Origin of the sequence: Burkholderia sp. Ax-1724, from assembly GCF_011752995.1 — a bacterium.
Lineage (GTDB): Bacteria > Pseudomonadota > Gammaproteobacteria > Burkholderiales > Burkholderiaceae > Paraburkholderia.
In genome coordinates this window covers 1-57,671 of the sequence record NZ_VWWL01000011.1, presented here as the reverse complement: position 1 = coordinate 57,671, position 57,671 = coordinate 1, and the positions used below count along the sequence as shown (strand labels likewise).

The window sequence follows — 57,671 nt, the reverse complement described above, 5'->3', positions numbered from 1 at the left end:
GAGGGTTTGCCCGCGCAATTGCTGTCGCGACGGCCCGATGTGGTCGCCGCGGAATTCCGGGTACTCGAGGCGTATGACCTCGTCGGCCAGGCGAAGCTCGCGCAATTGCCGAGCATTGGCCTGACTGCCCAAGGCGGTACGGCGAGTTTCGCGCTGAATCAACTGTTGAAATCGTTTACGTTCGGCATCATGCCGAGCATCGATATTCCCTTGCTCGATCCGGGCGTGCGTGCGCATGTGAAAGTGACCGAGGCGCAATCGAAAGTCGCCGAACAGCAGTATCGCGTGGCCGTCATGGGGGCGTTCGAGGAAGTCGAAAACGCACTCGTCAATCTGAGCGCGCACAAGCAGCAGCGCGAGGAATTGCTGCAGCAGGTTGCGCGTTTGCAGATCGTGGCCGATCAGATTCAGGCGCAATTGCGGCTTGGCGTCGTATCGCAACTCGAAGTTTTCGAAACCGAGCGGACTCTACTCGACGCACAGCAGGCGCTGCTCGAAAATCATCAGGAGATTCTGTCCGACACGGTACTGCTGTACAAGGCGCTCGGCGGCGGCTGGCCGAGCGTCGACGTGCAGGCGCAAGTCAAAGACAAGTAAAGGAACATTGAGCTAATCCGCGTGGTGGCGTACGGCGCGGGTATTTAGGCCGCGAATGACGCATCCGTGCTGTTCCCGGCAGACGATATGGAAATTGACACTCGCCATGCGTGACTTACAATTCTTTAGGGGTCTGCGTTCGCGCGGCTCCTCACGACAACATCGTTGCGCCGTGGTTCTTCGTCCCTGTTCCACCGTGTCCTTCGCGTTCCCATCGCGACAGGTACACGCTTAGTGATCCAGACAAAATGGCCGCCGGCGAAGATTCGATTGCTGAGATGCGCGCGACAGTGGACGCTGCCTTCGACGTGGTGCTGTCGCCGGTTGCGTCCGCGCAACGCCCGTCGTTCGACGCGATCCGCATCGTCGACACGCTGTTTGCTGTCGGCCGCAGCGAAGCACCGTTCAACGATTACCCCGCGCAGTGGACCGCGAGTCTGTCGCGCCGTCATGCGCGCATTTTTATCGAGCATGGCACGGTGTATGTGGCCGATCTCGGCAGCAAGAACGGCACGACCGTGAACGGCGTCGCGGTGCGACAAACGCCGGCGCGCGTGCGCGCGGGCGACGAGCTGTGCTTCGGCGGCGAGTTTCGCTACCGCGCCGGCATCGAGCCGCGCGCGCGCATCGTCGCGAGCAGCGGCGAGTCTTGCGCGCTTCGTCTGCTGCTCGCGCCGCAGCGCGACGACCTCGGTCTGCAACCGGTCGAAGTACACGCGTTTCCATTTCTCGTCAGCAAGACGGACGAGGTTTTCTCGCGTTACAAGGAACGCTATCCGCATCAGGTCAATTACATTTCGCGGCGCCATGCGCATCTGTTTCTGAAGAGCGGCGAGTTGTTCGTCGAAGATCTCGGCAGCACCAATGGCACGTTCGTGAACGGCGTGCGGCTCGACGAAGCGGCATTGCCGCTCGCGGACGGCGATGTCGTTGCATTTGGCGGCGATCATTTCGTCTACAGAGTGTCGCTACAGAAACAGCCTGACGTCGAGCCCACCGTGACCCAGATTTCACTGAACCCGGCCGCGGACAGCGCGGCCGATGCCGACAAGACCACGTTCGTGGGCGCCGCGCATTCGTTCCTCGATATCTTTTGCGTCGATCCGGCGCTGCAACGCGAGGACGAGGTGAACGAGGCGGCACAGGTGGCGACTGCGCAGGCAAAGCGCGACGGGGCCTATTCAGGAAGAAACGGTGCGCAAGCCGCCAATGGTGCGGGCAATCACGGCGGCGCAATCGGTAAGAACGCGGCGAAGCATGAAAAGAATGCCGTGAGAAGCCAGTCGCGCTGGCGCCTGCTGGCCGGAGAATTCAAAAAGGCGCTCGCCGACGGCGAACGCACGAACGTCCGTCGTATCGCGGCGTGGGGCGGCGCGGGTGTCGTCGTACTGGCCGGACTGGGTGTCGCGCTTTATCTGCATGGCTCGTCGGAGCGCGAGTTGAAGAACCTGCTCGCCAGCGGAGAGTACGCGAGCGCGGTTACGGTTGCGCGGAGTTATCTCGCCAATCATCCGACGGACACGAAAATCAGTGCGCTCGCGAGCGAAGCACTCTTGAAGGCGCAACTTCCAGGCTGGCTCGATACGCTGCAAAAAGCGCAATTCGATCAGGCCGATGCGCGGCTCAAGGAGATGAAGTCGTTGAGCGCGAACAATGCGGACGCGGGCTCGCTGGTCGGCGAATTGCAATGGGTCGGCGATCTGGAGCGGTTCGTCGTCGCGCGCGGTGGTGTCGATGCGCCGATCCGCATGTATGCGGACGAACCGACGATCAGCAACCTGCTGCGCCGCTGGAACGACGATGCGAGAACGCACCAGCGCGCGCTCGACCGGATTGCGGGCTACGTGCCTCAGTTCGCGGAGCCCTATGCGCTGGCGCTCAGTCATTTGCGCAAGCTGGAAAGCGACGATTCGGTGTACGTTGCCGCAATCGATCGGCTGAACGGCGTGATTCGCGCCGAGCTTGCGCGCGACAAACCCGATGCACTCCCGGCCGTACTCGACGATTATGCGCAGCGTTATCCGCGCCTTGCGGGCCTCGACCGCGTACGCGAGGACTTGCGCCAATACACGGCATTGCTCGATGCCGCGTTGAGCCGCCAATTGACGTCATTGCTCGCGATGATGAAGTCGGCGCATTTCAGCACGCCGCCGTTTCAGGCGCAATTCCGGCAACTGGCCGCCGCGCGCTTGCCTTCGGCGGAAATCGTCAGGCAGCAGAATCGGGTCGATGCCGCATGGCAGCGTGGCGATGCACAACAGGCGCTGGCCGGTTTGCAGTCGATGCCCGCGAGTGCCTGGTCCGACGTGTTCGCGGCCGAATCGGTGCATAAGAAAGCGCTGTTCGATCAATACACCGATTTGCAGAAAACGCGCGATGCCAAAGATTATGACCAGCGTCTGCTGTCGTTCTACGCGAGTCTCGATCCGCAAACGGATGCGTGGTTCGTGCAGTCGATTCAGAAGGACGTCGCTGCATTGCACGACAAAGCGCTTGCTCGTGCGCAGGACTCGATGCTGCGCGCGCAGAGCTTGTGGAGAGCGTATCGCGCGAGCGGTCCGATCGGCGGCACGCAACGGCTCGAAGCCGGCATTTCGCCCGGCTTTCGCAACGAGGCGCGCCTGCTTTCCGATGCGCAAACCGCGGCCCAACAAGGCATGCGCATCTACACGCAACTGAAGGCCGACCGTCCGGCCGACTTCGACCGCCTGCTCGCGGATATCGAGGCCGAGGCGAGTTTGCAGCGCCGCTCGCTGACCGAATTGCGGATGGTGCTCGACCCCGCGCTATTGAAAGCGAAGCTCTCGCTGATTGGAGGCGATCAGAGTGAAACGCGACCCACACCCTAGACCGTTGTCCGAGGCGCTCGAAGATCACAGCGTCGAAGGCATCGCGATTCTGACCTCGGAGCCGGTGCGGATCGCGCGCGCCTTGATCTGGGCGATGGTGGCGCTAGTCGTGACGGGACTGCTGTGGTCGTTCGTCGGCCGCGCGGACGTGATCGTCAGCGCGCCGGGCACCTTGTCGCCGGAATCGGAGGTACGGCGCATCTACGCGCCGATCGACGGCGAACTCGCTGACCTCTATATCGCCGAGGGACAGCCGGTGTCGAAAGGCGACGTGCTCGCGCGGCTCAATGCACGCGGCGCGATCGAAGCCGCGAGTAATGCGTTGCAGGCGCAACTCAAGCTCGAAGACGCCGAGCGCGAATGGAAGCAGTTTCCCGAGAAAAAGGCGCTGCTTGAACGCAAGGCCGCTGCATTGAAAGCGCAACTCGAAGTGGAAGAGCGACTGCACGAAAACCGCGTTTCCGAGGGTACGACGAAGCTGGCCGAAGGACAGAAAGCCGAACTCGATGAAGCCCGCAGCGCACTCGACAATGCGCGTCGCACGCGCGAAGCGGCACGCCAGGAACTCGACCGGTATTCGCGGCTTTTCGCGCAGCCCGGTGGCGGCGGCATTGCCGAATTGCAGGTCGAGCAGAAGCGCACGGCGGCGCTCGAAGCCGATAACGCCTATCGTGTCGCGCAATCGAAACTTGCGGAACTCGACTTCCGCCTGAGCCACGAATACGCGCAGGCGAATGCGCAACTGGCAACCAGCGGGCAGCAAAGCACTGATCTTCAGTTGCAATACGACTCGGCCGTGCGCGATATCACCGATGCCGAAGACAAGCTGCGCGTGCAATTGCAAAGCGCGCGTCTCGAAGCCGATGCGGCCGCGCGAGTCCGTTTCGAGAACATCGACAAAGATAACTTCCTGCTGATTCTCGCGCCGGTTTCGGGCGTCATTACCGACGTCACGTCGACGCAGCGCGGCGACAAGATTCAGGCGAATGCGCCGCTCGGCGGTATTGCGCCGAAAGACGCGCGGCCCGTGCTGAAGATCGAAATCGCCGAGCACGATCGCGCGTTTCTGCATGAGGGGCAACCGGTCAGGATGAAGTTCAATGCGTTTCCGTATCAGCGCTACGGGCTTATCAGCGGCACGCTCGCATCTATTTCTCCGGCGACGAAACCGTCGGTGCAGGACAAGCAGCCGGTCTACGAGGGCCGCGTCACGCTCGATAAAGACTACTACCAGGTGGCCGGCACGCGTTATCCATTGCGTTATGGCATGACCGCCAACGCGGAAATCGTCGTGCGCGAGCGGCGCCTGATCGACCTCGGTCTCGATCCGTTCAGACAGGTGGCGGGTTGAGCACAACGATGACACGTCAATCAAAGGAGCGGATCAAATGACCGCGATAGTGCGTATCGACGACGAAGTCGTGGACGTCGACGAGTTCATTCGTCTTCTGAAACTGACGGGCCAGTTCGAGAGCCTGATCGAGCAGATCGTGCGCGACAAGCTCACCGTGCATGCGGCGAAAAAGCAGGGCGTGGCCGTGAGTGCCGAAGAAATCCAGCAGCGTGCCGACCAGTTTCGCCGCGTGCGCGGGCTGCATCGCGCGGCGGACATGAATCATTATCTCGACGCGCTGCATGTGAGCCTCGACGAATTCGAGGTATTCATTACCGACGGGCTCTATCAGGAGAAGATGCTCGACGAGGTCGGTAACGATGTCGCGATCCGCGATTACTTCGCGCTCAATTCACCGAAGTTCGATTCGATCGAGGTGAGCCATATCGTGCTCGACAGCGAGGGCAAGGCGAAGGAAATGATTTCGTATCTGCGCGACGACCCCGGCAGTTTCGCGGAAATGGCGCAGGAGCATTCGATTGCCGATACGCGCGAATCGGGCGGCGTAATCGGCAAGGTACTGCGCGGTTCGTTGAAACCCGATATCGAAGCGAAAATCTTCAATGCAGCGGTCGGCGATCTGCTCGGACCATTCGCCTCGGCGGACCGTTCGTGCTTCGAGATTTTCGCGGTGACGGCCAAATATCCGGCCATGCTCGACGCCGACGTGGCCACTGAAATCCGGCGCCTGCTGCGCGAGAGCTGGCTGATTGCCCGCGCGCAGGAACACGTGATCGAAGCGCGCTAACGCGCTCGCCCGATTCGAATTCGACGCCCATGGACGCTCCCCAGACCGCGCCTTCCACCGCTGAATTTCTGGCCTCGGTGGAAATACTGTCGCCGTTCTCGCGCGACGAGATCGAGCGGCTCGCCGAGTATGCGCAGGCACGTTTCTATTCGTTCGGTGAAACGGTCTGCTTGACCGGCGAAGTTGCCGATGGTCTGTATGTGATCCGCTCCGGTTCCGTGCGCATCTTTACCGAGGAGCATGGCAAGGAAACCAGCATGGGCGTGCGCAAGTCGGGCGAGATCTTCGCCGACATCGCGATGTTGCGCACGTATATCCACGAAGCGTCGGTACGTGCTTCGGCAAAAACCGAATTGCTGTTTATTCCGCGCACCGCGATCGAGCCGGTGATGGCCGGCAATCAGGCGGCGTTGGCGTTCGTCGCGAGCTATGTTGCGATCAATTCGGCGGGCGGCTTCGTCGCGCAACTGTTCGATCTGCGCGGCAAGCTGAACAAGGCCGAACTCGAAGAATACGTGCGCAGCGTCGGTGCGAAGAAAGTGTCCGCCGGCAAGGAGATTCTCAGGCAGGATGGCCGCGGCGATCGCCGTCTCTATGTGGTGCGGCAAGGCGAGGTTCGCATCGTCCGGCACGAGGAAGGGCGCGATTACACGCTCGCGACGCTCGGCGAGGGCGAGATATTCGGCGAAAAGGCGTGCCTGATGCGCCAGGAGCAGATGGCTTCGGTCGTCGCGTCCACCGACACGCGTTTGCTCGTGATTCCCGAACGCACGGTGCATTTCATTCTCGAACGCAATCCGAAGCTGCGCGAAGTACTCGACGAACGCATCCGTTATGGCGACCGCGAATTGCAGCGGCAAAAGCGCCTGGAGCAGCGCCGCAAGCTGCCGTTGATGCTCGATTTGCGGAGCAAGCCGGAATTCGGCGAGAAGATCATCAAGCGCTTTGCGCTCGTCGAGCAGGCCGAGGAAATGGATTGCGGTGCCGCGTGTCTCGCGATGATCTGCCGCCACTACGGCATTCCGATGACGCTCGGCAAGCTGCGCGAACTCGCGAACGTAACGACGCAAGGCGCGACGCTCGACAGCCTCGCGCGCGCCGGCGAATCGCTCGGCTTTGCGACACGCGGCGTGCAATGCACGTTCGATTCGCTGCGCGGCTTCGATCTGCCGTTCATCGTGCATTGGGAAGGCTATCACTACGTCGTCGTGTACGGGCTTTCGAAAGAGTATGTGTGGCTGGCCGACCCGGCGCTCGGCTTCAGAAAACTCACGGTGGAGGAGTTCGAGCGCGGCTGGAGCGGTACGTGTCTGCTGTTTACCGGTGGGCCGCAGCTATTGCAGATGTCGGCCGCGCGCTCGCCGTGGATACGTTTTGTCGGCTACCTGAAGCCATACCGGACGATACTCGGCTACCTGTTTCTCGCGACCTTCGTGATTCAGGTATTGGGCGTGATCCCGCCGCTGATTATCCAGAACATTCTCGACGGCGTGGTCGTGCATCAGAACGTGAGCTTGCTGCACCTGCTAATCGGCGGCCTGATTATTTCCAACGTGTTCTCGCAATTGATGTCGACGATTCGCGCCTATCTCGCGAATTTCATGGTGCGTAACATGGACTTTGCGATGATGTCGCAATTCTTCAAGCATACGTTGTCGCTGCCGTTCTCGTTCTTCGCGAAGCGAAAAACCGGCGATATCTTCGCGCGCTTTCAGGAGAACCAGACGATTCGTGCGTTTCTGACCGAGTCGACCGTGACCACCGCGCTGAATCTGCTGATGATCTTCATCTACTTCACGATCATGTTCGTCTACAACGTGAAGATGACGCTCGTCTTGATCGCGTTCGTGATTCCGATCATGGCCTTGACCGTTATCGCGACGCCGAAGATCAAGTCCTATGCGCGCGAGGTGTTCACCGCGTCGACCGAGGCAAAGTCGTTCCTGATGGAAGCGCTCTCCGGTGTCGAGACCGTCAAGGGTATGGGCATCGAACGGCCCGTGCGGCTGCGTTGGGAGAAGAAGTACGCGAAGGCGCTCGAATTGCAGTATCGCGCGCATGCTTTCGGTATTCTCGTCAGCTTCGGCAGCCAGTTGCTCAATGCGGCGACGACGATTGCTATTCTATGGGTCGGCGCGAATCTGGTGCTCGCGCATGAATTGTCGATTGGTCAGTTGATCGCGTTCAATGCATTCATGGGCAGCGTACTGGGTCCATTGATGGGGCTCGTCGGCCTGTGGAGCATGCTCAACGACGCGGGCGTGGCGATGGAGCGGCTCGGCGACGTGCTCGACATCGAGCCCGAACAGAAACCGCAGGACTTGCCTTCGCGAGTCATGCTGCCGGAACTGCAAGGCGAAATCAGCCTGAGCGGCGTCTATTTCCGCTATGGCGAAGACGATTCGGCTTATGTGCTCGAAAACATCAGCTTCGACATCAAGCCCGGCGAACTGGTGGCGATAGTCGGGCGCAGCGGCTCGGGCAAGACGACGCTCGCGAAACTGCTGGTCGGCTTCTATCAGCCAACCGAAGGCAAGATGACGATCGACGGCTACGATGCCGGTGTGATCGACAAGAACTATTTCCGTGCGCAGATCGGCTACGTGATGCAAAGCAATCTGCTCTTTTCCGGCACGATTGCCGAGAACATCGCGAGCGGCGACGATGCGCCCGAGCGCCGCCGCATCGAGGAAGTCGCGAAGATGGCCGACGCGCATGGCTTTATCAGCAAGATGCCGCTCGGTTATGAGCAGATCGTCGGCGAGCGGGGTATCGGGTTGTCGGGCGGGCAGATCCAGCGGCTCTGTATTGCGCGCGCGCTTTATCACGATCCGCGTCTGCTCGTATTCGACGAAGCGACCTCGGCGCTCGACTCGCAATCGGAGAGCAATATTCTCGGCAATATGCACGACATTCTGCGAGGCCGCACCGCGATAATCATCGCGCACCGGCTCAGCACGATCATGCGCGCGGACAAGATTCTCGTGCTGTATGAAGGCGCGATTGTCGAACAGGGCTGTCACGAAGAACTGATTCAACGCGGCGGCATGTATTACCAGCTCGTGCAGAAACAGTTGAGTGCATCATGATGAAGATACTCGATCAGACGGAAGAGGCCAGTCCCGCGATTTCGTATGCAGGGCTGATCGAGCGGATCGAGATTCTGCGCTCGACGTTGCGCTGGTCGTCGCGGCTCGAACGCGCGGATATCGACAAGCTGCTCAGGCAAGCCACCTCGCTGCGCGACGAAGTGATGCAGCTTTCGCACAAGGAGCGTTTCGTGCAGGCGGCCGTGGCCGCCGAGCCGCAGGAGTCCGCGGATCAATCGCGCGGCGCGCGCCGCAAGGCATTGCTCGAACGCAGCTTTATTTTCGAGGGAACGTTCGGCGACAATCCGCGCCTGCTTGAATCGCTCGAAATCGCCGAGAAAGCGGCGCCGACCGATTTGCCCGTGTTGATCGACGGCGAGAGCGGCACCGGCAAGGAGTTGATGGCAAAAGTGATTCACGCGAATGGCGCGCGTGCGGACAAGCCGTTTATCTCCGTGAATTGCGGCGCGATTCCAGACAACCTGCTTGAATCGGAACTGTTCGGTCATCGCAAGGGCGCGTTCACGGGCGCATCGAATGATCGCAAGGGCAAATTCGAAAGCGCGCATACGGGGACGATCTTTCTCGACGAGATCGGCGAATTGCCGCTGGCGGGGCAGGTGAAACTGCTGCGTGTGCTCGAAGCGCACGAGATTCAGCGTGTCGGGTCCGACGAAACGATTGCGGTCGATACGCGCATTGTCGCGGCGACCAATCGCAATCTGCGCAAGCTCAGCGAAGAGGGCAAATTTCGCGAGGATCTGTTCTATCGGCTCAGCGTGATTCACGTAACGCTGCCGCCGTTGCGCGAGCGTCGCGATGAAATACCGCTGCTGATTGCATGGTTCGGCGACGAGGCGGCCGGCAGCCTGAAGCGCCGGCCCGTCAGATTGATGCCGCGTTTGCGGGACTTTTTGTTGAGCTATGCGTATCCCGGCAATATCCGCGAATTGCGCAACGTGATGTACCGCATTTCATGTCTCGCGGGCGAGATGGCCGACGTCGATCATCTGCCGCTCGATATGCGGCCCGCTGCGCCTGGTTCCACGACGGCCGCCGCGGATGATGGCATGCACGCAAACGGCGCACAGCCGATCAGCGTCGCGAATCTGATGTCGTTGAGCGACGCGAAGCGTGCCGCGAGCGACGACGCCGAAAAGGCGTTTCTCGAACGTGGACTGCGCGAGGTGAGCGGCACCGTTGCCGAACTGGCGAGACGGATCGACATGAACCGCTCGCATCTGCAGATGCTGCTCAAAAAGCATGGACTGCATTCGAAGGATTATCGCAATCGCAATGTACCGGCGGGAAAACAGAACGGCAGCGACGAGCCGGAGGAAGAAGACGGCGAAGCCTGAAGTCCGGTCGGCTCCAACGAGATCCGGAACCGCACGCAAAAGCGCAAGAAAAGCCGCGCTCACGGCGCGGGATTCAATAAGGTCTTCTCCGACGCATTCGGGTCTTGCGCTTCGACGACCACGGCCGTGATATTGTCGCGTCCGCCGCGTGCGAGCGCGAGTTCGACCAGGGCTCCGCATACGTTCTCGCGCTCGGTGGACGTCAGCACGCCGGCGATGTCGGCGTCGCTCAGTTCGTTGCTGAGGCCGTCGCTGCACAGCAGGAACAGGTCGCCGTCGGCGACTTCGATGGCATCGTCGTCGAGTTCGAGCAGGTCCGTTGCGCCGACCGCGCGCGTAATCATGTGCTGCGCGGGATGATGGCGCGCTTCTTCCTCGGTGATGACGCCGAGCGAGCGCAACTCCTCGACATGGCTGTGATCGCGCGTGAGTTGCCGCAACTGTCCCGCGCGATACAGATAGATGCGGCTGTCGCCTGCCCATACGTAGCCGCAAAAACGATCGTACGCGAGCAGCACGACCACGGTGCTGCCGATTCGCTGCACCCGGCGGCGCGCGGCCTCGTCGCGTAGCTGGCGGTTCGCGCCTTGCAGCCGCGCGCGCGTATCGGCGATCAGGGTTCTGATGCCGCGCGGCGCCGCGAGCCGGCTCAACGCTTCGATCACGGTGCGGCTTGCGAGATCGCCGACCGCGTGCCCGCCCATGCCGTCGGCGACGGCCCAGCGGCCGGCTTCGGGCAGATCGAGGCAGGCGTCTTCGTTGATTTCGCGTACGCGTCCCGCGTCGGAGCGCGCGGACGACGTCCAGCGAAATGGGCTCGCACAGGTCACAACGGCTACACCATATCGTTTCTGCTGCGTGCGTCGGGAGAGACGTTGATGTTCGAGTTCGAGCCGGTGTTGCGCACGTCGACCGACTGGAACTGGTTGATCATCTGGTTAGCATAGAAGTTGTTGGACACCTCGTACAGATTGACGACGGGTCCGATGCTCGGCGTTTGCGGCACGTAGGGCTGAATCCAGCCATATACCCACGGCGCGCCACCGCCGCCGCGAATCGCGGCCATCGCCTTGCGGTCGAGCGCGAGGTTCAGCGGGAGATCATCGACTGTGATGCGGGACATGGCGTTCTCCGGTTCGCCGCGTGTGCAACGCGCGCGGTTGAAGGATGTTGCGGACAACGATGCAAGTGCCATGCCAATGTGTGCCGAGCGCCGCGCATTTCGGGCCGTGCGTTGACTGTCGGGCGATTCCGGACGCCGTGCGTGATGCAAGGGACGACGCCAATGGCAATGAGTCGGCCTGCGGCCAACACACGCGCATTCGAATCGGTGTGTGCCCCAACACGTCGAACGACTTCCTGGTGTTTTTCCCGAGGCCGGCCTGCCGCGCGGTACGCGCTCCTACGAGTGCCGCAAAAGAGCGCCGCGCGCCAACATATCGACGCGAATCCTGTCGGCTTGCCGCCGACATCCTCACCCTTCAGAAAATCCGAAATCAGCCGAAAACCCCGTAAACAAGGGCTTTTCCATGCATGGCCCGGATGATGCGAAAAGCTGTCGCAACCGTGTTGGAAATCCGAACGAGGCCAGCCATGAACACCCGCACGCTCGATACAGGCAAGGAAAGCCGGCAACGCAGTGACGCATCATCGACGATCGATCTGCCGATCGGCGCGCATCTCGTCACGCAACGCAACGGCTACGAACATCACGGCATCTATGTCGGCAACGGCCGCGTTGTTCATTACGCGGGCTTTGCGAGTTCGGCGCATCGCGGGCCGGTCGAGGAAGTGGAGATCGCGCGCTTCGCGGCCGGTCATCCGCTGTCGATCCGTCCGACGCCGAGCGCCCGCTATGCCGGCGACGAAGCGGTGCGCCGCGCGCGTTCGCGTCTCGGCGAAAACCGCTACCGCCTGCTGACCAATAACTGCGAACACTTCTGCGCATGGTGCCTGCTCGGCGAAAGCCGCAGCGAACAGGTGCATTGCTGCCTGCGCCATCCGCGTACGGGTATGCGCGCGCTGATGTGTCTCGTGAAGGCGTTCGTCGAAAGCGGGGCGAGCAACGGTGCAAAAAGCCGCGGACGTAGTGCGCGCGTCGCGCAACTCGCGTGAACGTAGCGCAATCGGGGCCGCGCGCGCAGCAGCAGAAGATTCGAGGAGAGCATCATGGTTGCCGTCGAAAAAACCTTGCGCTGGGCCGTCGACAAATGGCTCGCGCCAACGCCGTCGACGCCCGCGCGCGTCGTGCGGTTCTGCCATCGCACCTCGCAGCGTTATGTCTGCGTCGAGGCGCTGAAGCCCGAAGGACTGCTGTCGATCTTCTTCTTCCGTCACGGCGACGGCTCATGGAACGTGTTTCCGCCGCAAGCCGAGCGGCCTGCAATGAGCGGACAATGCCGCGCGGTGCCCGCCTGCTAGTTTCAAGTAGTCTCAAGCAGTTTCAAGTCGGCACAAGCTTCGGGCCTCGAGATGCAAATCATGCAAATCCCTAAGCGGCCGCGGCCTTCGTGATCCATTGACTGAATAGCACCATTGCCGGTGTCATCGGCTTGCTCTTCAGACAGGTCAGCCAGTAGCTGCCCGCCTGGACTTCCACGTCGAACGGGCGCACGAGACGTCCCGTGTTGATCTCATGCTCGAACATCAGTGCGGGCGCGAGTGCGATGCCTGCGCCCTGCATCGCGGCTTCCGCCATCAGCCGCGACGAATCGAACACCGGCCCGCGCACCGGCCGCGGCGCGATGCCGGCGGCGGCAAACCAGCTCATCCAGTCGTCCACGCGATAGGAGCGCAGCAAGGTTTCGTTGGCGAGATCGTCGGGTCGCGCGAGACGCGCAGCGGTCTCCGGCGTGCAGAGCAGCGTGAGCGGCGCGTCGAGCAGTTTTGTCGCGAGCGAGCCGGGCCATGTGCCGTCGCCGAAACGGATCGCGAAATCGAGGCCCTCGGTCGCGAGATCGACGAGGTTGTTGTTCGTCAGCAGTTGCAGTTCGACGAACGGATGCGCGTCGCGAAACGATTTGAGCCGCGGCATCAGCCAGCCGACCGCAAACGTGCCCACCACGCCGACCCTCAGCACCTCATGAAAGTGACCGCCGTCGAACCGCCTGAGTACGGCCTCGATGCGATCGAATGCATCGGAGAGTACCGGGCGCAGCGCGAGACCTTCTTCGGTCATCGCGAGGCCGCGCGGCAGACGCTTGAACAACGCGGTGCCGAGCCGTTCTTCGAGCGAGCGGACCTGCTGGCTGACGGCAGCCTGGGTCACGTTCAGTTCGAGCGCGGCGCGCGTGAAGCTCAGATGTCGCGCGGACGATTCGAAGGCGCGCAACGCGTTCAGCGGAAGATACGGTCTCATGGTGCAGGCATTAGATTTTCTTGTGAGCTGGATAAATTAGCATCGTTGACGGCGACCGTATATCGTCGCGTCAGATTTTGTTCAGAAGAATTGTGCGACACTAGGGCCGCATCGAAGAGGGCGAGCACCGGCGCGGCGACGCCTGGACGATAACGGGCGCGCGGCGTGAAGCGGCAGGGAGGGGACGGTGACGGGCGGCTACGGCGGTTGCCTCGATGTGTAGCGAGAAGTTGACTGTTCAGATGGAATGATCGACATGTTCCGCCGGCGCGCGAGTGAAGGCGTCGGCTCGTTCAACCGTACGTCATTACCCTCGATCGGGAGCCCGCTATGTCCGTGTATGTTCTGGCTTTGCTCATCGGTGTCGTCGCCGGCCTGCGCGCCATGATTGCACCCACCGCCGTCAGTTGGGCCGCGCGTCTGGGATGGCTGCCCTTGCAAGGCACGCCGCTCGCTTTTTTCGGTTTTGCTGCCACCCCGTATATCTTCACCGTGCTGGCCGTGGTCGAACTGATTACCGATCAGTTGCCCGAAACACCGAGCCGCAAGGTGCCGCTGCAGTTCGGCGCGCGCATCGTGCTCGGTGCGTTGAGCGGCGCGGCGATCAGCGGGGCGCATGGCGGTCTCGCGGGTGGTGCGATCGTCGGCGTACTCGGGGCGGTGCTCGGTGCGGTCGGTGCGATCATCGGCACGCTCGGCGGGGCCAAGGCGCGCGGCGCGCTGGCGCGAATGTTCGGGCGCGATGCGCCGGCGGCGCTGATTGAAGACGTGGTGGCGATTGTCGTTGCTGTGCTGCTCGTCGTGTCGCTGCACGGCTTATGAGGATTTTCTGTCAATGGCGGGACGCTGTGCGCGTCCCGCCGCCTTCGTTCGATAGATCGAGCCGATCGACTAGCTGGCGCGAGCGACTCGCGAGCCGGCCGTGATGTGCTTGACCGGCGCGGCAGCGGTTGTTGCGTTCACGCAATCGATGGCTCACTGTAAAAGGAGGCGGCGAAGCGGAGAACGTGGGAAACGCTCGATAAATGGCGCGGGCGTCTCAAGGTGGGTTTTCGCGGGGGAGTGGGAACGTTGGATGGGAATGTGAACAGGAAAATGCGAGTGTCTGCTGAACGGGCTGGCTTAGATACCCGTTCGCGCGAGCAGAGAGATATCGTGGAGTTCACCTTCTGCAATGTTTGGTCGCCAGTACCTCGCGGCTGATCTATCAGGTAGATCGACGGTCATGGCGTGCCAGGTCAACCGCTTTGCTATTCATCGGGACACGGTTTGTGTTTACGAGGGCCGTTTGCCACTACTCGTTTGCACGACAATCCAATACCGTGGAACTCCTTTGTGAAAACCGGCCCGCCGACAAAATCTATCGACACGACTGACGATGAAAAACATTTTCTTGCGCACGTTCGCCTTGCTGGCCGTTGTTCTGGGCTTGAGCATCATGCAGTCCGCCGTGGCGGCGGAGACGCCCGAAGCGACGGTCCGGGAGTTCTACACCTGGTACATCGGAAAGCAGGACACGCGCGATGCCCACTACTTTCAGCTAACGGACAACGCCATCTATCGCTACGTGTCGAAAAACACGGTAGATACGTTGAGAGACGACTACAAACACCACCGTCTCCCTGGGGATGCCGACTACTTCACGCGCGTTCAGGATCTCGACCCGCATGTATGGCTTGAAACGATGCTCGTGCATCCTGCCATCATGCTCGATGGCGTGGCCGTTATACCGGTGACTTTTGGCGTGAAGCCACAGGATAGGCAAAACCTCGTGGTGTTCGTCGCGAAGGAGAACGCGCACCGGCGAATCACCAAGGTAGAGGACACCCATAACGGCTACCTCGGCTATCACCAGTACGATGCGGCAGACTAGAGCGTGTTAGGCACTTTGGATAATTGGCACAGCATGAACGAGCATAAGCATGGCGAAGACAACGAAGTGCAGGCCTGCAAGGGTTTCGGGCAGGCGCTCGTAATCGCGTGCCAGCCGCCGGAAGCGGTTCGGCCAGCCAAAGCTGCGTTCAACCACCCAGCGACGCGGCAATAGCACGAATCCTTTCTTCGTCCCGGGCAGTTTGATGATCTGCAATTGCATTCCCTCGTCGCGAGCAGCCTGCGCAGCCATGTCGCCCGTATAGCCCTGGTCAGCAAAGGCGAGTTTCAGGGTCTGCCCCGTGACGTGCTGGACCTGGCGCGCAAGCTCACCCACCTGCGCACGTTCCTGCTCATTGGAGGGCGTAATGTGTACCGCAAGCAGCAGACCCAACGTGTCGACGGCCATATGAACCTTGCTGCCTCGCTTGCGCTTGTGTCCGTCATAGCCCGCACGTGGTCCGCTTTCGCATGTGGATTGCAACGTGCGTCCAGAATCACCGCACTGGGCTGGCCCTGGCGCGCTTGCGCCACGCGCAGCACCGAACGCAAATCGTTGACCATCGCCTCGAAGCAACCCGCGTTGAGCCAGCGTGGTGTTTGCTGATAGACCATCTCCCACGGCGGGAAGTTGGTCGGCAGCATGCGCCACGATGCACCAGCGTGCGCTATCCAGCGCAATGCGTTGAACATTTCGCGCAGTTCATATCGGCGCTGCGGCGCATCTTCGCTCATCAGGACGAGGTACGGAGCGGCGAAGCTCCATTCCTCGTCCGATACATCTGTTGGGTAGGGTTTGCGTTCTGGCATCCAGCCTGGTTACCAAGTTTGGCCGAAAGTGCCTAACACTAAAGCTATTTGAGGGATGTTGTACTAGCCCCCGCTTCACGCCATTTGGCGCACGGCTCTATTCGGGGTCTGAGGAGCAATGGAACAGGGAGGTCAGTTAAGCCTCGCGAACGAGCTTGACGGAGGAGTGAAGCGCGCGGGGTTCCATAGACCCCATTTAATTGTGAAATCTATGGAAAACACGAAAAAGGAATCACGCAATGGTTTACTGGAAGGGCCTAGGCGAGAGCGTTCGCAATGAGCAACTTTTTTTCGCGAGAGCGATAGTGCAGCGCCGGAGGATTGTGCATGCTGATAGTTTCTCTGATGTTGTCGGACGATAATGGGCTGCATTCATTCAAAACTAGTGGATTCTCACGGGCACGACTATGCGCTCGATACGTTGGGGTCGTCGTCTTCGCCCGCGCAGGCGTCGGCGTTGTCATCGTCACGGTCTCAGTACTCCGACGCGCGGTTCGACCAGATTTCCCAAAACCGGCCACCCAAACTCAAATCTCCAGCGGCTCAAACGGCATACACTTCTGGTACTGCTGCTCAACCTTCTGCCGAAACACGCACAATAACGATGCCCCATGCGGTATTTTCGAAATCTCCCATGACATTGGAGACTAAAAGAGCCATCGCGCAAGTAGTCTTGGAGGATGTAAGGAATTTATATTACAAACATCCAAATTTGAAGTCCTGCAACAAAATTCGACTCCATGCGGAAAGAGACTCCGAAATACGCAGGGTTTGTGAGGCGGCAAATCAAATGGGTGAACTATATAAAAATTATACTTTGGATAACATAAAAAAATCGAAAGCACATAACTGTGGTGAATTGTCTCGACTCGCAGTCGACATGTTATTGAAGAATAATTTAAAGGCGGTCAAGATCGGGATTGGCGGGGTTGTTGGAACACACGCTTTCGCAGCTGTACTGCCACCATCGCACCCTGACTACATGGGTTTCGATATGGGGAGCGATATGAGTAAATGGAGTGAAGATATAATTATATGTGACCCATGGTGTAACATATCTTGTTCGGCACCTTATTTTAATGATTTTTTCTCAAAGAAGATGGATAAATGGGTTGCCGATGGAAAAATACTGGCAAATTCGTATGGTGGGTATAAGGAATACCTCGCAAATAATGAAGATTGGGTAAGAGATGTAGTGTCAGGGGAAAAGAAGATCGATTTCGTTCAATAAAAGCATGCCGTTTTGGCGAAACGGTCAGCGCATTTGTAAAGCGCTCAACGCTCTGGAAAACGTGCAAGCGTCTGATACACGGTCGGGTGGGATACCGAGAACAATTCAGCCAGATCGCTGATCGAGTGCTTGCCGCTTTCGTGCATCCGGCGCAGTTCCTTCTGCTGCTTGATGGAGAGCTTCGGTTGCTTGCCACGGAGCTTCCCCTTCGCTCGTGCGATGGCCATCCCCTCGCGGATGCGCAGACGGATCAGGTCGGTTTCGAATTCCGCGAACGTCGCCGGGATGTTGAAGAACATCTTGCCCATTGGGTCGGCCGGATCGTAGACGCTTAACCCGACTGCCAGTTTCATGCCGCGCGTGACGAGCGAATCCGCGATGTCGCGCGCATCCGGCACCGACCGCGTCAGCCGGTCGAGCTTCGGGGCGATGAGCGTATCGCCACGACGTACGGCCCAGAGCCTGATCGAGTTCGGGGCGTGCGCGATGGGTATCGGTCAGGCCGCGATCCGTGTAGATGCGTCCGGGGCGCCCCCAGTTCCATGAGCGCCCGCTGCTGGGCGGTCAGATCCTGTCTGTCGGTCGAGCACCGCACATAGCCAATCAGGGTCTCGGGCATATTTTCATGCTGCATGTTTAACCGCGATTTCCGCTGGCGCGATCTGCGACACACGTGGGCGAGCTGGCATGTGCAACGCGGCACGCCGCTACAGGTGCTGAAGGAATTGGGCGGGTGGGAAACGCTGGAGATGGTGCAGCGGTATGCACACCTGAGCGCGGATCATCTTGCGCAGTGGGTTGTGCCGCATACGAGCGAGACGGAACTGCACCTGGCAGCCGGCTAACTGTATTTTCACTGCACTGGGGGAAATCGATGAAGTAGCGAAATCGCTGAAAGCCTTATGAGGCTTGGCGCCCGACTGGGATCGAACCAGCAATCCCTGCCTTCAGATGGCAGCAAATCTTGCAAATACTTTTCAGCATGTTCGCCAAATTGCGCGAACGTATTCTGCGTGCGCCCTCATCCAGCAGCATAATTCCAGCGATCACATGAACCAAATCGCGGGGACGCATTAAGCCACATATCATCTTCGCGACGCGCACCGATCTATTGTGATATCGGCCTACCTGCATTGATATGTATTTTTCGTTCCAAGCCACACCAAGCTATGAGGCTTTTTTGTCTATTAGTACGCTTGCAGACAACTAGGACGCTTTGCGCTCCACCTCGCCAGTCCTATAGCTCAAATCCAACAACGAACGAAATCATTAAGGGTCCTCACGTGACACAGCCCCGATTACCTAGTGCCGCATCGTTAAAAGAACGCCGCGAAAAAAATCCTGGTAACGGGGAATCCAATCCTTAATGGCTTGGTAGCGTTGCTGTTCGTTAAGCGGAGCGATCAAGTCACGGATATCGTTTATCGCAGCCACAGGTCCCCGACTATCGCGAAAAACGCGCCGATACAAGACGCTAACGTAATGGGTCCCGGTTCCGTATGGGCCGATGCCGATATGCATGGCAGCCCTTCTCTGAGCCCCCCGTAGCATGCCCAATACCTCATCGCGAGATATCCTGAAGTCCGGATTACTGTTTTGATCTGCGAGAGCAGTCTGTAATTCGCGCTCGCGATCAGTCCGCATGTCGCGCCCTTCAATGACCGTGGCGACTGAGTCTGTGGCAGCCCAATTCCGGATGACGGCTGGCTTTGTATCACTTGCCTTTCCGGAGAGTCGCGTATTCAAGTGCATAAGCAGAGTTTGCTGTTCGTCCGCAGGCATGGAACGCAGTTTGGTTTCGATCTCGGCGCGCGCTGCCTGCTGCTCCCAGCGTGGCAATTCGTTCACGATTTGCGTAATACCCCGGCTGATCGATGGAGAAAACGCAGGCAGAGCGACCACGGGTTGCAACGGTTGAGAAGACGAGCCGGCCACCGGAACTCCGGAATACTGAACAGGAAACTGCGGCATTTGAGCTTGTGACGGGGCAAAAGGCAGCAACGGTGCCGAATTCGGGATCGGTTGCGCCTGCCCCAGAAGTGCTGGCGTTCTGGGGTGCAGAGATGATTACCCGCCTGTTTGGATTTGCTGAATCCCGCATGCCAGCTGAGACAAGGTCGAAGTGTCCGTCGGCGCGCGTCCTCAAATTGACGACGAGCGAGACAGTGCCATGAGTCGTTTCCAGCAGTTGCCCGTATTGCGCCCGCATGGCGCTTTGTGACGCGGGACTGCCTAAGGCTAACGAACCGTTCTGGATGGCTGATATGACCGCTCCGGCCAGCGCGCGTTCACCAGCATCGCTAGAATTCCGGAATGCGTGGAGCCACGCGGTAGACGATCCGCTTACCATGCTGGGCTGAAGTGTTGACGGATGCGAGACAGGGGCGAGGCCCCCAAACTGAGCGGCGCTGGCACGCCGGCCAGAGGACGGCACAGAGTTGTTGTTGGTCTGCGAGGGGGCTAATTCGGAATAGCTGTGCCACTGACCGGAAGGATTTCCAGAGATGCGTTGATTTGACATGTCGGTGATATTCGCAAAACTGCGCGCATTGGTAAAGACACTTGCCAATACCAGCAAACATGCGTCATACATTGCATCAAAGCGAAAACAGGTTCTGCCGTGCGAAGCGCCAGGAGACACGGATCGGCACCCTTGGAATACCTCCGCGACGCGCACTGCATTTTCAGTGTGATAAATTTTGGCGCTAAGTGGATAGCCCTTGAGCATGTACGGCATCGAACTCTGTTGCACCCCTAGTGTCGTGAGTTAGAAATTCGTTTGATTAATCAGTTTTGCTGCCAGCTATGACGAAGTGCTGCTTGAAGATGAGTTCGGATTCGAGCAAACCGTCGTCAGTGACGATCACGGATTTTGCTTTATTGACCGGACCGCCGATTAGGCCGCGTTCGTAGAGTCGGTTGAGCGCATCTCAATCGAAGCTCTTCCATGCTCGGTTGTGGTCATGCAGTGTCAAATAGAGAAGCGCGAGGGCGGCATCAACACGTGCGTCGTCGATCGATCTGGATGCGCCCGAACGCGGTGCGTCAAGCAGGCCTCCAGCCGATGCATTGCGTAGCGCCCACGCCACTTCGAGACAGTTTGCTGGGTAACCCGCAGTTTCGCCACGACCGTTCTGTTGTCGGTGCCCTCGGCACAGGCCAGCACGATCCGCGCTCGCAATGCCAACGCCTGCGCCGTCTTGCGGCGCGTCATCAGGGCCGTGAGCTGCTCGCGTTCCGCTTCGCTCAACACGAGTTCCGCCTTGGGTCTTCCGCTCATGGCCGCCTCTTCGTGTCCGTCGCACTCACTACACGGTACGACAGGCAGCAAATTGTTCAACGAATTTCTAACTCATTACACTAGATTCTGTTCACATTCTCACGAGTGGTCCAAAGGCACAGGCAAGCGAAGCGAAGGCGAGATAGTTCCCTGCGCGATTGTCATAGCGAGTGGCGACGCGACGAAAATGTTTGATACGACTGAAAAAGCGTTCGACGATGTTCCGGGTCCGATACAGCACGCGGCTATAGCGACGCCTGATTTTCCGGTTCGAACGCAGCGGGATTACGGCCTTCGCATGCGTACTGCGGATACGCTCCACAAAGGCGTTCGAATCGTAGCCTTTGTCGGCAATGATCGCGCCGGTGCGCAAATGCTCAACCAGTTCATTCGCGCACGAAATATCGGAAACTTGCCCTTCGGTGGCCATCAACCGCAGAGGGCGGCCAGCGTCATCGACGGTCAGGTGCAACCTGGTGGTCAGTCCACCTCGCGAGCGCGTGCGGTCCGTTTTTTTTCGAGCGCCGGACGAGTGCTGATGCGCGCGCACGATGGTCGAATCGATCAGCACATGCCTGATCCCGGTTTCGTCAGCTACTGCATGTATCACGCGTTCCCACGCACCCTTGCGACGCCACCTGGAAAACGCATGTACACCGTGTGCCATCGGCCGAATACCTTCGGCAACCGGTCCGGCCGATCCAGAGGACAGCCTCGACAAACCAGCAATTGTCGGTCGCCGTTCGTCCTGGATCGCCTTCTTTGCCCGGCAAGACAGATTCGATTCGTGCCCCTACTTCATCGCTCATTAACGCTCGAATCATCTTGGCCCACTCGCGCAAAAGACAAGATGTAGACATATTTCATTGAATGTAAACAGGCCATAGTCGTCGGCTTCCATTGCTGTGATACCTAATCTACCCGTCGAAGTTCAAGGTTTCCGGAGAGGCTCCGCGACGGCTTGGGCGGGTCATATCGTGACACGGGCGTGACAGCCCTCGCCGCTGGAAGACTTCGAGGAGTGGGCATCGAGGACGTGGCCTTAACGCGTCGGCGTATACAATGCGGCAGCACCTGATTTTTACAGCCTGACCTACCCGCAACGCATCCGTCAGTGCATTGTCGAACGCATTTTTTCCTACGCCTTGTACCGCGATCCGATCCAACCCATGCCGACTCCGACCCGGGCCTTCCTTCTCGGCCCGCTCCTGAAAGGCGTTTCACGCTCCTTCTATCTGACGCTGCGCGTGCTGCCCGCCGGCATGCGCGATCCGATCGGCCTTGCCTATCTGCTCGCGCGCGCGGCCGACACGATTGCCGACACCTCGCTGATTCCGCCCGAACAACGCCTCGTATTAGTGCTCGCACTGCGCGAGCAGGTGAATGGCGTGGCTGTCGATAGCGCGCCGTTTCAGCGCATCGCCGCCGAAGTCGCGGGCCAGCAGGTGCAATCGGATGAAAAAGTACTGCTCGAATCGCTGGGCCCCGCGCTCGACGTGTTGTCGCAACTGGGCGAATCCGATCGCAAGGCCGTGCGGGAAATCGTTTCGACGCTGACCGAAGGCATGGAATTCGATCTGCGCACGTTCCCCGACGAACGCGCCGGCCAGATCGCGGCGCTGCGCGTATACGGCGAACTCGATCGCTATACGTATCTGGTTGCCGGCTGCGTCGGCGAATTCTGGACCACGATGACTTACGTGCATATGCCGGGCACGCTGAAAGAGCCGCCCGATACGATGACGCAACTCGGCGTGCGTTTCGGCAAGGCCTTACAGATGACCAACGTGCTGCGCGATTGCGGCAAGGACTTGCGCATTGGCCGCTGTTATCTGCCACAGAACATGCTGGAGCGTCACGGCCTGAGCGCAGAGGAACTGCTGGAGCCGGCCAATTCGATGCGCGCGCGGCCGTTGCTCGTCGAGCTTCTGCGCAAGGCGATCGAGCACTATCGTGCGTCGCTCGACTACACGCTCGCGATTCCGGCCCATGCGGTACGCTTGCGGCTCGCGTGCTTGTGGCCGATTCTGATCGGCCTCGACACTCTCGTGCTGCTCGCGGATAACGACGCATGGCTCGATCCTGCGAAGGTATCGAAAGTCACGCGTCATGCGGTATATCGGATCATCGCGTCGTCGCTGCTGCTGGTGCCCTCGAATGCGCTGGTGCGCAATGCGATCGAGAAACGCATCAGGCGGATCGAAGCACGGTTGTAAGCGTGTCACATAGGGGCTGCGCGCGAGGCGAACGGACATTCGATTCGCATTGCATCGAGTCGGTCAAAATGGAACAGGGTGCATCGGCCCCGGCAAAAATTGGTAATACGCGTTATTTCACTGCAAATCGCGGCGGAGTACTACCCGATTTAATTGGGATCATGAAATAAGCAGATAATCGGGAAAGCCCCAGGACCGTGCGCTCGCGCTTCGCGTTAGTCTCTTCCAAAAGAGGAGGCGACCCATGCGACAGGCGTTCAACATTGCCTTGGTGCTTTTGCTTGGCTATCTGATGGCAGATAGGGCGTTGATGCGTGCTCAGGCCGGCGAGGTTGGGACGATTACGTGCCACCAAGGCGCGGCGCTCGTCAAATCGGACGCTGTGAAGAAGGGCTTTGGAGAAGCCGGGGCCAGCGCGCAGAGCGAGAGCTTTCTGTCAAGCTGCCTCGTGACCGGACGCGGTCAGGTCGGCGATCTGATCGCGCGCGACTGAGCGGCTGATAGCGTTGCCGGGTATTCGGCGCGACGCACGCAGAGCGCCGTGAAAAAGCGCCCAGACCGTGAAGGTCCGGGCTAAGTCATCGGAAGCCCGATGACGGAGGTAACGGTTACATACAGGACAAAACTGGCCCGCGTCCGGGTATCACCGGACGCGGGCCAGTTTTTTTAACGACTTGCGTTGCTTACTGACCGAAGTAGACCGACTTCGGGCCAGTCGCCGGAGCCACACGGCCCGATTGCGACGAACCGCTGGTCACACCGCCGAAACCGCTTGCCGCGGCTTGGCTCACGCCGTTTTGCGCATTGATGCGAGCTTCAGCGGCCTGGATGTTGGCCGGGTACTGCGGGTCGGCGAGACCGGGTTGATAGCCGGCCTTTTCCAGTTGAACCAGTTCGGCGCGCACCTGGGCGCGGGTCACGGGCTGGTTGGTTTGCGCAAACGAAGCGACAGGAGCGGCGATTGCGGCGGCAATGACAACGGCTTGAATGAGCGATTTCATGATACTTACCTCCAGTTTTGGGTTTTGTCGTGCTGCGAACGTTGTTGTTCGTAGTCAGTGATTGCATTGTAATTTCGATAACTGGAGAGAGTAATAGGTCATCCGTTGAATGTTTATTGCTAATTTTGAGATAAAGCTGCGGAACCTTTAAGGGTTAACGCGTGCTTATGCGGTTCGCGTGAGCCGCGAGCTGCGATCCGAAGAGACATGGGTCAATGCTCCGAGCCGATGCTATTTCGGAGAAACGGGGCGGGTTTGATCGGTATTGGCCCTTGCATCTTTCGATGGCGCGCCCGTCGTTTTGCGGACCGATGATTGCGAAAGACGCGTGAATGCGTCGCTCGTGCGCGCATCGCGCTGGTCCCGCGCTGCGTAGAAATCCTTGCTGAGCCATTGCCCGAAGCTCGTCATTAGCGAGCCCAACGTGCTTTTGAAGCGTACCCACGCGTTGCCGGCGTTCGCGAGTTGCGCTGCCGATGCCACCGCGTTCGCGCTAAGCCGGTCCAGTTCCTCGTGCAGGTAATCGGCGAAATAATGCAGTCCGTGCTGATTGCCGTTCGACGATTTGCGTTCGAGTTCCACATGCTCGGCAATCAGCAATTGATTGCTCACGCGGATAAAAGCCGGTGTATCGGTACGCGCGACATCGGTGCCGCCCATTGCTTCGCCCACACTCGATGCTTTCTGCGTGCGTAGCCCAAGCGGCGCGAGTTTCCATTTGTCGCACAGGTATTTCAGCAGGCTGCAATGGTCGAACTGCGTGTGACACACGCCGGCCTTGCACCACGGCGACACGAGAATCGCGGGCACGCGCACGCCGAGCCGGGTGAAGTCGAAACTCGCGGTGTGGTCGTCCGGCGCGGTGGCGTTTGAGGGCGGCGACACATGGTCGTAGAAGCCGCCATGTTCGTCGTACAGGATCACTAACAACGTGCGTTCCCACAGCGCCTGATTCGAGCGCAGCGCATTGTAGGTATCGGCGATCAGCTTCTCCGCTTTCATGATGTTGTGCGGCGGATGATCGTCGTTCTGCGCTTCGCCGAAGTACTTCGGCTCGATCAGCACGAATTGCGGAAACGCGTCGGCGGGGCCGGCTGCGTCGTGAAAGAACGTCTCGAAGAGATGATAGTTCGCGAGGTTCGCGGCGTGCCGCTGGTTCTTCAAGAGCAGCGATGCGGGAAAGTCGTAGAAATAGACTTTCCATGTTTTTTGCGCCGCATTCAGCCGATCGAAAATCGTGTCCTGGCTCTGCTCGGCGTACCAGTGCGGATTGAGCGCATCGAGTCCCGATGGCATGGCCACCTGACCCATCGACGTGCCGGTCAACGCGAAGAAGCGATTCGGCCACGTGGGCCCCGGCAGCGATGAGAACCACCGGTCGCAGACGGTGAACTGCTTGCCGAGCGTATGGAGCGCGGGCAGAAAACCGAGCGGGTAATAGCCCATCACGTCCTGGCGCGCGGCGAGGCTGCTCTTCGGATAGTCCTTCACGAAGCGGCGCACGAAGCCGCTGTTGTCCGCGGCAATCTGCTCCATTACGGCCTCGTGCTCGTGATTCGGATCGTGCTTCATTTGCCGCTCGCGCGTGGCGCGAGGGTGGAACGTGTGGCCCTGACCGTCGGCATTCGATTTCGTGGCGGCGTTGCGCACGCCGTCGAGTCCGTCATGCACGGCGTCGAGGCAACCGAGCATCTGATCGAACGAGTGGTTCTCCATCAGCAGGAGAACCACATGTTCGATCGGATCGTTCTGCGCGCTGTGCTGGACGTCACTCATTTTTTATCGCTCCAGGTGGGACAGAGTTGGGTGGTTGGGTGCGGTTGCGGCGCTGCCAACTTAGCGCAAAACGTCTGGTCGCGAAAGAGCCCGGCTAAAACGGAAACGCGTGAGTGGCGGGGGCGACCCATCGCGCATGATCGGCGCAGCGAAGTCGAGCGAGATCGATTCGGAAGATATAGAAGCAAAAATGCCGTTCGGCCAAAGACCGAACGGCATTCGTGATGAATCGGGAAACGATTGGTACAGCTTTGCGCGCCGGATTCGAAACGGCGCGGCGATTACGCTGCGCTTAAACCGAAGTCGGCCGCCATTTCAGCAGGCGGTTCTCGATCGCGGTCAACAGATAGTCCGCTGCCAGCGCGACCACGGCCAGCACGATCATTGCCGCAAACACGCCGCTTGCGTTGAACGCGCCCTGTGCGGTGGAAATCAGCAGGCCGATGCCCTGCTTCGAACCGAGAAATTCACCGACCACCGCACCGACCAGCGCAAAGCCGAAGCTCACATGCAGGCTGGCGAGAATCCAGCTGAGCGCCGACGGAATTACGACCGAGGTCGTCACCTGGCGGCGCGACGCGCCGAGAATCTGCGCATTCGCGATCATGTAGCGGTCTGCTTCGCGCACGCCCTGGAATGCATTGGCGAATACGACGAAGAACACCATCACGACGGCGAGTGCCACTTTCGACGCCATACCGAGCCCGAGTGCAATGACGAACACCGAGCCGAGCACGACGCGCGGAATCGAGTTGGCGATCTTGATGTAGAGGCTGAATACGTCCGAGAGCAGCTTGTTGCGGCCGAGCACGATGCCGCAGAAGATGCCGCCGACCGAGCCGATAATGAAGCCGAGCCCGGTTTCTTCGAGCGTGACCCATACCTGCGTAAGCAGCGGACCTTGCGACGTGCCGTTCACGAACCAGTCGACGATCTGCTCGAAAATCGCGCTCGGCATCGAGAAGAAGAACGGGTCGATCCACTTCAGGCGCGCGGACAGTTCCCAGCCGCCGAGCACGACCACGAGTACGAGAATGCGCAGCGAGACGACGAGTACATGGCGCTGGCGGATTTTCTTTTGCGCAATGCGCTCGACCTGAGCGAGCGATGCGGCGTCGATGCCGGACGGCATCATCTGTTGAGAGGGCGTGGACATGGTTGCCGTTCCTTGATTAACCGATTTGCACTTCTTCGCGCAGGTCGTGCCAGATGTCACGCGAAATCTCGATGAAGCGCGAGTCGTAGCGAATCTCCGAGGTGACGCGCGGGCGCGGCAGATCGATTTCGTAGACTTTCTTCAGCGTCGCGGGGCGCGCGGTCAACACGAACACGCGGTCGGCGAGCGCAATCGCTTCTTCGAGGTCGTGCGTGACGAATACCACCGAGCCGACGCCGCCCCACAATTGCAGCAGTTCGTCCTGCATCAGCGTGCGCGTCTGCATGTCGAGCGCCGAAAACGGCTCGTCCATCAACAGGATTTCCGGCTTGTTGATGAAGGTCTGCGCAAGCGCGACGCGCTTGCGCATGCCGCCGGACAGTTGATGCGGATAGTGCTTGCCGAACTTGTCGAGGCCCACGCGGCGCAGCCATTCGTTCGCTTCGTCGTAGGCGGCGGATTTCGAGCGGCCACGATAGAGCGGACCGGCCGCGACGTTGTCGAGCACCGAGCGCCACGGAAACACCGCATCGGCCTGAAAGACGAAGCCGATGCGCGGATCGATGCCGTCCACCGGCGCGCCCATCACGCGCACTTCGCCGGTGGTGGGTTTCAGCAGACCGGTAATCATGCTCAGCGTGGTGGACTTGCCGCAGCCGGTCGGGCCGACCACCGCGACGAATTCGCCGCGTGCCACCGACATGCTGAAATCGCGCAACGCGATGGTTGCCTTGCCGTCCGGTGAAATGAAACGGCACGACACGTTGCGCATTTCAATTGCTGGCATATCGCGTGACATAGGTTGATTCATCGGCGGAGCCTCGCAGTTCTCTGGATATGAAAGAAGCGTTACTTCGACGCGGTCTTGACCGGCGCCGATACGTATTCGTTGGTGTAGGTCTTGGCGAGATCGATGTGCTTGCCCTTCACCGACGGATTGAATGCCGACAGTACTTTCAGCACCGTGTCCGGGCCGTCGGCCGGCATCTTGCCGTCCTTCGTGAACATCGGCAGCGAGGCCTTCAGCGCGTTGACGTACAGGTCCTTGTTGTTGCCGTAGTAGTCTTTCGGCATTTGCGCGGCGATATCTTCCGCGCTATGCGTCGAAATGAAGTTGAGCGTCTTCACGAAGGCATGCGCGAGCTTCGCGGCCTCGTCCTTGTGCGATTCCGCCCATGCGCGCTGCACGTAGAAGCTCGATGCGGGGTACGTGCCGCCGAGCGCGGCGCGCGTGCCGTCGAGCGTGCGCATGTCGACGAGAACCTTGGCGTCGCCGGTCTTCAGCAATTGCGAAACGGTCGGCTCGGTGGTCATGCCCGCGTCGATGCGGTTCTGCTTGATCGCCGCGATAAAGCTGTTGTCGGCGCCGACCGGCAGTAGCGTGTATTGCGTGGCCGGTACGCCCGCGCGTTGCGCGAGGTACTGCGTGAGGAAGCTCGTCGACGAGCCGAGGCCGGTCACGCCGAGCGTTTTGCCTTTCGTGTCGGCCATGCTCTTAAGGGTATCGGCCGCTTTCGTCGAAACCATTTCCACTTCGCCGGGCACCTGGCCGAACACGACCAGCGCCTGAATTTCCTTGCCCTTGCTTTGCAGATCGATCGTGTGATCGTAGAAGCCCACGACACCTTGCACCGCGCCCGCGAGCAGTTCGTTTTCCGCGTCGACGCCGGCCGGTTGCGAGAGGATCTCGACGTCGAGCCCTTCGTCCTTGAAGTAGCCGAGCTGTTCGGTCAGCTTGGCCGGCAGATAGATGATCTTGGTGGCACCGCCCACCATGATCGTGATCTTTTCGGCGTGAGCGGCGGCCGAAGCGGCGGCAAGGGCGAAAGCAACACCTGACACGGCGGCAATCTGGCGCAAGGTACGCATGAAGCAGTCTCCTTAATTAAGTGTGGTCGCCGCGGCCTGATAAGCGGCGCTTTTCTGGGTGAATGGCGGCGATTATAAAAATGCGAAACCTTCTGCGAGCTTTCGGGAGGGAGCGCGAAACATGGGTGTTAACCCGAAAATGCGCCGAAAATAAGCCGAAAATGCGCCGGGAATGTGCTGAAAACGAACCGCGCTTAAGCCGCAATCAGCCCGCCACTGCGCGACGCGCTTGACCGGCGTCGACAGCGGGCAGGGGACGTATGGCGCAAATCCCACAGGAAGCGCGCAAACCCCCTGTTTTACGGCACAATCGACGGCCTGACTTTTGCCGTTGCCGCCATGAAGCTGCTGCTCATCGAAGACAATCCCACACTCGCGCACTGGCTCGCGAAGATGCTGGAGCAGGAGGCATTCGCGCTCGATGCCGTGCAGGACGGCGACGAGGCCGACCGCCTGCTGCGCACGAATCACTACGACGTGATTCTGCTCGACCTGAATTTGCCGAAGCTCTCGGGCAAGAACGTGCTGCGCCGTTTGCGTCAGCGTGGCGATGCGACGCCGGTGCTGATCCTGACCGCGAGCGGCTCGATCGACGAAAAAGTGGAACTGCTCGGCGCCGGCGCGGACGATTACCTCGTCAAGCCCTTCGAAGTGCGTGAGTTGATCGCGCGCATCAAGGTTGCGATTCGCCGGCAGTCGCCGTCGAAAGCGAGCGAGGTGGTGTGCGGCGATCTGTCGTTCGATATCGACACGCGCCAGTTCACGCTCAAAGGCGCGCCGCTCAATGTGACGCCGCGCGAGCGCTCCGTGCTCGAAGCGCTGATTTTGCGCCTCGGCAAGACGGTGACGAAACCCGCGCTCGTCGATGCGATCTTCACGCTCGCGGACGAGCCCAGCGAAGACGCGGTGGAGATCTATATCTCGCGTCTGCGCAAGAAGCTCGACGGCAGTTCCGCGGCGATCGTCACGCTGCGCGGGCTCGGGTATCTGCTGCGCAAGAAAGAAGACGACCACTGACAATGGCTAATAGCCTGCGTATACGTTTGCTATGGTGGCTGCTCGTGCCGCTCGCGCTCTATGTGTTCGTGACCGGCAAGACCGAATACGACAATGCGCGGCGTACCGCGAATCTCGTGCAGGACAACCAACTGGTGGCGTCGGCGCGCATGATCGCGGGGGAAGTCGAATGGCGCGACGGATTCCTGCGCGTGGACGTGCCGCCTGCCGCGCTCGAGATTTTCGCCTCGCCGTATCGCGACCAGGTGTTCTATAGCGTGCGTGTCGACGACGGGCAACTGCTCGCGGGTACGCCCGACTTTCCGCCGCGTCCCGCGCGGGCGCCCGACGTGCCGGATTCGTACTACACGGCGTTGCACGGCCAGCAGGTGCGCGCGGTCGATATCGCGCGGCTCATGTACGACAACGGCGTGACGCGGCGCGTGCGCGTGACGGTCGGCAAGACCGTGCGCTCGCGCGACGCGATGACGAAACAGCTATGGCAGCCGCAACTGATCCGGCAGATCGAAATGATCGTGCTGGCGGTTGCGCTCGTTTGTATCGGACTCACGTTCGAATTGCGGCCGCTGATGAAAGTGAAAGACGAGGTTGCCGATCGCGATCCGATGCAACTCGAGCCGATTCGCGTGGAGCGGTTGCACACGGAATTGCGTCCTATCGTCGATGCGATCAATCAGTGCATTGCGCGGCTCGGCTTGCAGGTGGCGGTGCAACGCCGCTTTATCGCGGATGCTGCGCATCAGTTGCGCACGCCGCTGACGCTGCTCGGTACGCAACTGCAATTCGCGCGGCAGCAGGACGGAATCAATCCCGCGCTCGACGAAGCGCTGGGCGCGATGCATCGCAGCAACCGGTCGATGGTCGCGCTCACGAACAAGCTGTTGCTGCTCGCGCAGGCGGAGGCCGCCGACAGCGCGCAACTCGCAATGGAAAGCGTCGACCTGGTGCCGCTCGCGATGGAAGTCGTCGAAGACCTTGCGTTGCTCGCGCAGGCGCGCGAAATCGATCTCGGCGCGGAGTTGCACGGCGCCGCGCCAGTGTTGGGGCATCGTGGATTGCTACAGGCACTGATTGCGAATCTCGCCGAGAACGCGATTCGTTATACCGGCAGTGGCGGTCACGTGACGGTTGCGGTGCATGCCGATGCCAATACGGTCACGGTAAGCGTCATCGACAACGGCCCCGGCATTCCGGCCGAAGCGCGCAGCCGCGTATTCGAGCCTTTTTTCAGGGCCTCGGCGGATACGGACGGCACGGGGCTTGGACTCGCGATCGTGCGTGAGATTGCGGATGCGCATCACGGCGAGATATCGCTGAAGGCGGACGACGGCGGCAAGGGCGTGGATATTGCCGTGATGTTTCCGCGTGCGGCGATGAAGTGATCGGGACAAACCCGAGGTTCGCGCTATTTCACATTTGTGAAAGCATCGGGAAGGGTTCGCACCTTCAGAATCAGGCACAGGCGACTCGCGCGGCGCCACGAAGCAGGACAACGGAGACACTCGCAATGAAGCTTCCCCTGACGCGTTTCTCGCGCGCGGCCTGTGCCGCCGTCGCGGCGTCGCTCGTGTTGTGCGCGCTCGCGAAACTCGCGACGCCCGCGCAAGCCGCCGAGCCGGAGAAACTCGCGATCATGGTCGGTGGCATCGACAAGCTTATTTATTTGCCGGCGCGTCTTGCCGAACAGCTCGGCTATTTCAAGGCGGAAGGGCTCGACGTCGAGTTGCTGTCGCAACCGACTGGAATCGACGGCGAAAACGAAATGCTCGCGGGCGCGGTGCAGGGCGTGGTCGGCTTTTACGATCACACGATCGATTTGCAGACCCGCGGCAAGGAAGTGAAGACGATCGTCGTATTCGCTCAGGTGCCCGGCGAAGTGCAACTGGTCGCGGCAAAATCGGCCGCTTCCGTTAGAAGCATGGCCGACGTGCGCGGCAAAACGCTCGGCGTAACCGGGCTCGGTTCGTCGACGAGTTTTCTCACGCAATACCTCGCGCAACGCGCCGGCGTGCCGTCCACGCAATTCACGCTGTTGCCGGTCGGCGCGGACAGCAGTTTTATTGCGGCGATGCGGCAGGGGTACATTCAGGCGGGCATGACGACCGAGCCGACCGTCACTCGCTTATTGAAAGCCGGCGAGGCGAAAGTACTCGTCGATATGCGCAACGTCGACGGTACGCGCGAGGCGTTGGGCGGCACCTATCCGGCGTCGAGCTTCTATATGCAAAGTACCTGGCTCGACGCGCATCCCGACGAAGCCGCCAAACTCGCGCGCGCATTCGTGAAAACGCTGCGTTATATGCACACGCATAGCGCGGAACAGATTGCCGCGCAGATGCCGCAAGAAGCGATTGGCGGCGACCGGGTGCTTTATGTCAGCGCATTGCAGGCTTCGCTGCCGATGTACACCGTGGACGGCAAGATGCCCGCCGACGGTCCGCAGACGGTGCTCAAAGTACTGTCGGCATTCAATCCGACAGTGAAGGGGCGGCATATCGATCTGTCGCGCACGTTTACCAATCAGTTTGTCAGTGACGTGAAGCCTTGAAAGCGGGTTGACCGCGCTTGTCGCTTCGAACACAAAAGGATCGACGCATCGTGTTTTCAGGCAGCTTGCGCGGACGTTTGCTGTGGTGGCTCCTGTTGCCGCTGGCCGCATTCGTCTCCATTTCCGTCGCGATTTCATATCGCTTCGCGCAGACCACGGCGGATCTCGTGCAGGACAACGCACTGCTTTCGTCGATGCGGATCATCGGCGAGGATATCGATTGGGACGATAGTTCTTCGGTCTCCATTCAGATTCCGCCGGCTGCGCTCGAACTCTTCGAATCGCCGGAACAGGACAGCGTTTTCTATCGCGTCGAGGCGAGCGGACATCGTCTGCTTGCGGGCAGTCCCGACCTGCCGCTGCCGCCGCACGTGAGCGATAGTCCCACGCTTTATTCCACGCATTTCGACGACGGCCGCGAGGCGCGCGCGGTGGCTTATGTGCGGCAGCTCTACGACTCGGGGCGCACCGAGGAGGTGATCGTCGCGGTCGCGAAGACCGAGGGCTCGCGCGATGCGATGGTGTGGCGCCTGCTGCGGCCGCAATTATCCGGCGAAGTACTGACGCTGGTGCTCGCGATGGTGTTCGTCTATCTCGGCTTGACCTTCGAGTTGCTGCCGCTCATGAAGGTGAAGGACGACGTTGCCGATCGCAATGCGTCGCAACTCGAACCGATTCGCGTCGCGCGTCTGCATGTCGAACTCAGGCCGATTGTCGAGGCGATTAATCAGTGCATTGCGCGAATGGGCCAGCAGGCGGCGACGCAACGGCAGTTCATTTCCGATGCCGCACATCAGTTGCGCACGCCGCTTGCGCTGCTGGTCGCGCAGATCCAGTTCGCGCGGCAACGCGACAACCGGGACGCACCGCTCGCCGAAGCGCTCGCGGGCATGCACAAGAGCAGCCGTAAGCTGACCACGCTGACCAACAAGCTGTTGCTGCTTGCGCAGGCCGAGTCGGTTGCGCCGTCGAGTGTGCGCGAGCGTATCGATCTGAGCGCGCTGATTGCGGGCGTACTCGAAGACTTGATTGCGTTCGCACAGTCGCGTGCAATCGATCTGGGTGCCGAGCTGGAAGACGGCTTATACGTGACCGGCGACGAAGCCTTGACCTCTGCGCTCGTGACCAATCTCGTCGATAACGCGCTGCGTTATATCCAGGCCGGCGGTCACGTTACCGTGCAGACGCGGCGGCGCGATGAGATGGCGATCGTACGCGTGATCGACAACGGACCCGGCATCAAGGCCGAAGCACGCGAGCGTGTGTTCGAGCGCTTCTATCGCGCGTCGAGTCATGCCGAAGGAACGGGACTCGGTTTGCCGATCGTGCGCGAGATTGCGCGACGCCAGGGCGGTAGCGTGAGGCTCGAACCCAATGAAGACGGTATCGGCCTCGTCGCGACGGTCGAAATGCCTTTATGGATCGGCGCAGCCTGACGCGTCGCGCGACCCGCAAAAGAGGGAGGAACGATGAAACTACTGCTCGTGGAAGACGACGCGGACCTCGCCCGCTGGGTGATGAACCTGATGCAGGTCGAGCAATTCGCCATCGATTGGGCGCAGAACGGCGAGTGCGCGGAAACGCTGCTCGGTCTGCAATGCTATGACGCGGTGCTGCTCGATATGCGTTTGCCCGGCATCGGCGGCAAGGAGGTACTCAAGCGGTTGCGCCGCAAGCGCGACAACGTGCCGGTGCTGATGCTGACCGCAAATGGCTCGACCGACGACAAGGTGGCCTGCTTTTCCGCCGGCGCCGACGATTATGTCGTCAAGCCTTTCGATGCGCGCGAACTGGTGGCGCGCATCAAGGCACTGATCCGCCGTCAGGCGGCGGGCGACAAGGGGCAGCAGATCGAATGCGGAGACTTGTGCTATCTGTTCGATTCGCGCGAATTCCTGCTGCAAAACGAGCGTCTGCCACTGCGCCGCCGCGAACACGCGATTCTCGAGACGCTGATGCTGAAGCAGGGCAAGACCGTTTCCAAAGCGACGCTGATGGACAAGGTTTTCACGCTCGACGAAGAGCCGAGCGCCGACGCGATCGATATCTATATTCACCGCTTGCGCAAGCATCTCGCGGCATCGAGCGCGAAGATCATGACGCTGCGCGGACTCGGCTACATTCTGCGCGAAGAGGAACCGCACGAGGCATTTGCTGCGACCTGAGACGACAGCGCGATAAATACGCGTTTCGTTTACCCGTCTTCTGTTGTCAAAATCATACGTTCTAGTGTTTTCACCGACTTCCGCCGCTCCTGCGCGAAAGAGGCGTGAAGGGTTGCTCTGACTATTCTTGGCATTGCTATGCAAGCAGATGTCCGATCAATTCAACACAGCAGGAACGGAGGAGAAGATGGGGAATAAGACCAGGTTTTTGCTGGTGGCAGGCGGCAGTGCTTTGGCCATGAGCAACGTTCACGCACAATCGAGCGTGCAGCTTTACGGTTTGATGGATTTGAGCGCGGTGTCGTATCAGACCAATGCGAATGCCGAAGGCAAGCATGTCATCTCGATGGGCATTAACGGCGAGCCGTGGTTTAGCGGCAGCCGTTTCGGCATGAAAGGCGCGGAAGATCTCGGCGGCGGGCTGAAGGCGATCTTCAGGCTCGAAGCGGAATACCGCGTGAGCGATGGCGCAATGGAAGACCCGGGCCAGATCTTCGATCGCGACGCATGGGTGGGTATCGAAAGCGACACGTTCGGCAAGGTGACGGCGGGCTTCCAGAACACCGTGGCACGCGATGCCGCCGCGATTTACGGCGACCCATACGGCAGCGCCGCCTTGACCACCGAAGAAGGCGGCTGGACTAATGCCAATAACTTCAAGCAACTGATTTTCTACGCGGGCAGTGCCACGGGTACTCGCTATGAAAACAGCGTGGTGTGGAAAAAGCTGTTCAGCAACGGCATATTTGCTGCGGCGGGCTACGCATTCGGCAATCACACGAGTTTTGGCACCGACGCCACCTACACCGGCGCACTCGGCTATAACGGCGGACCGTTCAATGTGTCCGCGTTCTTCAACCATGTCAACAACAACGGCTTCACGAACAAATCGTATTCGATCGGCGGCAACTACACGTATAGCATCGTTCGCGTGAACGCCGGCTATTTCCACTACACGGGCGATCAGGGAGCGCTGGGACAACGTCACGACAATGCGTGGACCGTGTCGCTCAAACTCTCGCCGAAGGGACCGTTCGACTACGCAATCGGCTATCAGCAGATGCATGCATCGAATGCGGCATTCGACGATAACGGCGGCACCGCGAATGCCAACCTCGCCTTCAATCCCGATGGGGGCACCGCGAGCGGCTATAAGGAAACCCTGTACGCGTCGATGTTCTATCACCTGTCGAAGCGCACTGAACTATATGTGGCTGGCGACTATATGAAGCTGCACAACGGTTACGTCGTGGCGACGACGTATGGCGCGAAGAACCAGCTGGAATTGACGACGGGTATTCGTACGCGGTTCTGAGGTTCGGGTTTCGTGTCTCTTGTTTCGCGAGAGTGGCGTGGGCGTTGCGGGAGGTCGAGCGTTCTTTAGGCTGAGCATTTCTCGCGGTGAAAGCCCAATCTATTGCTCGGGTATCTCTGCGCTTGCGCTGAAGGCAGACCGCCGCCGGTTTTTCGGGCGGCGGTCTTTTTTTGGGAGGACCTTTGTAGACGTTACTCAAGCTGCCTTGGCTGCTGCCTCCTTCGCGAGCAGACGCTGGGCCTGATGATCACCCTTTGCCGCTTCCTGCGCGGTTTGAACCGACGTCTCGCTGGCTTCGGCCAGCATGGCGCGCGCGGCACTGCTGATGCTGACCGTGTACGACGAGGTGGTGGAACTGGTGGACGATCCTGTCGACGACGAAGCGCTCTTGCTGGATGCGGGTGCCGTCGATGCCGATGCCGAGGCCGAACCCGACGCGACAGCAGAACCTGTGGGTCCCGCCGGGTTTTGACCAACTGCCTGAATAGACATTTCTCTCTCCTGGTTGGAAAACGAGTACTGCGCTCTGTCTATCGGCGTCGTTCGAGGCGGCTTGAGGACTATATTTTTTGTGTTTTTGGCGGAACTTAAGTTGTTGTTAAGGTTGAAAAGAAAAGTGCTGGGAGGGGTGTTTTCTTAATGTTTCGATAAGGTTGAAGAGGTAGGCTGCGCCTCGATAATAGGTCACGCCGGACAGACTATGGCGCGGCTATTAAACGTCTGCATCTGGTCTTGTGTACAGGCGAGTTGTATCCGTTTGAGTCGATGGATTCAAACATCTGTTTCGTCAATGGCGAGTAATTCATTCACCTGCTTTAGAATGCCGGCCTTTTTCCACATCGTATAGCGCAGATAACAGGTCTGTTGCGGTGGAAATGTTGCCGGAAGTCTGTGCCATTTTTCTTTTCGCTGCTGTAGCCACAGGATGGCGTCGAGAATGTCGCGATCGCTGCGGCGTGGCCGCCCGCGAGTTGAGGCGGGCGGTTCGGGGAGCAGACTCTTGACGCGATCCCAGTTGGCGTCGGAGAGCGGGATTTCTAGCATCGGCTGCCTTGAATGAACTTAAGGGAAATTCGCAGTCGCTGGTCAATATTGCGTCGGAGCGGATACTAGTCAATCTTGCAGAGCCGGTCAAATGGTTAGGCACGCAATTTTCCGTATTTGACTTTCTTAATCTCCTGCATTTTATGCCGATATACGAGCCCGCCCGTATGGTGTGATAGGGCTGCGCTTGTCGTTGCGTTACGTCACGGGCAACACAACGCAACGTAACGTGCGACGTTACGCAAACATCGTACGGTGTGTCACAGCCATTTTTCCCATCAAGATATTGTTCCCGAAGTCCTTGATCGAAAAGACTTTTACGGTCTTTTTGCAAATAATCGGCGAATCGGTGTCATATCTGGCGCGACTCGTGCTTGCATATGCGCGTTTATACAAAAAGACGTATTCGCCATGCACACGCTTGACCCTGCGAAACATGTCGCGCTTGCGCGCACGATGACCGCGCGTTTGGCCGCCGTCGCGCAGAACGATGCGAACGGCGCCGACAACACGACCGCGCGACTTAGCGAACTGGAGACGCGTGTCTGCGAAGGCCTGCATGCTGGCGAGTTCCATCTCGTGTTTCAGGGTGCATATCGCGTGGAAGGTGGCGCGCCGGCGCGGCTCGAGGCCCAGCTTCGCTGGACGCACCCCGAATACGGATTACTGCTGCCGGGTATCTTCATGATGCCACTTGAACATCCGCAAGTGGCACGAGAAATGGCCGCATTCGTGGTGGATGGCATATGCCGCGAACTGTGCGATTGCGTTGCCATGCAGTTACCGTTGCAGCCCATAGCGATCACGGTGCCCACGCAGATCGCATTGCTCGATTCGTTTGCTGATGACCTCGCACGTGCTGCGCAATCGCATGGTGTGCCGCTGCATCTGTTCGAAATCGAGGTGACCGATAGCGCCGAAGCGGCGAAGCTGCTTTCGCTGCGCACGATGACGGAAGGGCTTCGCGAGGCCGGCGTGGGTGTGGCGCTGGGGAATTGGGGGAATGGGGCGTCGTCACTTGCGTTGCTCGGTGCGCTCGATGTTGACACGATTACGATTGCGCGCGAATTGATGAGCGCGGTGCCGCGTGACAGGCGAGCTTGTGTGGTGATGTCGGCGGTGATGGATCTGCTCTGTGAGCTCGGTGTGCGGGTGGTTGTGAATGGCGTCGATACGCGGGAGCAGTTCGAGTGGTTGGGCCGGTGGCCCGATGTGTTGGCGCAGGGGGCGTTGTTGGCGCGGCCGCAGGCGGGGTTGAGGGACGTGCTTGAGTTGAAATGTGATCTGTAATTGAGGAGGGACGTTACGAGTAACGTCCCGTTATCCGAGATTTACTTAATCTGGCGCCGACTGCCCGCTGAAGTAGTTGAATGCACCGGTAAAATCGTTGGTGCGAATGGGTTCCTCACCGCTTTTGTCTGCGATCGTCTTGCCGTTGCGCGTCAGCAAGAAACGCGGGGTGCCTGGCAGGGCTGGCACGGCGACTTCGCTAACGCCGCCAGGCAGTTCACGCACGGCTCGTGTATTACCTTGCAGGATCTCAAGCGTTGCGGGCTCAGTGAGGAACGTCGTTACGTGGACCAGCGCGGTCAATGGCGTACTTGAACGCGGGGCGATTGCAGCACCACCTGTACTGCCGACAGCAGCAGCCGCACCGATTCCCACCGGGTGCAAGCGGTAGAAATAATAGAACTTATCCTGTGTAATTGTCGGTGCAGTCCCGCGCTTGAACCACTCAATGAAGTAGCGGCTCGCGTCGAGATAGCCTGTATGACTCGGCAATAATCCGAAGCGGGGAGCGTAAACCCGTGCGCTTGCGTTGCTACCGATCGGCGCGACATACGTCGATTCGGCCCAATCATTCCATGTGACGATCTGCACCCAATCGACGTTAGATCGAATAGTGGCAATCCATTCGGTTGCCATGCCAGAAAAGCCGTTTGTTTCAAATGCGCGATAGTTTGTGCCGCTCGCAAGCCCGCGGTAATACGGTGTGACGGGTGCCATGAAGAGCTTTCCCGCCGCTTTTAGTGCAGTAGCGAGATGCGCAATCGATCGCGCGAGCGAGTCCGGCGCGCCCGCCGCACCGAAATAGAAATAACCCTGCGCGGAATGACAGCGCCATGCGATTTCCTTGGCGGTTGCATCACCGATTTCAGCTTCTTTCGTCGACGGCATGAAGTGCGGCACGATGTACGCGCCGAGCGATTCCGCCTGCTTGATCAGTGCCTCGCCACGCTCTGAGTCATCGCCACCTAATCCATATGCGGATATCACAGGTTTTCCGTCAACCATCAGCTGCGCCGGGAGATTCGCGGTCGTCTGCACGATGTCCTCGAGTTCGTCCTGCGCTTTTCCGTCTGCAGAGACGAATAGCTTGAAGCCGTTGCCGAACTGTTCTGCGGCGCGATACATCGTCAGCACGCGTTGACGGTACAGTGGCTCGCTGCGATGCCATCCACCACAATTGAGAGCAAAGCCGTCGATGCCGCGTTGGTGTGCGTCGCGAAATTCGGCAATGTAATTGTCGACGCCCGCGTTCGGGCCGCTGCGTGGCCACGCGACCATGTAATGCGCGAATACGCGCTTGGTGTCGCGCAAGTCTTCCGCCTGTGTCGATACTTTCGATGCCGCCGACGCAACCGATATTTGCGCGGCTAGCCAAGCGGGCACCGAACTTACACCGCCGAGAACGAGTGTTCGGCGTTTCATTTCTGTAGTCCTCCCTGCCATTGACTGACAACCGGTTTCTCGATTGATCGTCGTGCGGCGCGTCGGCTGATCATCAACGACAAAACTAACACGAGCATGCTCGCGATTACGATGCCGGTCAGCGCGCCAATCAGCCCAAAGCTATACGACAACGCCGATACGAACGCGAGCGAAGCGCCAACTTCGAGAGTCGAGATCTTGACAAAGGCCGCGCGGTTGGTAGAGAACACCATTAATGACAGCACACGGCACAAGAAAATCAGCATCGCGCCAAGGAACGCGACAAACATGAAGCCAAATTGCATCGTGTAGCCGCCCAGCATCGCAATCGGGAACAGATGAATGCGGCAAGCGAGCCAACTCGCGAACGATACGAGCGCAATGAGCACTATCACGCTAGCGGCTATCACATGACGTTGCGGCACGTGCAAGAGCGCGTTCATGATTCGCTTGAGCGCGCCACTTAATACGAGTGCGACGCCTTGGCCGCAATTGAACGCAAGGTTGTGCACGCTTTTCACGCCACGATAGAGCGAACCCGCTGATGGTCCGACAATGAACGTGACGATCATGATGTCTACGTGCTTCGCGCCTGAGAAAATCGCATTGCCGTACCAGCTACCGAGAATCTCCTTGCGGTTCTGCACGAAGAACGCCTTGTAGTCGAAAGTCCGAAAGCGGAATTTTTCCGCCTCAGGGCGGAAGAATCCGGAGTCGGGCGGTGGCCCTCGTCGTAGCGAATGCAGGTACGCGGCAAGCAGCATCACACCATATATCGCTTCGACGAGTAACAGCAGGTCGGGAAGATATGCATCAAGCGAGCGTCTTTCCACCAGCAGCACAACGATCAACACACGGCTAAACGCCGAGATAGTCGAAATCGAACAGATCGTGCCGCTACGTCCATAGAAGCGCAGTATGCCCAACGAGAAGTGGGAAAGACCATAGCAGGCCGGCGCGAGTATCATCAGTATTCCGAGCTGTGTGCGTGCAAACAGACCATAATGCGCGAACAGCGCACCTATCGTTGAGAACACTGCGGTTGACCCGAGTGCGCTAAGACAATCCAGAAAGATCAGCGTGGACACGTGCGAACGCACCTGTTCGACCGTGAAGATACGCGGCGAGCCAAAATTGAAAAGATCGATCGCGACAAAAAAGAATGCGACAAGTGCATAGGATTTTCCTAGCCACTCCGCGTCGAGATACCTGAGCGCGAGTGCGACCGCGATGAAATTGCCAAACGCCGGCAACGCGGACGCAAGCATGACATAGACGACGTCCCGCTTCATGTCAGCCATATGCTTTTAGCGCCTCGCAATAGTGGCGATACTGTGCCTGCAAATCCGAATAGCGAAAACGTCGCACTGTTTCGTATTGACGTTTCTTCTGCTGGTCGCACCATTGTGCATCGGTGGCGACGTGCATGATCTTCTCGCTTAGTGCATCGATATCGGCTGGCGGTATAAGACTTGCTAGTTCGAGGACTTCGCCGACGCCGCCAACCTGTGTTGCGATCACTGGAATGCCGACTGCCATCGCTTCGAGCAACGCACGCGGCATACCTTCCTGTAGTGACGGCAGCACGAAGAGCGCATGTTGGCTTACGATGTTTAGTACGTCGTCACCGCTCAACGCACCTGCGAAGTGCACACAGTCGCCGAGACCGAGCTGCGCCGCTAGCTGTTCGAAGGTGCCGCGCTGCGCGCCATCGCCTATCAACGTGAGTTCGACGTTGAGTCCACGCGCGCGTAGCACGGCCATTGCTTTCAGTAGGACCGAGTGGCCCTTGCTTTCGTTGTGCATCATTGCCACGTTGACGATGCGGAACACGCCGGTTTCGGCGTTGCGTCTGGTGTACGTATCGTCGCGAAGCTCGAACAGTTCATCAGGCAGATACGCGTCGCTGAATCCGAATGAGCGCGCTTGCGCGCGGGGTGGATAGATGGCCTGCAGTGCGCCGACCGTCACATAGCGTACCGTGCGGCCATGCTTCGCCGCATGACGTGTGGCCCAGCAATGCACGCGGCGAGCAATGTGCCGCAACGGATGGGATGATGCCGTGTCGCTGAAATAGTCACCCGGATCGGCGACGATCTCCGCGGAGAACGGCTTGCCGCTCGCCTGGCACAGCAGCATCGCGAGCAGAGAGAGATTGCCTGGAAAGCGCAGCACTAGCAGATCCGCATCGCGGATCACACACCAGATACGCCATATGAGTCGCGGTAGATGACCGATCAGGGCTTTGACGCCGCGCGGATTTCCGAGGTCAACGAAGTGCGTTGCTTCGCCAGTCACGAGATCGCCGCGGGCGTGCTGTGCGGGAAACGAGCGAGCGGCAATACATACGCTGGAGAAATTCTCGGTGAAGCGTGCTGCGAACTTCCGATGACCCATATGAGGGCTGAAGATCTGATCTCCAACTTTTTGAAAGTTGCCGTCGATCAGCAGCGTGATCGACGGATCGCATTTTGCCTTGATCCGTTCGATCATTTCGCGATAACGATTCGTCGATGCATCGGCCAATTGCTGCCAGAACGGTGCTGGATCGCGTCGAAGCTTTTCGATTGCAGCGGTAACCGTGTCGGGATCGAAGCTCTCCGCATGGTACGCATAGCTGGATAGGCCAAGATCACTGTATGCGGCTTGCCCCTTGCGCTCGTAGGCGATGTGGATGCTCGGCAGGCCGCCGAGCACGCTTTCGAGACTGCCGTGCAGTCGCACCGATACGACGATCGCATCTTCCTGGCGGATCACGTCGCGCAACGCCGGCGCTGATTCGATGCCGAACACCCGTCGGTAGAACATATCGTCGCTGTTGCCGCGTCCGGAGCTCTGCAAGGCAAGGCGTGCATCGGGCGTGAGTTGGACCAGGCGCCGCAGTTTCGCGACGTAGGCGTCCGCATACGGCTTGTCGCCGAGATCGCGAAACACGAAGTACACATCGCGCCGTGTACTGAATATCGAAGAAGTAGACGATGTCACGGTGGCGCGGCGCGGAACAGGCGGCTGCTTGCTGATTTCGAGCACGACCAGATCGCCGATTCTCACCGCGTGTCGATGGGTCAGTTCGCGTACGCTCTTGTCATCACGCAAAAAAATTGTGTCGATGTGGCGACGCACAAGCCATTTGAGTACATTGCCTGGCAAGCCAGAAAACGGTCCGACACTTTGCGGAAGATAGATGCGCGCGCGCGGCTTCCATAGCGACGCACACACGATCTGCAGGCCATGTGCAACGAGTGTTTTGCAGCCCTCCTTCCACGTGCCTGCGCGCAGATAGCCGCCGCCGACACCGAAACATACCGGTGCCCGACGGAACCACGCCTGTGTGAACGTTCTCGCCACGAATTGCCAGAGCGAAATCAGCTCGATGTGCTGATCGTCGAGATAGCCGACGAATGACGCCGGGTCCAGACATACGACCGTGACGCGCTGCGCAAAGCCCGCATCGCGGATCGCCTGCAAGCTTAGCTTGACCAGTAGGCCGTCGCCGCTGTTACGCGAGCTGTACGCGTGCAGAAGAAAGACGTCAGGCGTTCTCATAGCAGTTCATCAGCGATTTGAAGAATTTGTCAGCGTTGAACGCGTGATCGAACACGTGACGCGAATTTGCGCCCATGCGACGGCATTCGTCGATGGACAGAGAGTTGAGTTGCTCGGCGAGGCATGTGCTTGTCAACTGCCGCAGAATCAAACCGTTGTAGCCATGAATGACCTGTTCAGGTAGTGAGCTTTCGCTCGATACGACGAGCACCTTGCCTGCGCGCATTGCTTCAATCGGCACGAGTGCAAGACCCTCCCAGCGCGACGGCACTACGATTACGTCCATACTGCGCATCGCGAGCTTTGTCTCCTCGGGACTGATCCAGCCGTGGTAGGTGGTCCTCGACGCTTCGCGCGGCATCGTGACACTGCCGCGCACCGCCGTGCCGAATACGTGAACGTGCAGGTTATCGTTGAGGAGAGGCAGCGCCTCGACGAGAATGTCGAAGCCCTTCTGATAATCAAGACGGCCAAAGTAGCCGATCCGAATCTGCTGCGCAGGGTGCACGGTGTTTTCCGGTTCGCTCGCGAGCCTATCAGAGGCGGGGTCGGTCGGAATACCCGTGTAAACGAGCTCGATCCTATCCGGTGCGATGCCGTGCTTGCGTGCCGCGCGCACTTCGTCGAACGACATGCAAAGAATGCGCGTGCAGCGCCGAGCGAGCCACTTCTCCACGAGTCCAAACGCGAATGCGGTGGGACGTGAGATGTCCTTCTTCATGAACGACCATGCGTGCGGCGTGTACAGCACCTTGGCACCGTCGAAGCGGTTCAGCCTTACGTAGATGCCGGGATAGGAGCTATGGCAGTGGATCACATCGGCATGCAGCGTCTGGACGAGACCACGCACTGCACGCGCGATGCTCGCAAACTTCAGAGGATTGCGGCTCGATCGGTATGACACGACATGAATGCCGTTGATGTCGAGTTTCGCGACATCCATATTGCGCGGGTCGCAGACAAGTACGACGTCGTGTCCGCGATCGCGCTGCTCGATCATCAGCGTTGTCACGTAATTGGCAACACCTCCGATCCATGTTTCAACTACGTGGACTATTCTCATCACGCACTCCGGCGTTTCGATAGTAAAGACGCGAGCTATGTTTTTTCTGTTTCAGCAACAGCGCCAGTGGCAAAGCGAACAGCACGATCCAGCGCATCCCGTAGTAAGCAAGGACGTTCGAATCGAACAGGAAAAAGAGGAAGGGCAGCGGGTACGACACGATCTTGATAGGCAGCCATCGCCAATGCGAGCCAAGACCGATCCGATTGATGCGTGCGATTAGCCATGCTACGACGATGAACGACAGTAAATAGCCAAACACGCCGAAATTGACGAGAAATTCTCCAGGCATTCCGAATAGCAGTGTTGTTTCGTCGGAATCGTTGGTTTCGGTTTCGCGCACAATATCGCTCTTCTCGCGTGCGAAGGTGTCAGGTTTGTTTTTCCAGATCGCTTTGGGCACGATTGCTGCGGCGGCGCCGACGAAGCTGCGCCCCATGCCGAGCGTGTAGCCAGGTTTCGATACCGACTGAAGCGCCAACACTTGCACGTCGAAACGCGACAGGTCGCGAAACAGGAAGAAGCTAAGCGGTCCCATCGACAGTTGCAGCATCCGCTGGTCAGCAAAGTTCTTGGACAGATTGCCGAGTTCGGAATAGTCGATACCAAACTTCAGCGGAATCATCGCAAGGCCGCCGATCGCGACGCACACGCCGACGATCTTCGCCGCACGCTTGCTGATTTGAGCCGAGAACGAGTGATAGATAAAGCAGGCGAACAGCACGACGAACACGATGCCCTGCCGGTTGCCGAACACGCCCGACGACAGCCAGCCAAGCACCACCAGTTGAGAGAATGCTGCGAATTTCATCAGCCGGCTACGCCAGGGTCGCAGCATCACGCATGCGAACACCCATAGTGGTGCGGTATTGGCCAGCGCTTGCACAACGCCGAGTCCTTCGAGCGGATCGTTCTGCGTGACCGAGGTTTCGAGACGATCCGCATACAACTGTACGATCGCCCGATAACCGCCGAGCTTTACGTAGATGAACGCGAGTGCCGCGAGCGAAAGCAACGCGAACATATAGACCCAGCGGCTTGCGAGAACTGCGCGACGTATATCCGGCGTTCCGACAGGCGTCGACGCTCTCGCGCCCGTGCGACGATTGCGCAAAACGATGAATGTGAAGTTCATCGCCCAGATGCCGATGATGTTCAGCACGAACCATGAGATCGTCGCCGGGTTTTGCTCGGGTAGCAGCGTCAAATAGATTTCGTCGCGCGCAATCAGCTGACCGGCCGGCAGCACGCAAAAGTACGCGAGCGCGAAGAGCCGCCATAGGCGCAGCAATTCGTTATCGGCTTTGAGGCAGCAGATGCTTGCCGCGCTGAGCAGGAGCAGGCAGGCTGTCAGCGCATTCGTGGCGCCCAGATAGAGCGCGGTGAAAAGCCCGGCGATCGCGCCACCGCCGGCCAGCAGCCAGAGAAACGGCAGCTTGTCGCTTTTGCGCGGCGGGCGCCGCCAGGTAGCTCGCAGCGTACTCATTTCGCCGGCTTCTGGTTCTGATACTGATAGGCCACGTAGCGGTACGAGCCATATTTCGAGCGATAGCCGAACGCGCGCGCATCGACGCCGTTGAAGATCACGCCCCTGAGCGGGGCGTTCGAGCGTTGCAGTTGTCGTGCGCTCTCTGTGAGTTCGCCGATCGTGGTCTTCTGGAAGCGTGAGACCAGGAACACGGTACCCGCGATTGTCGCCATCACCGGTGCGTCAGAAACAGCCAGTACCGGCGGCGTGTCGATGACGACCATGTCGTAACGCTCGCTCAGCGATTCCATCAGGCGGCTCATGCTTTCGCTGAGCAGCAGCTCCGACGCATTGGGAGGAATGCTACCAGTCGTCATCAGATCGAGTCCCTGCGATACGTCGTACTGGATCGCGGCTTCAGCCGTCGCCTGGCCGGCGAGAACATTAGACAGACCCGTGCCGCGCTTGCGGCCGAAGTACTGGTGCAGATGGCCGCGCCGCATGTCCGCGTCAACCAGCAGAACGCGCTTGCCGCCGCCGCACAGGACGGCCGCCAGGTTCGCGGAGATGAACGACTTGCCGACGCCTGGTGCGGGGCCCGTCAACAGCAGCCGATTATTCGGTGCTTCGAGCATCGCGAAGCTGAGAGCCGTGCGCAGGCTGCGCAGACTTTCAATCGAAGGGTCCGTCGAATTGGTTTCTGCGAGCAGGTATTTGCCCTGCTTACCCGCCTGCATCGATGCATTCAGAGGCTTCTGTGCCTGCGAAAGAGGGATCGTGCCGTACACGTTGAGACCCGCGTAGCGCTCGATATCCTGCGCATCAGTGACTCCGCCATACAGCATTTCCCGCGCGAATGCCGCGCCGATGCCGAAGATCAAACCGGCGATCGCGGCGAGACCGATTACGAGTGGCTTCTTTGGCCATACCGGTTCGTCGGGCAAGCGCGCAGGGTCGACCAGACGCACGTTGCCGACCTTGCCAGCCGAAACGAGCTTCAGTTGCTGGATCTCGTTTAGTGTGCCGACATAGATATCCTGTGCGACCTGCACGTCGCGCATTAGCGACACCGCGTCCTGATCGACGTTCGGCAGGCGTTTGAGGTGGCCGTTGACGTCACCGAGCTTGGATTTCATCTCGTCGATCTGTTGATCGAGAGCGGCGATTGCCGGGTGGCCAGGTGCATAGCGCGAGGCGAGATCAGCGCGCTTCTGTTCCAGATCGAGCAGGCCGCTTTGCGTCGCGACGCTTTGCTGCAGAAAGGTTTGCGCTTCGAGGTTTACATCGAACGAGCCGCGCTGATTGCGCATTGTGGTGTAGCGCTTCTCGGCAACTTCGAGATCGTGCTTGAGGCCCGGCAACAGCGTCTCGAGATAGTGTGAAGACTGGTCCGCTTCGGCCGCCTTGCGCTTCACGTTCTGCTCGACATAGGCCTGGCCGATCTGATTCATGATCGACGAAATCAGTTGCGGATCGGTGCCGCGCAGCGAGCCGGTAATGATGTCGCTCTGCTTGCCTTTCTGCTGCATGTTCAGCTTGTCTTGCAGATCGGTCAGCGTCTTGAGCTTCGATTGCCGCTTGAGAACGAACGTGGCGCCTGGTTTTGCATGCACGTCGCGCACGAGCAGGTGGATATGGCCGACACTCTGTTCGACGTCGACCGCCTGGCCGATTACGCCTTCGATCGGCGAGTCGAGGTCCGATTGCTTCAGGATGAAGCGATGGTTGTCGAGCAGCGTCAGCTTGAAGCGTTCGTCGTACAGTTCTTTCGGTACGTCGAACTCACGCACGTCGATTGATTCCGTGCCCCATGCAAAGCCCCCCCAGCCGAGCAGGCCAGGATTAGACAGGGTTTTCGCATTGGCCGCGATCAGCCAGCCGACCAGCGGGAAATAGCGGGGCTGCGCGTCGATATAGAGGCGCAGGTTTTGCACGGCCTGATCCACCACGAACTGCGACTGCAAAATTTCCAGTTCACCTTCGGCTTGCGTCTTGACGTCGAACAGTGACGACACGTCGCCGAGTAGAGTGCTTGCACTGGTCGGATTGTCTTCCTCGACCTGGATCATCATGTCCGCCTCGTACGTCGGTCGCGCGAGGAACGCGTAAGCGGTTCCGAGCAGCGTGACCGCGACGAATATGCTGATGATGAGCCAGCGGTTCGAGATCACGATGTCGAGGTAGCGAATCAGGTCGCCGTCCTCGTCGATGTGGTCCTCGACCGGTATATCCAATCGGTTGTTCATGTTGTTGTTTCCTCGTTAGGCCATGGCTTTTATGCGAGGCGTCCATGTATCCACGCCTTGCCGGATCAGATCGAATGCGTCGTAGAACTGTGCAATCGGTTTCGTGTAGGGGTCGGGCACGTCGAAGCGTCCGATCTCTCCGAGCCGGAACACCTTTCCCGACGCGCCCGGATGGCGTCGCATGATTTCGTGCTTGTGCGAGGCTTCCATCGCGAGAATCAGATCGGCGCCGCCAACCAGGCCGACGTTCAATTGCTGTGCGCGATGGGAGGTGATGTCGAGTCCTGACTCGGCGCTTACACGCACCGCGAGCGGGTCGGGCCCGCAGCCGACGACTGCGTCGAGCCCGGCAGATATGACGGTGACGCCGTTCAGCTCGCGCGCGAGCAGGTACTGAGCCATCGGGCTGCGGCAGATGTTGCCGACGCAGACGACCAATATGGTGTTGATCATTTGGTCACTATCGCCGCGGTGAGTCCGGCATTGATGGCCGGCAGCAACAGGCTCAGCACGCGCGAGAAGCGCACCAGGCCATTGCCGTCGACATAGACGATGTCGTGCGGATTCAATTCGAACTGATTTGCGAGCAGCATCGCCACCGGCGAGCGTGCAGCGAGGTGATAGACCTGTGGGTGCGGGCTCAGCGAATCCCGTATCACGTAGACTTCGGACGCGTCGGCGGTACTGCTATTCAGGCTACCTGCTTGCGAGATGGCGTCGCTTAGCGAGAGGCGGCCGTTGCGCATGGGTAGCGCGGTCAACGGCTTGTTGACTTCACCCATCACATACACGCCGTTTTCGTCGCGCGCGAGCACGCGCAGCAGATCACCGTCATGCAGTACGATCTTCGCCGGATTGATACCCGTGTCCAGCATGTCGGTAAGGCTGATCGGATACGAACGGCCGTTGCGCACGAGCACAAGATGGCTTTGGTCGGCGGTATCGCTGAAGCCGCCTGCGCGATTGATCGCGTCGTACAACGTCATTGGAATATCGTTGAGCGGCAGGGCACCCGGTGTATGCACCTGGCCGTCCACGAACACCTGTTTCGCGCGGAACGACGCGATACGCACCGTCACCTGCGGCTTGATAAAGACGTTGGCGAGACGTGTAGTCAATTCGCGTTGAACTTCGGCGGGTTTGAGCCCTTCGACGTGCAGGTTTCCAACATAGGGGAATTGCAGATTGCCGTCTTCGTCGATCACAAAGCCAGGTGCCGGATCGAACGCGCGCGTCGTCGTCTGTCCGCTCGGTGCCTGAGCGGCAACGAGTTCCGGGTGATCCCACACCGTGATCTGCAGTACGTCGCCCTTGCCGAGCGTATAAGCAGCGGGAGCCGACATGAGATCGCGAAGCTGATCGGAGCGTGTCTGCGCGAGCTGGTTTTGCATCTGCGCGATCAGAGTAACGTTGATGTCCTCGATCGATACTGGCAGATTCGTGGCCGGCGTTTGTGCGTCGCCGGTCGTCACCGGGAGCGCTGTTGGTGTACTCATCTTCATGCCCGGCGCGGCGGCACACGCCACCATACTTGCACACGCGGCGATTGCGGACACGCCGCGCACAATCCTCAGGCTTCTGCCGATTGCATTTACATCCACTCTCATTTCACTGCTCCGTAAAGCCGTTGGCCATTAGCGTGCTCGATGCCGTTTGCGGATCACCGCGGCGGCCGTCACACATTTAGTGTTGGTCGATGCTGTAACTGCAGATGACCGATGCTTGCTTGCCTGCGGAACTCGCTTGCATTGATCTTTTTGTTGAGATGGATCGGCGGGAGCGTGAGCGTTCCCGCGCGATCATGTGATGCCGCCTACTTCGTCGACGTTCCGGTTCCGCCCGAACCACCCGTCCCACCCGTCGGATTCCCCCCCGTCCCACCGCCCGAAATCGGCGCGGCCTGACCTGCCGCCAATGCCGCCGCCGCCAGCGCCGCCGCCGGCTGGCCGTTGCTCGTGATCGCTCCCGCGGTCTGCAGCGTGTCGAGATCCGAGTCGGCGCCGGCGGAGCCCGGCGTAAACGCCACCGTCAGGAACGACGAGGAAGACAGCGTGATGCCGTACTTGTCCTTGATGAGCTTCGCGACCGCAGCTTCCGCATTTGCGATGACCGTGCTATTCGAAAGCGCGCTCTGGTAAGACGCATTCGACGAAATGCCCGCAAGTAGCGCGCTTTCCGTCGTGCCGAGTTGGCCGGCCAGGTAGCTCAGCAGCAGTTCGGTGAGTGGCGTCACGTTGTAGGTGCCGGAACCGGCCGCGAACGAATGGATCGTCACCGAACCGCCGCTTGCGGTGATCACGCAAGGTCCATCGAAACTGAAGGTGGCTTTATAGGCGCCATTCGAATCGGATGTGGTGCTTCCCGATCCGTTCTTGCAGGTCAGCGTGACGTTCGCGCTGGCAAGGGCGGCACCGACCGCGGTCGTGCCGCTGATCGTCGCGGTAGGGGCGGAGCCGACGTCGTTGCCACCGCATGCAACCAGCGCGCTGGCAGCGAGCATCATCGATCCGTACTGGAGGGTGCGCAGCGTAGCACCGTTAAGAAGTTTCATCGTGTATCTCCAAAGAAGGTTATTCACACTTGACGGGCATTAACGCCAGTCCATCGCTTACACCTGACAGAACCTGTTTTCCGCAGTCGCGACGCAAAAGTGCGATTCCCATCGGCGACTCTTGCGCACCCGTTTGCGGCGCGGTTTTCTTTTCATTGCGATCGGGATGGCCGTAACGCAAATAGGCGTCGCGCATCCGGTAAAGCTGCGTGGAGAAGTACTCGCCACTAAAGCGACCCTGATTCAGCAGGTATTGCTGCGTGCTATACGGAAAGCTCATGTTTTCAGCGGCATTGGCCGACAGGTAATTCGTCGAACCGACGCGCGTGCGGAAATCGAGGCCGAAGTCTTCCGAGCCATACACCTGCGTAATGCCGGGCTGCATGCCTTGACGCGGTGTGAGCGGGAAGCTGACCGCCGCGCCGACGAACGTGCCTTGGCCGCTGTGTTCCCCATGCACGCTGACGGATACGTCGTCGAACCAGCGCGTGAGCGTGGCGACAGGGCCTTTATCTCCGCCGACGAAACGCGCGACGCCGGCTTCGATCCATAGCTTCCACGCGGGCTGTACCCAGCGGTAAGTCAACTCCGCGTTCTTTTCGCTCGGCAGGTCGTCGTGGCCCGGTTCGTGGTGCAGATACGCGAGCCGCAGACGAATCAGATCGGGACGGCCCGGTACGAAGACGGTCGTTTCGTTTTGTGCGCCGACATACGAGTAATCGAACTTGCCGACCGACAGCACGTTGAAAACCCGCGGCGCGATCCAGAAGCTCTGCGCGAGAGCCACGGCGTTCAGACCGCCACGCAGGCGGTAGTCGCTGAACACGCGGCCGTCGTCCATGTTCTTCGTGTTGTAAAGCGGTGCGATATAGCTCGCGTACAGCTCCGCGCCGCGCCATAGCGGCACGAAGCCCTGAATGTTGGCGCCGAGCGAAATATCAAATACGCCGTATTCGGTGCCGTACAGGTAGCTGACGACCGGCTCGATCTGGATGCGCGTAAGCCCGTGCTTGCGCTCGTCGCCATGCCAGGAAATCGAGTCGGGGTCATAGGTCGGACGCGTGCGCATCGTCAGCGACGCGCTAGCGGCCATTGGGTCGCCACCGGCCATAAATTGCGCAAATGCGTCGCGATCGACGGTCACTTCGCCGAGCGGCTCATTGGCCTTCTTGATCACGACGTGAATCTTGCTGGTACCGTGCGGTGCGTTGACGCTCGCCACACCGAGCACGATGCCGAGTGCGTCGGTTTCATTCTGGTTGTAGCGATGGTTCTCATACTCGACGATCAGATCGTGACCGCTGATACCGACGCGCACGCGCTCGAGCCCTGCGGCGAACAGATGTGCGGCGATTTCGTCGAGCGAGGACGTATCGAGCGCTTCCGCCAGTGCGGGCGTGTCCGCGGATTTCGCTGGCGTCGCGTCGCTCAGCATGACCGACGCGTACGATTGCAGCGGTGGCACGTAGCTGATCGGCGCGCTGGCTAGTGCGTTGGTGCTTGCCGTTGCCGCACGTACGTTGACGGGGGGCAGGCTTGCGAACCGTAGCGGTTCGTCGTCTTTCGCCGCGGTGGTTTGCGTGGCGCCGGTTTGCGGGCCTTCGCACAGGCCGTTTTCGCAGCGCGCGCCGCTAAAGCGCTTGCCGAGCGGAATCTGAATGCCGACCGAAAACGACGTGCGCGGCGATACGCCATTCGTCGAGCGCAGCGATCGCGCGAAGGTGCCGATTACATTCGCGTCGGCGAGCCAGCTGATTCGCGGCGATTGATAACGTACGCCCGCGTAAGGTGTTTTCGAATCGTCTTCCGCGAGCAGGGACAGACCGGTATGCCACAGCGAGAGCTGCGCACCGCCGAATAGCCCGTCGAGGCGATCGCCCTGACCGTAACCAGCAGTCAACGTCAATGGTCCGAATGCCTGTGAAACGACACCGTATTTCGACCGGAAGAAATGTGTTTGTCCGCCGATGTCGCTGAGGCCGAACGCAATCGTTGGCTGGTATTTGAAGAACTTCGGTACTTCGACTTTCAGGTTTCCCATCAGGTGACGGAAAAGAAAGCGTTCCTCATTCGAATACGGTACGTGCACGTTGGCCGGATAGTTCGCGAGGCCGGCCGACAGTTCGACGTATGGCAGCAATCCCACCGCGCCCCAGTAGATCTGGGAACCGGTCGCCTGCGTCCCATAGCGCGGATCGATGTAGTTGTTGTACTGCGTTTCCACCATTCCTTCGGGCAGCGCAAACGCGTAAGGAATCACCAGGCCGCCGGCCTGGCCGAGTGCGCCCAGGGCGGGATCGGTCGCATGGGCCAACGCCGGGAATGCAAGCGTCGCCGCGAGCGCCAGAGCCGTGGGTGTCGGATGAGACGTCAGTCCGCGTAGTTTCGTGGCCATGCGTTGTTGTCGTGGGTACGGATATCAATACGCGTTGCTGTGAACGAATCCTTTGGCGATAGTCGCCGCGACGATTCGCATGTCCAATCCGAATGACCAGTTCCTCAGGTAATAGAGATCGTGTTCGACGCGCTCCTGCATCTTTTCGATGCGATCGGTTTCGCCTCTGAAACCGTTGATCTGTGCCCATCCTGTAATGCCGGGTTTGATCCGGTAGCGATGGATATAGCCGTTCACCACTTTCTGATAGAGCTCGTCGTGTTCGATCGCATGCGGACGCGGACCGACCACCGACATATCGCCGCGCAGTACGTTGAAGAACTGCGGTAATTCGTCGAGACTGGTGCGGCGGAGAAACGCGCCCACGCGCGTAATGCGCGGATCGTCTTTGGTTGCCTGCTTTACGACGCCGCTCTCGACCACATGCGGACGCATCGAGCGAAACTTGTAGATCTTGAAGATTTGTCCGTCCGCGCCCTTGCGCTTCTGCGTGAAGAACACCGGTCCACGCGAAGAGCACTTCACGGCAATGGCGATTGCGAGGAGCAGCGGTGCGAGTGCCAATAGCGCACAGGCGGCGAATATGCGATCGAAAATCTCTTTCTTCACAAGCGCGCGCGCAGGTACCGGCGATGCGACGAGGTTGATCGCGGGCATACCGATCAGATCGATCATGCCGCTATCGAACAGCGCAACACTGCGCATGTCGGGTACGAAACGCACGTTGACGAGATCGTCGCGGAATTCCGCGACGAATCGCGAGATGGTGCGCTCTTCGGAAAGCGGCAACGCGAGCCATACTTCCTGCACGTCGTGAGTGCGGACATAGGCGGCGAATTTCCCGACGTCGTCGTATACCGGCACGCCTGAGCCGGCGGTGCTGATGACCGGTCGTGCGTCGAAAGCCGCCACTGCTCGAAAGCCGCTACCGGCGGCTCCTTCGATCGTGCGCACGACCTGCTGGCAATGTGCTCCGCAACCGACGACGGCGACGTGCCTCAGGTTCATGCCGGCATAGCGAAGACGCGCGAGCACCATGTGCACTGCGACGCGAGAGGTGACCAGCGCGCCACCGGTCATTCCGGTCCAATAGGCGAACCACAGCCGCGAGATGAAATCGGACCGATGCAAGGAGAACATCAATACGAGTCCGCAGCCTTGCACGACCAGCCACGCGAGCGATACTTGCCCGATCATGCGCAGCATGGCTCTGCCGCGCCATGAACCGTACACGCCGAACATCGGAAACAGCACCAGCGTAAAAGCGGCGGCAAACGCGACGAAAGCCGTATCGAGACGGCTCTGCGCTAGGTCTTCGAATCTCACATGCGATGCAACCAGCGATCCTAGAACGACAAGCGTCACATCGAGAAGACGCGCAATCAGGCTGTGCAAGCCTGGCATCGCTCTTCTGTGGTGTGAAAAATCTGTCGTTTCCATTTCTTCTTTCCCCGCGCGCATCTTTGGCGCCAAATGTTTTTTGTCGATCTGTGCAATGCGTATTTCGCTCGCACAGATCAGGTCTCTCTTTTTGTTTGCTCTTTACTACTGCTCTATCGTCGTAAAAGACGACATTGCCTCGCCACGCGATAAGCGCGCAATTCAAGACACAAACCGGATTGCACCCGACCAGCCGCAGTTACATGGCTGAACGAGCCTGAACAACGATGGGGAACGTCCTGTGAAACCGACGGCGCCAGTTAGACGCATGCGGCGCTTCACATTGCATCTGCAGCGCCGTACTGCGAAACGCACTGACGCTACGCGTTGAGGAGCCTGACCTGATAACCCCCGATCAGATCAGGCGTTGACGCGAACGCAATATTGCCCACTGCTTTCTAAGCCACGTTCTGTACCGCGGTTCATAAAAAGCAGAAAGCATGCCAATAGACATGTTCCCGTTGCTCGGTGGCGAAGCGAACGGGATAAAACCTTTTCTGACAATGCTTTACGGGTATCCGCAGAGCATGGGTGATGTGGCGGGCAGCGTTCTGGCGTGTATGAAGGAGCTGGCCCGTTACGTTACGTCTCCCGTAACGGACCGTACAGGAAGGAACGGAGTAGACGCGTTTCGCTGCGCCATTTCTAGGTTATATCGGAGGGTGCTGGCAGGGTCTGTTTGAATCGAACGTTTGAGGGAGTTGCCGCTAACTTGTGTGGAGAGAAAGGAGAAGGCGGACGAGTTCTCGTCCGCCTTCGAAGTGCGTCAGCCAGAATTGGCGGCGCGAGATATATCGTAATAAATGGAGTAATAGACAGAGTGCACCAATAAAACAACTCAACTACCGCCTGCATGATTTCAAGTACTTTTACCCAAACACCCTCAAAACCCTCGCCACCACCCCATTCCTCCCAATCCACTCCGCGTAAGCCCGATACTCCGGATCATTCATCAAATGCCGTTCCTCGGTTTTTGCCCGCAAAAAATAAAGCAGGTTGATACCGATCAACCCCGTGCAATGCATGAGCGCGACGCGCCAGCCGAGCGGCTCGATGAAGGGCACCGAGATCATCCAGTACGACAGATTCTTCGAGATATAAGCCGGATGCTTGGTGAAACGATAAGGCCCTGAAGTAATGATCCCGCGATTGGTCAGATTGGAAAAGCGCAAGCCGAACGAGATCGTCGACGACGCATAGCACAGCAGCAGCGCGACGATCACGACGCCCCAGACGATGCGCAGCGTCGGCACCGAAATAAGCCAGTTGTCCCAGAACACCGAACCTTCATAGCGAAGGTACTGGTTCGCCATTACCGACCAGAACGGTTGATAGCAGATGAGCGCGACGAGCCAGCCGAGCGTCGTCGGCTCGGCGCTGCGCACGTGGCTGTCGAGAATGCGGAACGTGCACAGATAGCCCACCGTGCCGAACATCAGGTCCATCGAGTACGACAGGTCGTACATGAAGCGGAACGAGTCGAGCGTGAAGGGCGCGTTCAGCGCGGTGTTCAGCGAACCGTTCAGATGATCCGCGTTGGTCGACAGATAGACGGTCATCAACGGCAGGAAAAACGCCTTCACCATCCAACCCGCCAGCATCTCCCGCAGCGGACGCCAGTTGGCGGGGCGCTCGCCGCGCAGCAGCAGGCGTCCCCATACGAGGTACGCGTCGTCGGTGTCGCGCTGGCGGCGGTCCATCCACGCGAAATAAAACGGCGCCGCGACGATCACGTACGGCGCGAGCGTGCGCAGCAGCGTCCAGTACGGTTCGTAGAACGTGCCCTGGTATTCGGGCAGCAGGAAATAGAGCAGGCCGATGCCGGCATAGATCGACGCAAGCGCGGCGAGCCGCACCGCGACGCGCGCGACACTGAGCGGCCGCACCGCGTGGCCTGCCAGTCCGGCGCTCGGGCGCAAATAGACGCGCGCGACGAACAGATCGTGAAGCGCGATCATCGCGATGATCGCGAGAGACGCGAGTACGCCGCGCGTCGCGCCGTCGAGTGTCGTGCTGTTGCGCAGCAGCCAGAGCGTCAGCAGGCCCGCAGCGATGCCGGCGAGGCCGACCGAAAACGGAGCCGCCGAACGCGGGCGAGCGTCCGGCGCTTGCGCGACGGTATCGATAGTGGAGTTCATGCCATCCTCGTAGTCATGACATTGTTAGCGGCCGGGCTGTTGATTTTTTAAGGCCCGGCCGCCGTATCGAAGAACGCTTACTTGCCAGTCGTGGCGACGCCGCCGAGCAAGCCGCCGACGAGGTTCGTCACCGGCGCGAGCAGGCCCTTGTTGCCCGAGCCGCCGCTGCTCGTGCCGCTCGACGAACCGCCGGTGAGGCCGGCGAGCAGGCCGGTCACCGGGTTGGGCGTGGCACCGCCGCCGCCCGAGCCGCTGGTTCCCGCGCTTGCGCCCGCGCTGACGGTTCCGCTCACCGAGACGGTCAGCGAGCCGACGAGGCTCGTCACCGGCGCGAGCAGGCCGCCGTTGCCCGAGGTGCCGCCGAGCGAACCGACCTTGCCGAGCAGGCCGGTGACCGGGCTCAGCAGGCCGCCGAGGCCGGCCGAACCGCCGGTGCCGCCCGTGCCACCAGTACCGCCGAGGCCAAGGCCGAGATTACCGAGCAGTCCGGTGAGCGGCGGGATCGCGATGCCGCCCGAACCGCCGCTGCCGCCTGCGCCGCCGAGTCCGCCCAGCAGTCCGGTGAGCGGTGCGAGCGGATTGGTGGTCGCTCCGGTGAGCAGGCCGCCCGTGCTGGTGACGGTCTTGCCCAATTGGCTCACGATGCCGCCGACGTCCTTGCCGACCTGATCGTTGGTGGAGTTCGACAATTTCAGACCTGCCGAGTCGATGCCGTTGCCGAGCGTGCTGAGCAGTTTGTCGAGCGGCGTGCCGAGGCCGGTCGCGTTGCCGAGCGTTTGCGTCGTATTGGAGACGGTGAGCGTGATCGGATTGATCACCGAGCTGAGCTGCGTTTCGACCTGCTGCACCGGCGCGCTCGTCAGTACCTTGTTCAGTCCCGAGCCGACGGCGATGACGCCGCCGCCCACGCCATCGACGACGCCGCCGAGCGTCGAGGTCACCGGCGCCAGCGGCTTGAGCGGCCCGCTGCCGAGGCTTGCCACGACGCCGCCGACCGACTTGACCGCGGCGCCTGCATCGGAGACGACGCCCGAGGTGGAAGTCAGCGTCGGGCCGAGCGGATTGGCCGAGCTGCCGAGCGAGCCGAGGCCGGCTGCGGCGCCGTTGCCGAGCGTCTTCACGCCGTCGCCGAGATCGGTGAGCGCCGCGCCGAGGTTGGTGGTCGTCGCGCTGTTGACGCCAGGGATCGACGTGCCGGACACCTTGCCGCCGGTATCGGCAACCGTGGTGCCGACGGCGGTGATGAGGTTGCTGGCTTGGGTGACGACGTTGCCGATCGGGGTGGAGGAGGTGCCCGAAGTACCGGAAGTACCCGAAGTACCGGAAGTACCCGAAGTACCGGAAGTACCCGAAGTACCGGAAGTACCCGAAGTACCGGAAGTACCCGAAGTACCGGAAGTACCCGAAGTACCGGAAGTAC

Annotated in this window: 45 protein-coding genes and 5 pseudogenes (1 of these 50 running past the window's edge); 22 read left to right on the top strand and 28 right to left on the bottom strand. The window is 59.8% G+C overall.

What is annotated here, in order from left to right:
• The 6 genes from F3J19_RS14925 to F3J19_RS14900 all read left to right on the top strand — a co-directional run.
• Positions 1-597: the 3' portion of an efflux transporter outer membrane subunit gene (locus tag F3J19_RS14925; RefSeq protein ID WP_167042850.1), read on the top strand. It extends 816 nt beyond the left edge of the window; only the last 597 of its 1,413 coding nucleotides appear in the window; its start codon lies beyond the left edge, outside the window; the stop codon is at positions 595-597.
• Positions 598-845: 248 nt separating this feature from the next.
• Complete coding sequence (locus F3J19_RS14920) at positions 846-3,446, top strand: FHA domain-containing protein (protein ID WP_167042597.1); 2,601 nt, start codon at positions 846-848, stop codon at positions 3,444-3,446.
• Complete coding sequence (locus tag F3J19_RS14915; RefSeq protein WP_167042595.1) at positions 3,424-4,797, top strand: HlyD family efflux transporter periplasmic adaptor subunit; 1,374 nt, start codon at positions 3,424-3,426, stop codon at positions 4,795-4,797. The genes F3J19_RS14920 and F3J19_RS14915 overlap by 23 nt, the downstream gene beginning before the upstream one ends.
• A gap of 37 nt (positions 4,798-4,834) precedes the next feature.
• Positions 4,835-5,587: a peptidylprolyl isomerase gene (locus tag F3J19_RS14910; protein WP_167042593.1), complete on the top strand. Its 753-nt coding sequence runs from the start codon at positions 4,835-4,837 to the stop codon at positions 5,585-5,587.
• A gap of 29 nt (positions 5,588-5,616) precedes the next feature.
• Entirely contained in the window at positions 5,617-8,676 is a 3,060-nt protein-coding gene (locus F3J19_RS14905) for a peptidase domain-containing ABC transporter (RefSeq protein WP_167042591.1), read from the top strand.
• Complete coding sequence (locus F3J19_RS14900; RefSeq protein WP_167042589.1) at positions 8,673-10,034, top strand: sigma 54-interacting transcriptional regulator; 1,362 nt, start codon at positions 8,673-8,675, stop codon at positions 10,032-10,034. Before F3J19_RS14905 ends, F3J19_RS14900 begins: the two co-directional genes overlap by 4 nt.
• 59 nt (positions 10,035-10,093) lie before the next feature.
• Here F3J19_RS14900 and F3J19_RS14895 read toward each other — a convergent pair whose 3' ends face one another.
• Together F3J19_RS14895 and F3J19_RS14890 are read right to left on the bottom strand one after the other, a co-directional pair.
• The gene (locus F3J19_RS14895) at positions 10,094-10,864 is read right to left on the bottom strand and encodes a protein phosphatase 2C domain-containing protein (protein ID WP_167042587.1); all 771 of its coding nucleotides are present in this window, start codon (positions 10,862-10,864) and stop codon (positions 10,094-10,096) included.
• Positions 10,865-10,869: 5 nt separating this feature from the next.
• A complete protein-coding gene (locus F3J19_RS14890) occupies positions 10,870-11,157 on the bottom strand; it encodes a hypothetical protein (RefSeq protein WP_167042585.1) in 288 nt (95 codons plus the stop codon).
• Positions 11,158-11,627: 470 nt separating this feature from the next.
• Here F3J19_RS14890 and F3J19_RS14885 point away from each other — a divergent pair, with 470 nt between their 5' ends.
• On the top strand, positions 11,628-12,149 hold the full coding sequence (locus tag F3J19_RS14885; protein ID WP_167042583.1) for a lecithin retinol acyltransferase family protein: 522 nt from the start codon (positions 11,628-11,630) through the stop codon (positions 12,147-12,149).
• A 54-nt stretch (positions 12,150-12,203) separates the two neighbouring features.
• Positions 12,204-12,455, top strand: coding sequence for a hypothetical protein (locus F3J19_RS14880; RefSeq protein WP_167042581.1), 252 nt, complete (start codon positions 12,204-12,206; stop codon positions 12,453-12,455).
• Positions 12,456-12,525: 70 nt separating this feature from the next.
• Here F3J19_RS14880 and F3J19_RS14875 read toward each other — a convergent pair whose 3' ends face one another.
• Positions 12,526-13,392 (bottom strand): LysR family transcriptional regulator, encoded by an 867-nt coding sequence (locus F3J19_RS14875; protein WP_167042579.1) that lies wholly within the window; start codon positions 13,390-13,392, stop codon positions 12,526-12,528.
• Positions 13,393-13,722: 330 nt separating this feature from the next.
• On the opposite strand from F3J19_RS14875, the gene F3J19_RS14870 reads away from it, so the two are divergent.
• Together F3J19_RS14870 and F3J19_RS14865 are read left to right on the top strand one after the other, a co-directional pair.
• On the top strand, positions 13,723-14,214 hold the full coding sequence (locus F3J19_RS14870; protein ID WP_167042577.1) for a DUF4126 domain-containing protein: 492 nt from the start codon (positions 13,723-13,725) through the stop codon (positions 14,212-14,214).
• A gap of 556 nt (positions 14,215-14,770) precedes the next feature.
• A complete protein-coding gene (locus tag F3J19_RS14865; protein WP_167042575.1) occupies positions 14,771-15,265 on the top strand; it encodes a DUF3828 domain-containing protein in 495 nt (164 codons plus the stop codon).
• Positions 15,266-15,271: 6 nt separating this feature from the next.
• On the opposite strand, the pseudogene F3J19_RS14860 reads toward F3J19_RS14865, so the two are convergent.
• A pseudogene (locus tag F3J19_RS14860) lies at positions 15,272-16,074 on the bottom strand (IS5 family transposase).
• Positions 16,075-16,708: 634 nt separating this feature from the next.
• On the opposite strand from F3J19_RS14860, the gene F3J19_RS14855 reads away from it, so the two are divergent.
• Entirely contained in the window at positions 16,709-17,305 is a 597-nt protein-coding gene (locus tag F3J19_RS14855) for a hypothetical protein (RefSeq protein ID WP_167042573.1), read from the top strand.
• Positions 17,306-17,349: 44 nt separating this feature from the next.
• On the opposite strand, the gene F3J19_RS33080 is transcribed toward F3J19_RS14855, so the two are convergent.
• Positions 17,350-17,772, bottom strand: a complete 423-nt coding sequence (locus tag F3J19_RS33080) for a recombinase family protein (RefSeq protein WP_345891037.1) — start codon at positions 17,770-17,772, stop codon at positions 17,350-17,352.
• Between the two features lie 174 nt (positions 17,773-17,946).
• Here F3J19_RS33080 and F3J19_RS14845 point away from each other — a divergent pair.
• A pseudogene (locus tag F3J19_RS14845) lies at positions 17,947-18,150 on the top strand (tyrosine-type recombinase/integrase); the annotation flags it as partial.
• A gap of 457 nt (positions 18,151-18,607) precedes the next feature.
• Here the strand turns inward: F3J19_RS14845 and F3J19_RS14840 are convergent.
• The 4 genes and pseudogenes from F3J19_RS14840 to F3J19_RS14825 form a co-directional block, all read right to left on the bottom strand.
• Positions 18,608-19,276: a hypothetical protein gene (locus F3J19_RS14840; RefSeq protein WP_167042571.1), complete on the bottom strand. Its 669-nt coding sequence runs from the start codon at positions 19,274-19,276 to the stop codon at positions 18,608-18,610.
• Positions 19,277-20,088: 812 nt separating this feature from the next.
• Positions 20,089-20,280: pseudogene (locus F3J19_RS32640) on the bottom strand (DUF6429 family protein).
• A 9-nt stretch (positions 20,281-20,289) separates the two neighbouring features.
• Positions 20,290-20,585 (bottom strand): annotated as a pseudogene (locus F3J19_RS14830) (helix-turn-helix domain-containing protein); the annotation flags it as partial.
• A 91-nt stretch (positions 20,586-20,676) separates the two neighbouring features.
• Positions 20,677-21,409 (bottom strand): annotated as a pseudogene (locus tag F3J19_RS14825) (IS5 family transposase).
• 345 nt (positions 21,410-21,754) lie between these two features.
• On the opposite strand from F3J19_RS14825, the gene F3J19_RS14820 reads away from it, so the two are divergent.
• Together F3J19_RS14820 and F3J19_RS14815 are read left to right on the top strand one after the other, a co-directional pair.
• Positions 21,755-22,801, top strand: coding sequence for a phytoene/squalene synthase family protein (locus F3J19_RS14820; protein ID WP_167042569.1), 1,047 nt, complete (start codon positions 21,755-21,757; stop codon positions 22,799-22,801).
• A gap of 244 nt (positions 22,802-23,045) precedes the next feature.
• Positions 23,046-23,294: a hypothetical protein gene (locus tag F3J19_RS14815; protein WP_167042568.1), complete on the top strand. Its 249-nt coding sequence runs from the start codon at positions 23,046-23,048 to the stop codon at positions 23,292-23,294.
• A gap of 190 nt (positions 23,295-23,484) precedes the next feature.
• On the opposite strand, the gene F3J19_RS14810 is transcribed toward F3J19_RS14815, so the two are convergent.
• The 5 genes from F3J19_RS14810 to F3J19_RS14790 form a co-directional block, all read right to left on the bottom strand.
• Positions 23,485-23,802, bottom strand: coding sequence for a DUF4148 domain-containing protein (locus F3J19_RS14810; RefSeq protein WP_167042566.1), 318 nt, complete (start codon positions 23,800-23,802; stop codon positions 23,485-23,487).
• A gap of 231 nt (positions 23,803-24,033) precedes the next feature.
• On the bottom strand, positions 24,034-25,578 hold the full coding sequence (locus tag F3J19_RS14805) for an alkaline phosphatase family protein (protein ID WP_167042565.1): 1,545 nt from the start codon (positions 25,576-25,578) through the stop codon (positions 24,034-24,036).
• A gap of 292 nt (positions 25,579-25,870) precedes the next feature.
• Positions 25,871-26,734, bottom strand: a complete 864-nt coding sequence (locus F3J19_RS14800; protein WP_167042564.1) for an ABC transporter permease — start codon at positions 26,732-26,734, stop codon at positions 25,871-25,873.
• A gap of 16 nt (positions 26,735-26,750) precedes the next feature.
• Complete coding sequence (locus F3J19_RS14795; RefSeq protein ID WP_167042562.1) at positions 26,751-27,545, bottom strand: ABC transporter ATP-binding protein; 795 nt, start codon at positions 27,543-27,545, stop codon at positions 26,751-26,753.
• A gap of 38 nt (positions 27,546-27,583) precedes the next feature.
• The gene (locus F3J19_RS14790; protein ID WP_167042561.1) at positions 27,584-28,603 is read right to left on the bottom strand and encodes an ABC transporter substrate-binding protein; all 1,020 of its coding nucleotides are present in this window, start codon (positions 28,601-28,603) and stop codon (positions 27,584-27,586) included.
• A gap of 339 nt (positions 28,604-28,942) precedes the next feature.
• On the opposite strand from F3J19_RS14790, the gene F3J19_RS14785 reads away from it, so the two are divergent.
• From F3J19_RS14785 to F3J19_RS14755, 7 genes are all read left to right on the top strand, one after another.
• Positions 28,943-29,620 (top strand): response regulator, encoded by a 678-nt coding sequence (locus tag F3J19_RS14785; protein WP_167042559.1) that lies wholly within the window; start codon positions 28,943-28,945, stop codon positions 29,618-29,620.
• Positions 29,621-29,622: 2 nt separating this feature from the next.
• A complete protein-coding gene (locus tag F3J19_RS14780) occupies positions 29,623-31,002 on the top strand; it encodes a sensor histidine kinase (protein ID WP_167042558.1) in 1,380 nt (459 codons plus the stop codon).
• A gap of 125 nt (positions 31,003-31,127) precedes the next feature.
• Positions 31,128-32,168 carry an ABC transporter substrate-binding protein gene (locus F3J19_RS14775; RefSeq protein WP_167042556.1) on the top strand — a complete coding sequence of 347 codons (1,041 nt, stop codon included), beginning with the start codon at positions 31,128-31,130 and terminating at the stop codon, positions 32,166-32,168.
• A gap of 50 nt (positions 32,169-32,218) precedes the next feature.
• Positions 32,219-33,604, top strand: a complete 1,386-nt coding sequence (locus F3J19_RS14770; protein ID WP_167042555.1) for a sensor histidine kinase — start codon at positions 32,219-32,221, stop codon at positions 33,602-33,604.
• A gap of 33 nt (positions 33,605-33,637) precedes the next feature.
• Positions 33,638-34,333: a response regulator gene (locus F3J19_RS14765; protein ID WP_167042553.1), complete on the top strand. Its 696-nt coding sequence runs from the start codon at positions 33,638-33,640 to the stop codon at positions 34,331-34,333.
• Positions 34,334-34,571: 238 nt separating this feature from the next.
• A complete protein-coding gene (locus tag F3J19_RS14760) occupies positions 34,572-35,648 on the top strand; it encodes a porin (RefSeq protein WP_240158958.1) in 1,077 nt (358 codons plus the stop codon).
• A 304-nt stretch (positions 35,649-35,952) separates the two neighbouring features.
• The gene (locus F3J19_RS14755) at positions 35,953-36,120 is read left to right on the top strand and encodes a hypothetical protein (RefSeq protein WP_167042550.1); all 168 of its coding nucleotides are present in this window, start codon (positions 35,953-35,955) and stop codon (positions 36,118-36,120) included.
• Positions 36,121-36,419: 299 nt separating this feature from the next.
• Here the strand turns inward: F3J19_RS14755 and F3J19_RS14750 are convergent, their stop codons facing one another.
• Complete coding sequence (locus F3J19_RS14750; RefSeq protein ID WP_167042549.1) at positions 36,420-36,692, bottom strand: transposase; 273 nt, start codon at positions 36,690-36,692, stop codon at positions 36,420-36,422.
• A gap of 411 nt (positions 36,693-37,103) precedes the next feature.
• Between F3J19_RS14750 and F3J19_RS14745 the strand changes: the two genes are divergently transcribed.
• Complete coding sequence (locus F3J19_RS14745; protein WP_167042547.1) at positions 37,104-37,982, top strand: EAL domain-containing protein; 879 nt, start codon at positions 37,104-37,106, stop codon at positions 37,980-37,982.
• Positions 37,983-38,027: 45 nt separating this feature from the next.
• On the opposite strand, the gene F3J19_RS14740 is transcribed toward F3J19_RS14745, so the two are convergent.
• From F3J19_RS14740 to F3J19_RS14680, 13 genes are all read right to left on the bottom strand, one after another.
• On the bottom strand, positions 38,028-39,404 hold the full coding sequence (locus tag F3J19_RS14740) for an endo-1,3-alpha-glucanase family glycosylhydrolase (protein WP_167042546.1): 1,377 nt from the start codon (positions 39,402-39,404) through the stop codon (positions 38,028-38,030).
• Positions 39,401-40,696 (bottom strand): hypothetical protein, encoded by a 1,296-nt coding sequence (locus F3J19_RS14735; RefSeq protein ID WP_167042544.1) that lies wholly within the window; start codon positions 40,694-40,696, stop codon positions 39,401-39,403. The genes F3J19_RS14740 and F3J19_RS14735 overlap by 4 nt, the downstream gene beginning before the upstream one ends.
• A 1-nt stretch (position 40,697) precedes the next feature.
• Positions 40,698-42,950: a glycosyltransferase gene (locus F3J19_RS14730; RefSeq protein WP_167042543.1), complete on the bottom strand. Its 2,253-nt coding sequence runs from the start codon at positions 42,948-42,950 to the stop codon at positions 40,698-40,700.
• Positions 42,937-44,013: a glycosyltransferase family 4 protein gene (locus F3J19_RS14725; protein ID WP_167042542.1), complete on the bottom strand. Its 1,077-nt coding sequence runs from the start codon at positions 44,011-44,013 to the stop codon at positions 42,937-42,939. Before F3J19_RS14725 ends, F3J19_RS14730 begins: the two co-directional genes overlap by 14 nt.
• Entirely contained in the window at positions 43,991-45,220 is a 1,230-nt protein-coding gene (locus F3J19_RS14720; protein ID WP_167042540.1) for a hypothetical protein, read from the bottom strand. Before F3J19_RS14720 ends, F3J19_RS14725 begins: the two co-directional genes overlap by 23 nt.
• 275 nt (positions 45,221-45,495) lie before the next feature.
• The gene (locus F3J19_RS14715; RefSeq protein WP_167042538.1) at positions 45,496-47,727 is read right to left on the bottom strand and encodes a polysaccharide biosynthesis tyrosine autokinase; all 2,232 of its coding nucleotides are present in this window, start codon (positions 47,725-47,727) and stop codon (positions 45,496-45,498) included.
• A 15-nt stretch (positions 47,728-47,742) separates the two neighbouring features.
• Positions 47,743-48,180 carry a low molecular weight protein-tyrosine-phosphatase gene (locus F3J19_RS14710; protein WP_167042536.1) on the bottom strand — a complete coding sequence of 146 codons (438 nt, stop codon included), beginning with the start codon at positions 48,178-48,180 and terminating at the stop codon, positions 47,743-47,745.
• The gene (locus F3J19_RS14705) at positions 48,177-49,256 is read right to left on the bottom strand and encodes a polysaccharide biosynthesis/export family protein (protein ID WP_240158974.1); all 1,080 of its coding nucleotides are present in this window, start codon (positions 49,254-49,256) and stop codon (positions 48,177-48,179) included. The genes F3J19_RS14710 and F3J19_RS14705 overlap by 4 nt, the downstream gene beginning before the upstream one ends.
• A gap of 284 nt (positions 49,257-49,540) precedes the next feature.
• A complete protein-coding gene (locus tag F3J19_RS32385; protein ID WP_205192890.1) occupies positions 49,541-50,278 on the bottom strand; it encodes a carboxypeptidase regulatory-like domain-containing protein in 738 nt (245 codons plus the stop codon).
• Between the two features lie 19 nt (positions 50,279-50,297).
• Positions 50,298-52,673: a YjbH domain-containing protein gene (locus F3J19_RS14695; RefSeq protein WP_167042532.1), complete on the bottom strand. Its 2,376-nt coding sequence runs from the start codon at positions 52,671-52,673 to the stop codon at positions 50,298-50,300.
• A 24-nt stretch (positions 52,674-52,697) separates the two neighbouring features.
• Positions 52,698-54,077 carry an undecaprenyl-phosphate glucose phosphotransferase gene (locus F3J19_RS14690; protein WP_167042530.1) on the bottom strand — a complete coding sequence of 460 codons (1,380 nt, stop codon included), beginning with the start codon at positions 54,075-54,077 and terminating at the stop codon, positions 52,698-52,700.
• Positions 54,078-54,982: 905 nt separating this feature from the next.
• Positions 54,983-56,251, bottom strand: coding sequence for an isoprenylcysteine carboxylmethyltransferase family protein (locus tag F3J19_RS14685; RefSeq protein ID WP_167042528.1), 1,269 nt, complete (start codon positions 56,249-56,251; stop codon positions 54,983-54,985).
• Between the two features lie 77 nt (positions 56,252-56,328).
• Positions 56,329-57,671: collagen-like triple helix repeat-containing protein (locus F3J19_RS14680; protein ID WP_205192888.1), on the bottom strand; the 1,343-nt coding region annotated here is incomplete at its 5' end.

What these genes read in the sequence shown, in the direction of transcription:
- F3J19_RS14920 (WP_167042597.1), top strand. Translation starts at nt 846, where the DNA reads ATGGCCGCCGGCGAAGATTCGATTGCTGAGATGCGCGCGACAGTGGAC.
- F3J19_RS14910 (WP_167042593.1), top strand. Translation starts at nt 4,835, where the DNA reads ATGACCGCGATAGTGCGTATCGACGACGAAGTCGTGGACGTCGACGAG.
- F3J19_RS14905 (WP_167042591.1), top strand. Translation starts at nt 5,617, where the DNA reads ATGGACGCTCCCCAGACCGCGCCTTCCACCGCTGAATTTCTGGCCTCG.
- F3J19_RS14900 (WP_167042589.1), top strand. Translation starts at nt 8,673, where the DNA reads ATGATGAAGATACTCGATCAGACGGAAGAGGCCAGTCCCGCGATTTCG.
- F3J19_RS14890 (WP_167042585.1), bottom strand. Translation starts at nt 11,157, where the DNA reads ATGTCCCGCATCACAGTCGATGATCTCCCGCTGAACCTCGCGCTCGAC.
- F3J19_RS14885 (WP_167042583.1), top strand. Translation starts at nt 11,628, where the DNA reads ATGAACACCCGCACGCTCGATACAGGCAAGGAAAGCCGGCAACGCAGT.
- F3J19_RS14880 (WP_167042581.1), top strand. Translation starts at nt 12,204, where the DNA reads ATGGTTGCCGTCGAAAAAACCTTGCGCTGGGCCGTCGACAAATGGCTC.
- F3J19_RS14875 (WP_167042579.1), bottom strand. Translation starts at nt 13,392, where the DNA reads ATGAGACCGTATCTTCCGCTGAACGCGTTGCGCGCCTTCGAATCGTCC.
- F3J19_RS14870 (WP_167042577.1), top strand. Translation starts at nt 13,723, where the DNA reads ATGTCCGTGTATGTTCTGGCTTTGCTCATCGGTGTCGTCGCCGGCCTG.
- F3J19_RS14865 (WP_167042575.1), top strand. Translation starts at nt 14,771, where the DNA reads ATGAAAAACATTTTCTTGCGCACGTTCGCCTTGCTGGCCGTTGTTCTG.
- F3J19_RS14855 (WP_167042573.1), top strand. Translation starts at nt 16,709, where the DNA reads ATGACATTGGAGACTAAAAGAGCCATCGCGCAAGTAGTCTTGGAGGAT.
- F3J19_RS14840 (WP_167042571.1), bottom strand. Translation starts at nt 19,276, where the DNA reads ATGCCGCAGTTTCCTGTTCAGTATTCCGGAGTTCCGGTGGCCGGCTCG.
- F3J19_RS14820 (WP_167042569.1), top strand. Translation starts at nt 21,755, where the DNA reads ATGCCGACTCCGACCCGGGCCTTCCTTCTCGGCCCGCTCCTGAAAGGC.
- F3J19_RS14815 (WP_167042568.1), top strand. Translation starts at nt 23,046, where the DNA reads ATGCGACAGGCGTTCAACATTGCCTTGGTGCTTTTGCTTGGCTATCTG.
- F3J19_RS14810 (WP_167042566.1), bottom strand. Translation starts at nt 23,802, where the DNA reads ATGAAATCGCTCATTCAAGCCGTTGTCATTGCCGCCGCAATCGCCGCT.
- F3J19_RS14805 (WP_167042565.1), bottom strand. Translation starts at nt 25,578, where the DNA reads ATGAGTGACGTCCAGCACAGCGCGCAGAACGATCCGATCGAACATGTG.
- F3J19_RS14800 (WP_167042564.1), bottom strand. Translation starts at nt 26,734, where the DNA reads ATGTCCACGCCCTCTCAACAGATGATGCCGTCCGGCATCGACGCCGCA.
- F3J19_RS14795 (WP_167042562.1), bottom strand. Translation starts at nt 27,545, where the DNA reads ATGAATCAACCTATGTCACGCGATATGCCAGCAATTGAAATGCGCAAC.
- F3J19_RS14790 (WP_167042561.1), bottom strand. Translation starts at nt 28,603, where the DNA reads ATGCGTACCTTGCGCCAGATTGCCGCCGTGTCAGGTGTTGCTTTCGCC.
- F3J19_RS14785 (WP_167042559.1), top strand. Translation starts at nt 28,943, where the DNA reads ATGAAGCTGCTGCTCATCGAAGACAATCCCACACTCGCGCACTGGCTC.
- F3J19_RS14780 (WP_167042558.1), top strand. Translation starts at nt 29,623, where the DNA reads ATGGCTAATAGCCTGCGTATACGTTTGCTATGGTGGCTGCTCGTGCCG.
- F3J19_RS14775 (WP_167042556.1), top strand. Translation starts at nt 31,128, where the DNA reads ATGAAGCTTCCCCTGACGCGTTTCTCGCGCGCGGCCTGTGCCGCCGTC.
- F3J19_RS14765 (WP_167042553.1), top strand. Translation starts at nt 33,638, where the DNA reads ATGAAACTACTGCTCGTGGAAGACGACGCGGACCTCGCCCGCTGGGTG.
- F3J19_RS14760 (WP_240158958.1), top strand. Translation starts at nt 34,572, where the DNA reads ATGAGCAACGTTCACGCACAATCGAGCGTGCAGCTTTACGGTTTGATG.
- F3J19_RS14755 (WP_167042550.1), top strand. Translation starts at nt 35,953, where the DNA reads ATGGCGCGCGCGGCACTGCTGATGCTGACCGTGTACGACGAGGTGGTG.
- F3J19_RS14750 (WP_167042549.1), bottom strand. Translation starts at nt 36,692, where the DNA reads ATGCTAGAAATCCCGCTCTCCGACGCCAACTGGGATCGCGTCAAGAGT.
- F3J19_RS14745 (WP_167042547.1), top strand. Translation starts at nt 37,104, where the DNA reads ATGCACACGCTTGACCCTGCGAAACATGTCGCGCTTGCGCGCACGATG.
- F3J19_RS14740 (WP_167042546.1), bottom strand. Translation starts at nt 39,404, where the DNA reads ATGAAACGCCGAACACTCGTTCTCGGCGGTGTAAGTTCGGTGCCCGCT.
- F3J19_RS14735 (WP_167042544.1), bottom strand. Translation starts at nt 40,696, where the DNA reads ATGAAGCGGGACGTCGTCTATGTCATGCTTGCGTCCGCGTTGCCGGCG.
- F3J19_RS14730 (WP_167042543.1), bottom strand. Translation starts at nt 42,950, where the DNA reads ATGAGAACGCCTGACGTCTTTCTTCTGCACGCGTACAGCTCGCGTAAC.
- F3J19_RS14725 (WP_167042542.1), bottom strand. Translation starts at nt 44,013, where the DNA reads ATGAGAATAGTCCACGTAGTTGAAACATGGATCGGAGGTGTTGCCAAT.
- F3J19_RS14715 (WP_167042538.1), bottom strand. Translation starts at nt 47,727, where the DNA reads ATGAACAACCGATTGGATATACCGGTCGAGGACCACATCGACGAGGAC.
- F3J19_RS14710 (WP_167042536.1), bottom strand. Translation starts at nt 48,180, where the DNA reads ATGATCAACACCATATTGGTCGTCTGCGTCGGCAACATCTGCCGCAGC.
- F3J19_RS14705 (WP_240158974.1), bottom strand. Translation starts at nt 49,256, where the DNA reads ATGGTGGCGTGTGCCGCCGCGCCGGGCATGAAGATGAGTACACCAACA.
- F3J19_RS32385 (WP_205192890.1), bottom strand. Translation starts at nt 50,278, where the DNA reads ATGAAACTTCTTAACGGTGCTACGCTGCGCACCCTCCAGTACGGATCG.
- F3J19_RS14695 (WP_167042532.1), bottom strand. Translation starts at nt 52,673, where the DNA reads ATGGCCACGAAACTACGCGGACTGACGTCTCATCCGACACCCACGGCT.
- F3J19_RS14690 (WP_167042530.1), bottom strand. Translation starts at nt 54,077, where the DNA reads ATGCCAGGCTTGCACAGCCTGATTGCGCGTCTTCTCGATGTGACGCTT.
- F3J19_RS14685 (WP_167042528.1), bottom strand. Translation starts at nt 56,251, where the DNA reads ATGAACTCCACTATCGATACCGTCGCGCAAGCGCCGGACGCTCGCCCG.